Source organism: Kordia sp. (genome assembly GCF_050633145.1).
Classification (GTDB): domain Bacteria; phylum Bacteroidota; class Bacteroidia; order Flavobacteriales; family Flavobacteriaceae; genus Kordia.
Map to the genome: position 1 here is coordinate 1,081 of NZ_JBOEFY010000003.1, position 57,671 is coordinate 58,751.

General features: G+C 32.6%; 52 protein-coding genes (1 of these 52 running past the window's edge). 20 read left to right on the forward strand and 32 right to left on the reverse strand.

Translation table 11 applies throughout. From position 1 onward, the window contains the following. The coding region (locus tag ACRBBL_RS01565) for a DUF5916 domain-containing protein (RefSeq protein WP_431367275.1) at nt 1-1,726 on the reverse strand (1,726 nt) is incomplete at its 3' end. A 219-nt stretch (nt 1,727-1,945) separates the two neighbouring features. Between ACRBBL_RS01565 and folE the strand changes: the two genes are divergently transcribed. Both folE and ACRBBL_RS01575 read left to right on the forward strand, forming a co-directional pair. Continuing rightward, a complete protein-coding gene (gene folE, locus ACRBBL_RS01570) occupies nt 1,946-2,542 on the forward strand; it encodes a GTP cyclohydrolase I FolE (RefSeq protein ID WP_431367276.1) in 597 nt (198 codons plus the stop codon). An 11-nt stretch (nt 2,543-2,553) separates the two neighbouring features. Beyond that, nucleotides 2,554-3,870, forward strand: a complete 1,317-nt coding sequence (locus ACRBBL_RS01575; protein ID WP_431367277.1) for a DUF885 family protein — start codon at nt 2,554-2,556, stop codon at nt 3,868-3,870. A 42-nt stretch (nt 3,871-3,912) separates the two neighbouring features. Here ACRBBL_RS01575 and ACRBBL_RS01580 read toward each other — a convergent pair whose 3' ends face one another. From ACRBBL_RS01580 to ACRBBL_RS01620, 9 genes are all read right to left on the reverse strand, one after another. Then, nucleotides 3,913-4,350, reverse strand: a complete 438-nt coding sequence (locus tag ACRBBL_RS01580; protein WP_431367278.1) for a hypothetical protein — start codon at nt 4,348-4,350, stop codon at nt 3,913-3,915. A 91-nt stretch (nt 4,351-4,441) separates the two neighbouring features. Then, nucleotides 4,442-5,029: a hypothetical protein gene (locus ACRBBL_RS01585; RefSeq protein WP_431367279.1), complete on the reverse strand. Its 588-nt coding sequence runs from the start codon at nt 5,027-5,029 to the stop codon at nt 4,442-4,444. 193 nt (nt 5,030-5,222) lie between these two features. Further along, the gene (locus tag ACRBBL_RS01590) at nt 5,223-5,744 is read right to left on the reverse strand and encodes a hypothetical protein (RefSeq protein ID WP_431367280.1); all 522 of its coding nucleotides are present in this window, start codon (nt 5,742-5,744) and stop codon (nt 5,223-5,225) included. Between the two features lie 13 nt (nt 5,745-5,757). Beyond that, a complete protein-coding gene (locus tag ACRBBL_RS01595; protein ID WP_431367281.1) occupies nt 5,758-6,225 on the reverse strand; it encodes a DinB family protein in 468 nt (155 codons plus the stop codon). Nucleotides 6,226-6,254: 29 nt separating this feature from the next. Further along, nucleotides 6,255-6,608: a hypothetical protein gene (locus tag ACRBBL_RS01600; RefSeq protein WP_431367282.1), complete on the reverse strand. Its 354-nt coding sequence runs from the start codon at nt 6,606-6,608 to the stop codon at nt 6,255-6,257. An 86-nt stretch (nt 6,609-6,694) separates the two neighbouring features. Next, nucleotides 6,695-7,357, reverse strand: coding sequence for a pyridoxamine 5'-phosphate oxidase family protein (locus ACRBBL_RS01605; protein ID WP_431367283.1), 663 nt, complete (start codon nt 7,355-7,357; stop codon nt 6,695-6,697). Nucleotides 7,358-7,359: 2 nt separating this feature from the next. Then, nucleotides 7,360-7,875 carry a GNAT family N-acetyltransferase gene (locus tag ACRBBL_RS01610; RefSeq protein WP_431367284.1) on the reverse strand — a complete coding sequence of 172 codons (516 nt, stop codon included), beginning with the start codon at nt 7,873-7,875 and terminating at the stop codon, nt 7,360-7,362. Between the two features lie 3 nt (nt 7,876-7,878). Next, a complete protein-coding gene (locus ACRBBL_RS01615) occupies nt 7,879-8,169 on the reverse strand; it encodes a DUF1272 domain-containing protein (RefSeq protein WP_431367285.1) in 291 nt (96 codons plus the stop codon). A 1-nt stretch (nt 8,170) separates the two neighbouring features. Further along, complete coding sequence (locus ACRBBL_RS01620; RefSeq protein ID WP_431367286.1) at nt 8,171-8,689, reverse strand: DinB family protein; 519 nt, start codon at nt 8,687-8,689, stop codon at nt 8,171-8,173. An 80-nt stretch (nt 8,690-8,769) separates the two neighbouring features. Between ACRBBL_RS01620 and ACRBBL_RS01625 the strand changes: the two genes are divergently transcribed. Continuing rightward, entirely contained in the window at nt 8,770-10,269 is a 1,500-nt protein-coding gene (locus tag ACRBBL_RS01625) for a PLP-dependent aminotransferase family protein (protein ID WP_431367287.1), read from the forward strand. Here ACRBBL_RS01625 and ACRBBL_RS01630 read toward each other — a convergent pair. Next, nucleotides 10,266-10,721 carry a GNAT family N-acetyltransferase gene (locus ACRBBL_RS01630; protein ID WP_431367288.1) on the reverse strand — a complete coding sequence of 152 codons (456 nt, stop codon included), beginning with the start codon at nt 10,719-10,721 and terminating at the stop codon, nt 10,266-10,268. The genes ACRBBL_RS01625 and ACRBBL_RS01630 overlap by 4 nt on opposite strands. Before the next feature lie 114 nt (nt 10,722-10,835). Between ACRBBL_RS01630 and ACRBBL_RS01635 the strand changes: the two genes are divergently transcribed. After that, a complete protein-coding gene (locus ACRBBL_RS01635; protein ID WP_431367289.1) occupies nt 10,836-12,923 on the forward strand; it encodes a BNR-4 repeat-containing protein in 2,088 nt (695 codons plus the stop codon). Here the strand turns inward: ACRBBL_RS01635 and ACRBBL_RS01640 are convergent, their stop codons facing one another. Continuing rightward, nucleotides 12,924-14,066 carry a DUF6438 domain-containing protein gene (locus ACRBBL_RS01640; RefSeq protein WP_431367290.1) on the reverse strand — a complete coding sequence of 381 codons (1,143 nt, stop codon included), beginning with the start codon at nt 14,064-14,066 and terminating at the stop codon, nt 12,924-12,926. 170 nt (nt 14,067-14,236) lie between these two features. On the opposite strand from ACRBBL_RS01640, the gene ACRBBL_RS01645 reads away from it, so the two are divergent. After that, complete coding sequence (locus ACRBBL_RS01645; protein ID WP_431367291.1) at nt 14,237-14,440, forward strand: hypothetical protein; 204 nt, start codon at nt 14,237-14,239, stop codon at nt 14,438-14,440. A 176-nt stretch (nt 14,441-14,616) separates the two neighbouring features. On the opposite strand, the gene ACRBBL_RS01650 is transcribed toward ACRBBL_RS01645, so the two are convergent. The 5 genes from ACRBBL_RS01650 to ACRBBL_RS01670 all read right to left on the reverse strand — a co-directional run bounded on the left by ACRBBL_RS01650 (nt 14,617) and on the right by ACRBBL_RS01670 (nt 19,177). Next, on the reverse strand, nt 14,617-15,180 hold the full coding sequence (locus tag ACRBBL_RS01650) for a type 1 periplasmic binding fold superfamily protein (protein ID WP_431367292.1): 564 nt from the start codon (nt 15,178-15,180) through the stop codon (nt 14,617-14,619). A 12-nt stretch (nt 15,181-15,192) separates the two neighbouring features. Continuing rightward, a complete protein-coding gene (locus tag ACRBBL_RS01655) occupies nt 15,193-17,595 on the reverse strand; it encodes a TonB-dependent receptor (RefSeq protein WP_431367293.1) in 2,403 nt (800 codons plus the stop codon). A gap of 41 nt (nt 17,596-17,636) precedes the next feature. Further along, nucleotides 17,637-17,969, reverse strand: coding sequence for a hypothetical protein (locus tag ACRBBL_RS01660; RefSeq protein ID WP_431367294.1), 333 nt, complete (start codon nt 17,967-17,969; stop codon nt 17,637-17,639). A gap of 206 nt (nt 17,970-18,175) precedes the next feature. After that, complete coding sequence (locus tag ACRBBL_RS01665; RefSeq protein ID WP_431367295.1) at nt 18,176-18,703, reverse strand: DUF6787 family protein; 528 nt, start codon at nt 18,701-18,703, stop codon at nt 18,176-18,178. Nucleotides 18,704-18,742: 39 nt separating this feature from the next. Further along, nucleotides 18,743-19,177: a DUF6146 family protein gene (locus ACRBBL_RS01670; protein ID WP_431367296.1), complete on the reverse strand. Its 435-nt coding sequence runs from the start codon at nt 19,175-19,177 to the stop codon at nt 18,743-18,745. Between the two features lie 212 nt (nt 19,178-19,389). Between ACRBBL_RS01670 and ACRBBL_RS01675 the strand changes: the two genes are divergently transcribed. Next, nucleotides 19,390-19,719, forward strand: coding sequence for a hypothetical protein (locus tag ACRBBL_RS01675; RefSeq protein WP_431367297.1), 330 nt, complete (start codon nt 19,390-19,392; stop codon nt 19,717-19,719). 32 nt (nt 19,720-19,751) lie between these two features. Then, nucleotides 19,752-19,997: a hypothetical protein gene (locus ACRBBL_RS01680; RefSeq protein ID WP_431367298.1), complete on the forward strand. Its 246-nt coding sequence runs from the start codon at nt 19,752-19,754 to the stop codon at nt 19,995-19,997. A 234-nt stretch (nt 19,998-20,231) separates the two neighbouring features. Here ACRBBL_RS01680 and ACRBBL_RS01685 read toward each other — a convergent pair whose 3' ends face one another. The 3 genes from ACRBBL_RS01685 to ACRBBL_RS01695 all read right to left on the reverse strand — a co-directional run bounded on the left by ACRBBL_RS01685 (nt 20,232) and on the right by ACRBBL_RS01695 (nt 26,713). After that, on the reverse strand, nt 20,232-23,108 hold the full coding sequence (locus ACRBBL_RS01685) for a CHAT domain-containing protein (RefSeq protein ID WP_431367299.1): 2,877 nt from the start codon (nt 23,106-23,108) through the stop codon (nt 20,232-20,234). Between the two features lie 41 nt (nt 23,109-23,149). Continuing rightward, a complete protein-coding gene (locus tag ACRBBL_RS01690) occupies nt 23,150-24,694 on the reverse strand; it encodes a T9SS type A sorting domain-containing protein (RefSeq protein ID WP_431367300.1) in 1,545 nt (514 codons plus the stop codon). 165 nt (nt 24,695-24,859) lie between these two features. Continuing rightward, nucleotides 24,860-26,713: a hypothetical protein gene (locus ACRBBL_RS01695; RefSeq protein WP_431367301.1), complete on the reverse strand. Its 1,854-nt coding sequence runs from the start codon at nt 26,711-26,713 to the stop codon at nt 24,860-24,862. Between the two features lie 283 nt (nt 26,714-26,996). Here ACRBBL_RS01695 and ACRBBL_RS01700 point away from each other — a divergent pair, with 283 nt between their 5' ends. Next, the gene (locus ACRBBL_RS01700) at nt 26,997-27,596 is read left to right on the forward strand and encodes a hypothetical protein (RefSeq protein ID WP_431367302.1); all 600 of its coding nucleotides are present in this window, start codon (nt 26,997-26,999) and stop codon (nt 27,594-27,596) included. 21 nt (nt 27,597-27,617) lie between these two features. After that, a complete protein-coding gene (locus ACRBBL_RS01705; protein ID WP_431367303.1) occupies nt 27,618-28,307 on the forward strand; it encodes a tetratricopeptide repeat protein in 690 nt (229 codons plus the stop codon). 158 nt (nt 28,308-28,465) lie between these two features. On the opposite strand, the gene ACRBBL_RS01710 is transcribed toward ACRBBL_RS01705, so the two are convergent. From ACRBBL_RS01710 to ACRBBL_RS01730, 5 genes are all read right to left on the reverse strand, one after another. Further along, nucleotides 28,466-29,134: a DUF937 domain-containing protein gene (locus ACRBBL_RS01710; RefSeq protein WP_431367304.1), complete on the reverse strand. Its 669-nt coding sequence runs from the start codon at nt 29,132-29,134 to the stop codon at nt 28,466-28,468. Between the two features lie 186 nt (nt 29,135-29,320). Further along, nucleotides 29,321-30,274 (reverse strand): D-2-hydroxyacid dehydrogenase, encoded by a 954-nt coding sequence (locus ACRBBL_RS01715; RefSeq protein WP_431367305.1) that lies wholly within the window; start codon nt 30,272-30,274, stop codon nt 29,321-29,323. 24 nt (nt 30,275-30,298) lie between these two features. Beyond that, the gene (serC, locus tag ACRBBL_RS01720; protein ID WP_431367306.1) at nt 30,299-31,363 is read right to left on the reverse strand and encodes a 3-phosphoserine/phosphohydroxythreonine transaminase; all 1,065 of its coding nucleotides are present in this window, start codon (nt 31,361-31,363) and stop codon (nt 30,299-30,301) included. A 143-nt stretch (nt 31,364-31,506) separates the two neighbouring features. Further along, nucleotides 31,507-32,247, reverse strand: coding sequence for a hypothetical protein (locus ACRBBL_RS01725; protein WP_431367307.1), 741 nt, complete (start codon nt 32,245-32,247; stop codon nt 31,507-31,509). A 33-nt stretch (nt 32,248-32,280) separates the two neighbouring features. Continuing rightward, a complete protein-coding gene (locus ACRBBL_RS01730) occupies nt 32,281-33,348 on the reverse strand; it encodes an acyl-CoA reductase (protein ID WP_431367308.1) in 1,068 nt (355 codons plus the stop codon). A 140-nt stretch (nt 33,349-33,488) separates the two neighbouring features. Between ACRBBL_RS01730 and ACRBBL_RS01735 the strand changes: the two genes are divergently transcribed. Then, nucleotides 33,489-33,842 carry a 4Fe-4S dicluster domain-containing protein gene (locus ACRBBL_RS01735; RefSeq protein WP_431367309.1) on the forward strand — a complete coding sequence of 118 codons (354 nt, stop codon included), beginning with the start codon at nt 33,489-33,491 and terminating at the stop codon, nt 33,840-33,842. 118 nt (nt 33,843-33,960) lie between these two features. Here ACRBBL_RS01735 and ACRBBL_RS01740 read toward each other — a convergent pair whose 3' ends face one another. Both ACRBBL_RS01740 and ACRBBL_RS01745 read right to left on the reverse strand, forming a co-directional pair. After that, nucleotides 33,961-34,341 (reverse strand): PUR family DNA/RNA-binding protein, encoded by a 381-nt coding sequence (locus tag ACRBBL_RS01740; protein ID WP_431367310.1) that lies wholly within the window; start codon nt 34,339-34,341, stop codon nt 33,961-33,963. A 79-nt stretch (nt 34,342-34,420) separates the two neighbouring features. After that, nucleotides 34,421-36,175 (reverse strand): ABC transporter ATP-binding protein, encoded by a 1,755-nt coding sequence (locus ACRBBL_RS01745; protein WP_431367311.1) that lies wholly within the window; start codon nt 36,173-36,175, stop codon nt 34,421-34,423. A gap of 141 nt (nt 36,176-36,316) precedes the next feature. Between ACRBBL_RS01745 and ACRBBL_RS01750 the strand changes: the two genes are divergently transcribed. The 4 genes from ACRBBL_RS01750 (at nt 36,317) to yajC (ending at nt 39,397) form a co-directional block, all read left to right on the forward strand. Further along, entirely contained in the window at nt 36,317-37,420 is a 1,104-nt protein-coding gene (locus tag ACRBBL_RS01750; protein WP_431367312.1) for a Glu/Leu/Phe/Val family dehydrogenase, read from the forward strand. Nucleotides 37,421-37,519: 99 nt separating this feature from the next. Further along, nucleotides 37,520-38,461, forward strand: coding sequence for a transcription antitermination factor NusB (nusB, locus tag ACRBBL_RS01755; protein WP_431367313.1), 942 nt, complete (start codon nt 37,520-37,522; stop codon nt 38,459-38,461). A 42-nt stretch (nt 38,462-38,503) separates the two neighbouring features. Beyond that, complete coding sequence (locus tag ACRBBL_RS01760) at nt 38,504-39,097, forward strand: DUF1573 domain-containing protein (RefSeq protein WP_431367314.1); 594 nt, start codon at nt 38,504-38,506, stop codon at nt 39,095-39,097. 18 nt (nt 39,098-39,115) lie between these two features. Then, a complete protein-coding gene (yajC, locus tag ACRBBL_RS01765; protein WP_431367315.1) occupies nt 39,116-39,397 on the forward strand; it encodes a preprotein translocase subunit YajC in 282 nt (93 codons plus the stop codon). A gap of 82 nt (nt 39,398-39,479) precedes the next feature. Here the strand turns inward: yajC and ACRBBL_RS01770 are convergent, their stop codons facing one another. The 5 genes from ACRBBL_RS01770 to pepT form a co-directional block, all read right to left on the reverse strand. Then, complete coding sequence (locus ACRBBL_RS01770) at nt 39,480-40,214, reverse strand: LytR/AlgR family response regulator transcription factor (protein WP_431367316.1); 735 nt, start codon at nt 40,212-40,214, stop codon at nt 39,480-39,482. Nucleotides 40,215-40,220: 6 nt separating this feature from the next. Then, nucleotides 40,221-43,073 carry a histidine kinase gene (locus tag ACRBBL_RS01775; protein WP_431367317.1) on the reverse strand — a complete coding sequence of 951 codons (2,853 nt, stop codon included), beginning with the start codon at nt 43,071-43,073 and terminating at the stop codon, nt 40,221-40,223. 143 nt (nt 43,074-43,216) lie between these two features. Then, nucleotides 43,217-44,677 carry a T9SS type A sorting domain-containing protein gene (locus tag ACRBBL_RS01780; RefSeq protein WP_431367318.1) on the reverse strand — a complete coding sequence of 487 codons (1,461 nt, stop codon included), beginning with the start codon at nt 44,675-44,677 and terminating at the stop codon, nt 43,217-43,219. A gap of 162 nt (nt 44,678-44,839) precedes the next feature. Further along, a complete protein-coding gene (locus ACRBBL_RS01785) occupies nt 44,840-45,433 on the reverse strand; it encodes a YdeI/OmpD-associated family protein (RefSeq protein WP_431367319.1) in 594 nt (197 codons plus the stop codon). A gap of 99 nt (nt 45,434-45,532) precedes the next feature. Then, nucleotides 45,533-46,768: a peptidase T gene (gene pepT, locus ACRBBL_RS01790; RefSeq protein ID WP_431367320.1), complete on the reverse strand. Its 1,236-nt coding sequence runs from the start codon at nt 46,766-46,768 to the stop codon at nt 45,533-45,535. Nucleotides 46,769-46,963: 195 nt separating this feature from the next. Here pepT and ACRBBL_RS01795 point away from each other — a divergent pair, with 195 nt between their 5' ends. The 6 genes from ACRBBL_RS01795 to ACRBBL_RS01820 form a co-directional block, all read left to right on the forward strand. Further along, nucleotides 46,964-49,813 carry a TonB-dependent receptor gene (locus ACRBBL_RS01795; protein WP_431367321.1) on the forward strand — a complete coding sequence of 950 codons (2,850 nt, stop codon included), beginning with the start codon at nt 46,964-46,966 and terminating at the stop codon, nt 49,811-49,813. 258 nt (nt 49,814-50,071) lie between these two features. Further along, on the forward strand, nt 50,072-50,533 hold the full coding sequence (locus ACRBBL_RS01800) for a hypothetical protein (RefSeq protein ID WP_431367322.1): 462 nt from the start codon (nt 50,072-50,074) through the stop codon (nt 50,531-50,533). Between the two features lie 10 nt (nt 50,534-50,543). Continuing rightward, nucleotides 50,544-52,889 carry a TolC family protein gene (locus ACRBBL_RS01805; protein ID WP_431367323.1) on the forward strand — a complete coding sequence of 782 codons (2,346 nt, stop codon included), beginning with the start codon at nt 50,544-50,546 and terminating at the stop codon, nt 52,887-52,889. A gap of 25 nt (nt 52,890-52,914) precedes the next feature. Beyond that, the gene (locus ACRBBL_RS01810) at nt 52,915-53,997 is read left to right on the forward strand and encodes an efflux RND transporter periplasmic adaptor subunit (RefSeq protein WP_431367324.1); all 1,083 of its coding nucleotides are present in this window, start codon (nt 52,915-52,917) and stop codon (nt 53,995-53,997) included. A gap of 20 nt (nt 53,998-54,017) precedes the next feature. Continuing rightward, nucleotides 54,018-57,134, forward strand: coding sequence for an efflux RND transporter permease subunit (locus ACRBBL_RS01815; protein ID WP_431367325.1), 3,117 nt, complete (start codon nt 54,018-54,020; stop codon nt 57,132-57,134). A 2-nt stretch (nt 57,135-57,136) separates the two neighbouring features. Further along, nucleotides 57,137-57,671: the 5' portion of an ion channel gene (locus ACRBBL_RS01820; protein ID WP_431367326.1), read on the forward strand. Its footprint extends 152 nt past the window's final position; the window shows 535 of its 687 coding nt (coding positions 1-535); it begins with the start codon at nt 57,137-57,139; its stop codon lies beyond the right edge, outside the window.

Genomic DNA, 57,671 nt, shown 5'->3' on the forward strand with positions numbered 1-57,671 from the left:
ACTGTCTTCCAGGTGCAAAACTTACATTTCCACCGAAAGCCATCAAACTCTTTTTAGCAACCGCAAACATATTCACACCAAAATCAGTACCTACATAAGCATTTGGATCGTACAAACGACGGTAGTTTATCCAAGTATTTACTCTAAAGTTATTTAGTTTTTTTGTTGGTTCAAATATTTGATACGAAGCATCAAGTCCGAAGTTATTAAAGTTGTTTCGAAAGTTCAATCCTAAGTCGTTAATGTCATATTTTGTATTTGCAAAACGGTGATCAAAGCTGTATCTAAATTTTCCACTGATTTTACGAATGGCAAAGAACGAACTTAAACCTGTTTCGATTCCAGTAGTTAAGTTTCTATTGCTCATTTTTAGCTGAGCATCAATACTTACCGTATTCTTTTTATTTACAAGATCTGCTACAATTGCAGTTACATTGGCGTCTCTAAAACCGCTTCCGTCTCTAGTTACATTGGTATTAATTAAACTAATGGATGAATTTTTATTGAATTGTTGATCGACCACCATAATATTATAATTGGTCAACGGTTCTACAACTTCTTCGCGGAATTCTCCCGTATCATTATTTCTAACAGTAGCTTTTGTTTTTTCTGTCACAGCATTAAAGAAACCAATTCCCAATCCGTTTTTTGTACGACCAGAAACTTTTACAGCATTGATTAATTTTACTTCGCTAGGCGAATCTACGACTTCTTCATTGTCTGCGGTTTCAACACTTCTAGATGGAGAGTTTCCAATACGACGTGAAAAGAATAAATTTCCTTTATTAAACAAATCGACACCTTCGGTAAAAAACTGTCGTTGTTCGGAAAATGTTTGTTCAAAAGGACCTAGGTTTAACTGCAAATTGTCAAATCCAGCTTGACTGAAATCAGGAACTAAAGTTGCATCAAGTGTGAAATTTTCAGTAATTCCATACTTTACATCCATTCCAAAATTATATTCATCGGTAGTTTCTCCATCTCTAGTACGAAATACAGTAGAAGCAAACGGATAAAAAATTAAGCGTGTTGGCGGTTTAATATCTTGTAATCCTTTCAATTCACCAGCATACAAGCCAATATATCCTTTTGTTGGATCAAATGCATTCCATGTATATTGTTTTCTAGTTTTTCGAAATTGTCTATGAAATTGAATTCCCCAAGTTGGTTCTTTTTGATTGGTAAAACGAAGTGCGCGATACGGAATCTTAATTTCGGCTATCCAACCATCATCAGTCATTGTTACCGCATTTTCCCAAACAGCATTCCAACTAAAATCTTCACCTACACTTGGATTTGCAATTGCATCTGCTTGATTTCCATTAGGGAAAACCACAAAATTTGTATCGTTTTGTCCATCATTATTTGGATTGATTGCGATCAGGAAAAAATCATTGATTCCAAAATTATCACGACTCGTAAATTGACGCATGATATTTTCGGGTTTGTCATGTAAATATGCAGCGATGTAAATAGCTTCATCATCGTAGGTCATTTTTACAATTGTTTTTTGATGTTCTGGCAATGCATTTCCAATATCTGGACGAAACTGGATAAAATCGGTAGCTATATCAGCATTTTTCCAAACGTCATCGTCCAAAACTCCATCAATTTTTGGTGGTGTTTCGGTTCGTTTTATGTGATATGTTTTTTTTGGGATACTATCTTGAGCAATACATTCTACTGTAAAAGAAAAGAGTAGCGCGAATATTAGTAATCGGCTCATTATTTTTTTGATTTTTTGATTGATGATGCCTTAATGAGTCAGGGAAATTTTGATTGTTACAGTAAGACTTCACAAAACTAGTTGGATACGTTGCTTATTTTTCCTAAAAAAAAGTTAAATCTGATTATGAATATGTTAACATTTATGGGAGTTTAACTAGGTTTTTTATGTACTTTTTTTGAGTATCTTTAACAACACTGAAAATGAAATTAGAAAACAATGCCTTATAAGAAATTAGAAGAATACAACATGCAAGTGACCAATGAAGTGAAAGATCGCTACAAGACTATCATTGAGGAACTTGGAGAAGATACACAGCGTGAAGGTCTATTAAAAACACCCGAACGTGCTGCAAAAGCCATGCAGTTTTTAACGCAAGGATATGATATGGATCCTGCAGAAATTTTGAAAGGTGCGATGTTTGCGGAAGATTATGACGACATGGTGATTGTAAAAGATATTGAATTGTATTCGTTGTGTGAACATCATATTTTGCCATTTTTTGGAAAAGCTCATATTGCTTATATTCCAAATGGTCATATTGTAGGATTGAGCAAATTGCCACGTATTGTAGATGTGTTTTCGAGAAGATTACAAGTGCAAGAACGCTTAACGCACGATATTTTAGAATGCATTAATGATACACTGAAACCAAAAGGAGTTGCTGTAGTGATTGAAGCATCGCACATGTGTATGATGATGCGTGGCGTACAAAAACAAAATTCTGTGACCACAACTTCAGGATTTAGAGGCGCATTTAAAAATATAGAAACACGAACAGAGTTTTTAAAACTAATTAGTTCAAGTTTATCTTAAAATAGTTCTATTTGAAAGTCTATACACACATATTACTAGTATTCTTTTTATGGAGTACATTTTCCTTTGGACAGAAATCGTTTTCGACTTGGAATTCCTTTGAAACCGCTTTTGTAAAGGACTTTAGGCGTTTGCATATTGCAGATTTGCAGATTTACTATGTAGACAATTTAGAACTCATTCAAAGCGAACGTAACGTCACGAAACAAGGAAACATGTTTCGGATATATAAAAACCTATTGGAATCCATTGATAAAGAAACGCTTTCTCGCGAAGAACAATTGGATTATGCGTTAGTTTCGTATGAAATAAATTTACACTTAGAACGTATTTCGCTTGAAAGAAAATGGTTAGCCATTAAACCAAAAAGAATTTCAGATGCAGGTTTGCAAAACGTTCCCATGGGAAAAGAATGGTATGCGTATTTCCTTAAAAAATGGGTGGATGCTTCTGTAACACCTGATGAGTTGTTTCAATTTGGATTGTCTGAAATCAATCGTGCAAAAACTGCGATGAAGGCTATTGAAACCGCTTCTGGTTTAGATAGTTTAGAATATCAAAAACACATTAACAGCGATCACTTTTTTTACAATGATGAAGCAACGATTCAAAAAAGTTTTGAAAACTTTAAAAAAGAGATTTTACCAAAGCTAGTTGGTGCTTTTCCTAAAGTAGCAGAACTTCCAGATGTATATATTGAACGTGGAAAAAACAGAGCATACGCGCAAGTACCAGCATATTATAATGAAATAAGAAGTACATTTTATTACAACTTTTTTGATACGCCTTTTAACAAACGACAAATCGCTTGGATTTACATGCACGAAGCAGTTCCAGGACATCATTATCAAATAAAATTTGAGGAAACATTAGAAAAATCGGCAATTAGAAATTTGTTTTCATATAATGGATATCGTGAAGGTTGGGCAGCGTATGTAGAAGAATTAGGAAACTATTTTAATGCTTACAAAACCAAATATGACGAACTAGGAAAGTGGGAATGGGACATTATACGTTCGGTTCGTGTGGCAATGGATGTTGGTTTAAATTACTACGATTGGAGCGATGAAAAAGCATTGAAATTCTGGCAACAGCATATCAAAGGACAAGATGATATTGCACAACGAGAAATAGCACGTATGAAACGTTGGCCTGCACAAGTAATTACGTATAAATATGGTGCAAATCAAATATTACAATGGAAAGCACAATTAGAAGCAACTCTTCCCAAAGAAAAAGAATTCCCTTGGTTAGCTTTTCACACTAAAATTCTACAAAATGGCGCGTTGCCATTTTCTCTTATGGATTCGGAGATTTTTGGAAATTGACTTGTTTAAGATAGTTTCTTTTGTGTCTTAATACTGTTTTATTTAATTCGATAAGACAGAATATATAATTTTATTTTCATAATCATTAGCAATATACCATCTGCCTTTTTTGTAAAAAAATAGATTGTTAACCTGAATAGAATTTTCATTTATAAACCATTTAGGTTTTTTATTCAAATGTTTTTTAAGCATTTCGATAAACTCTAATTTCGTGCTTAGAACATATTCATTGCTATTCAGAATTGATTTGTAGTAATTTGTGTCTTTATATTGAAATACAGAAAAACAAAAAAGCGGTTCTCCTATACTAGAGACACTTTTTAAATTATAAGCATCATGACCAATAGAATCGAAAAACCACGATTTGTTTCGTTGAGTTACTGATTCACTAAAGTCTTGATATGTTGCGTATTCTTGTCGAAAATCACTAGAACAAGCGGTAATACTTAGTATTAATACGATCAGGAATATCTTTTTCATTTAATTGATGTTACTATTATATATAGAATTCTGTATGCTTCTAAAGTTATAAATCTTGATTAAAATCAAAATGATACACTGCTGTTTCCTCTTATGGATTTGGAGATTTTTGGAAGTTGATGTATTTATAAATATCAGTTATCCTCTTTACTTTTTCAAATTCCGAAGCGTCAATCAAGAAGCCGTCGGAGCAATGAAATTCGGTATCTGTTTCATAAGTGCCTTTGCATACTTCTGTCGGTTTGTACATTCCTTCTTTAGGGATAAAGAATACTGAATTGGCATGAGGAATTGAAAATGGATCCCAGAATCTATAAAAGTTCTCACTCTTTCTTGCAAATAGAATTCTATTGTGGTCATACTTATAGGTAAGCATCGTAACTGTTTCTCCTATTTTTGGAAATGTTCCTTCCCAAGAATTGTAATTTGGATTTCTATCTTTCATTGTGTTGAAGAAGTCTTCACTATATTTCTTCCATTTACAATCCAATTTGAGTGTATCTTGTTTTTTAAAATCAACATACGTCATCACAGAATCATTCACATAACCGAGAACCTTGATTTCAGAAATATCTGTAATGGATTCGAATATGGCTTTCACAGGAATAGGTAATGTTTTTGTAGCAGATTTAGGATAAAATAATGTCATTAATCCTATGATAACGAATACCTTTTTCATGCTCTTTATTTTAGTAGTGAAAGTATATATACAGAATTCTGTATTTCTAAAACTATAAGAATAGCTGCTAAAAACAAAATAGTGAAATCAGTTTAACAAATATTTATCGATTACAATCTAACTTTATTTTGCTCATAATAAACTAAAACATACGCTGAGATTTCTATTTTCTAATTCGTCAGTAGTTAATGTATTATGATTGAACTGCATTAATTTCTTTTTCTAGTTTGTTTACGTCTAATTCTACAGTTGGTTTTAAATCAAATTCTCGAACTTTTCTGATAAACTCTTTCGCTTGTTCAAAATTCTTTCGTTCAAATTCGATATTAGCTAAATTGAGTAAAACTATCGAAGTATCGTTTTTTGTTCTTAAACCAATGTTTAAAGCTTTGGAGAATTCTGTATAACTCTTTTCCCATTCATTATTGTTAGCTGTAATAGCGCCTTGTATGAAGTGATAATAACTTTTTTGACCTTTACTTAAAGTAGCTGGATTTTTAATTTTAGAAACTAGTTTTTCAACTTTATCAAATTTTCCTTTCTTTAATTCTTGAAATGCGATGTAAACGGTTCCATATTTGTAATATCCATAAATAAATAATAAAGCAGAGAACAATGACATAGCCATAGCTATATATTCACTTTTAGTATAAAGGTAAATAGCCATAGCTATTCCTCCAATAATTAATAAAATTCGTGTAAATGGTGTAAACATAAATTTAGGTGAATTACGAATTCCTTTTAATCACATTTTCTATTTGTCTTCTATGTCTTAAAATATGTACAATTGCGTGCTCCATTAATTGCTCAAAATCGTAGGTTACATTCCATCTTGTTTCAAATTTCCAAGTTTCAATTTCTTGGTTTGTTTTACTCCATAGTCCGTCAAAAGAAGCTTCTGCGTACGCCAGCATTTTGTCAATTTCTTCAATTCCTTTTTTTGGTGTTTCTATAGGTTCGTTATATTCAAACCATTTGCGATCACTGATAGAATTGATATAATTCGAATACGTATATCCAGATTGAACCAAATGAAAGGTGATACTTTGTATTGATTTGCAATCTGGATCGGTCGTGTTTGTATCTGTTATCTTCTCAAACAAATCTTGTGGAGTTTCAGCTAAAATTTGCTTTAGTGGTATTGTAGCTCTTTTGTATTCGTCTATCAAGGCAACTAGCATTCCATTCTTTTTCATTGTGCTTCGTATGGTATTATAATCAGTTTTTACTCTTTATTTTCTTTTAGATAATTAAATCGTTTAATAGTACTATTTATTGTGGCGCCTAAATGTCCAGAAAATTCGTCAGATTGTTTTCGATAAAAATTGATATTTTCTGCTAATCTACCTCCAGAATCATCATCTTCTTTTTGTTTGAGTTCAAATAATAAATTCCAAATTCTATGCGCCAATTCATTTGACCATTTTAAACATTCAAGCTTCGTTTTATCTGTTGTGTCTGGATCATCCCAAATGGCTCTGTTCATAACAGTCATATTAGAAAGTAATAGTTCATTAAATACTATCTTTTCCTCGACTGTTTTTTTTGATAAAGATGAAATAACTTCTGTGAGTGTCATTAATTAGTAGGTTATTTAATATCTATTGTAATTTTAGTGCTTGTAGATAACGCTAAAAATAACTATTATATAAATTATATTTCAAATCAAGCCTTATTTTCCTCATAATAATCTAACACATGCTTCGGAATTTCCATTTTTTGAGGTAAACCTTCATCCGAAATTGGATATTCGGCAATTTGCTTTATAGGCACCAAACCTGCCCAAACATCTAAATCGTAATCTTCTGGTTCATCTCCAACACCAACATCTCTAATTTTAGCAGAAGCGGTTTCAATCGTCATTTCTACAACTAGTGTTCTATCTAACTCCTCTTTGTGCATTGGTCTAATTCCGTCCCAACGACCTTTCATCATGTGTTCCATATAATCAAGTAGTGCTGCATCTTTTTCTTTTGAATCTTCAATTTTTCTGACAGCACCAAATAAAGTTGCCGAACGATAATTGACAGAATGATGCAAACCTGAACGCGCTAAAACCAACGCATCCAAATGCATTACAGTCATGCTCATTTTTTTAGCTTCTATCAAAGCAAGTAACATTCTATTTGCTTGCGAACCATGCAAGTAAATTTTATTGTCTCTTCTTCCGTAGCCCATTGGTAACGTAATTGCTTGGTCTTCGTATATATAACTCACATAGCCAATAAAACCAGCATCTAAAATGGTGTTGATTGTTGAAACATCATACGTAGCTCTATTTTGTCCACGTTTAACTCTGTTCATTTTTGATTTTGAATATTCTTGCATACTTATAATTTTTTTGAGAATACTGTATTTTCATAGGAAGTTCCACTGACTATAAAATTTAATTCACCAACATTTTTAAACTCATTTTTTTCATAGAATCTAATAGCTCTGTTGTTTTTTATATAAACAGTAAGCCACATCGTATCTAATTGTAATTCTTTCGCTTTCGTTTCAACAAAAGTTAGCAATTGTTGTCCAATTTTTAAGGGTATAAAATCATTTAGGATGAAAATTCGTTCTAATCGACAATTGTTTTCTGAGGTGACACTTTCGGTTGTAGCATTTAGGATTAATTTTGCATAACCAGCAGGGAAATCGTCTACATAAATAATATAGAAGAGTTGCTTGGGATTGTTTATGTCTTGTTTCGTTTGAGAGATTGAAAAGTTCTTGTCTAGGTATTTTAATAGATCATTTTTATCATCTATATAATGACCATGAGATTCAGCCCATGTTAGTCTTCCTAAAAGTGCTAAAACTTCTGTATCTGCTTCAGTTGCAATTCTTATTTTAATCATTTTCTATCTTTTTTCTGGAGAAATGTTTTTAAATGTATTTGAATTTATTCTAGCCTTTTCTAAGTCTTTTGGTTTAAAAATTGGTTTGGCTGAAGCCGGATAGTTCTCAATTAGTTTTTTTGGTCGAATAGGACGTGCTACAAAATTCCCTGAACAACTTGGACACACATTTTCAAAGATTTCCAGTGCACATTCTTTACAATATGTACATTCAAAAGAACAAATCATAGCTTCTGTAGACGTGTTTGGTAACGCTTTATTACAATGCTCGCAAGTAGGTCTTATTTCTAACATGCTATAAGTATTTATTTGTAATCACTTCCATATGCCATATATCATGTCCTATAATTGTAAATGCGGCAGCTCTGGCAGACATAACACCGCCATTTGAATTTCCTATAAATGATAAATCTTCATCGGTTAAGCTATTGAGTATTGAAATTGAATTGTTTCTATTGATCGTAAATTCATTCAGTAAACTTTCAATTGATTTGTCATTTGCTTTGGATGGATCAACATATACATTCTGATCATATCCAGCTAGGGCAGTAGCATCATGTCTTGCAATTCTAAAACAGCGATACATAAAAATACGTTCGGTGTCTATTAAATGTTGGAATACTTCTTTAATACTCCATTTATTTGGTTGATACCGAAAGGTTAATTTATCTTCTGGAATTGATTCAAAGAAATTAATTACATGCTGTTTTCCAGTTTCAAAACCTTTTCTTAGTTCGGTTTCGTTAGATAGTTTGTCAATATATCTTGTGTAGTATGCATCAAATTCTGAAGGGTTTAAGTCTGATTTAGTCATTTTAACTGCTTTTATAATTCAAAAATACTATATTTATGGACTGTTATAATCATCCAGAATCAATATAATTAGTAGTCCAGATGTTTCCATACAAAACCAGTATTAAATTTGATAGAAAGTGCAATCAGCCATTGTACCTGCAATTGTCCAATCAAATTATACAATTCATTAAAAATCAGCATATACTGCCAAATACCAAACTTCCTGGTAGTCGAACTTTAGCAGAACAACTTCAAGTACATCGGAAAACAGTGGTAGCTTGTTATGAAGAATTACTGTTACAAGGTTGGGTAGAAAGTATTCCGAAAAAGGGAACTTTTGTACACCAAAATTTGCCAGAACTCGATCAGCAAAAATTAAACGATTCCGTGACTTCTGATTTTAAAAAAACAACAGGATTTTCCTTTTATAAAAATTCTATTCTGCCAGATAAGCCAGGAGATAAAAAGGAAGGTTTTATGTATTTGGACGATGGAGTTTCAGATGGAAGACTAACGCCATTAGACGATATTGCAAGAACCTACAGAAGAGTTTCTGCTAAAAAAAATGTCTTTGATCATTTGTCGTATGGTACTACGTATGGAAACAATACATTGCGCGAAGTTTTAGTCGATTATTTAAATTCTACTAGAGGTTTGCACATTACCAAAGAGAATGTGTTGATTACACGCGGTAGTCAAATGGGAATTTGGTTGTCATCGCAATTATTGCTTACAAAAGAAGATATTATTGTGGTTGGGAATACCAATTACGGATCGGCAGATGCTACTTTTTTAAATCAACAAGCAACATTGAAACGTGTTTTAGTTGATAAAGATGGAATTGTAACTGATGAGATTGAAAAGTTATGCAAACAACAACAAATTAAAGCTGTATATGTAACCTCGCATCATCATCATCCGACGACAGTAACGCTTTCTGCGAAGAGAAGAATTCATCTTTTAAACCTTGCGCGACAGTATAATTTTGCAATTATTGAAGACGATTACGATTATGATTTCAATTACAATCATGCGCCAATTTTGCCTTTGGCTAGTCATGATGTAAACGGAAATGTAATTTACATAGGTTCGGTTTGTAAAACGGTTGCTCCAGTTTATAGGATTGGATATTTAATAGCTTCCAAAGAATTTGTGGATGAAGCCGCTAAATTGAGAGGTTTTGTAGATAGGCAAGGAGATGCATTGTTAGAATTAACGTTTGCAGATTTTATAAAATCAGGCGATTTAGACAGACATATTCGTAAAGTGATGAAGATTTACAAACAACGACGCGATTTGTTTTGTACACTTTTAAAAGAAGAATTGGATGATTTTATTGAGTTTGAAATTCCAAAAGGCGGCATGGCAGTTTGGGCAAAATTAGATTCAAAATACACATGGTCAACGGTATCTGAAATCGCTAAAAAGCATAAATTAGAAATAGGAGCTTGGCAACGATATGATAGTGCGAATCTTGGACACAATTGTATACGAATTGGTTTTGCTTCATATACTGAAGAAGAAATGTGTGAATTGATGCGTAGGTTAAAGAAAACGCTTTATGAAGTTAGGGAAACAAAAAACACTATTGCAAATTAATGTGTTTTCTTAGAATAAATTTTAAAACCTTCTCCAAAAACATTGTATCCTTCTGCGTAGTAACTCCATCCAGCTTTTTCGTAAAAATTCTCTAAATCTGTAGAAAGGTAAGCAGTTTCAAATCCTTTCTTTTTACATTCGTTCAACGCATGATCCATCAACTTTTTGGCAATTCCTTGATTTCTATAGTTTTCATCTACAAACAAGCAGGCAAACCAAGGAAATATATCTTGTCTGCTAATAATGTCGTTGATTAATAACGCATAACAAGCGATAATTTCATCATTTTCTAACGCTACATAAAATTTTGGTAATGCATTGTCGTCTGAAACGGAGTTTTCAATACAATCTCTGTAAAAGTCAAAATTTGTATCGCTTCCCCATTGTTTCCAAATGTACGCAATGCCTTTTTTGAGGAGGTTATTTTCTTTTGTGAGTAAAGTTATTTCCATTTTTTAAATTTATAGAAATCTATTTTAGAATCAAAATGAAGACATAAACAGAGTAGATAGTTTCTAATTAACGTGAATTAGAACGATTAATTAATATTCACTAGGTTTGTACTAATGAAACCTTTCCGCTATTTATTCTTTCTTTTGTATTTGCTTGGCGCGAATGGTCTTGCGCAAAACGAAGCGACACATAGTTTTACGAAATCAAAAGCGGTTTCTTCTGAGCAGTATCAATCCATGACGTTTAATGGTGTTTGGAGTTGGTTTTCCGATCCAAGAGCTGTCTATTATGAAGGGAAACACAAACGAACGTACGCAGGTTGGATTGATAACTATGGCGATGTACATATTGGTTTTTACGATCATGATACAAAACAAATAAGCACTGCAATTATTTATGATAATTTAGAAATTGACGATCACGATAATCCCACGATTTTGTTTGACGCTGAAGGAAAGCTGCTTGTGTTTTTTAATACACATTTACAAGACGAACGTCCTCTATTCATGCGGACGTCTACAAACCCAGAAGATATTAGCGATTGGTCACCAATTAGAGAATTGTATTTAAATGATGGTTCAACTTATACAGATGCGAAAGTAAATAGACATACCTACACAAACCCTGTGCGACTTTCTAAAGAAGACGGCAAGATATATCTGTTTTGGCGCGGAATCGATTTAAAACCTTCCTATTCCGTTTCTACAGATAATGGAGCAACATGGTCAAAAGGAAAAATCTTATTTCAACCAGAAGAGCTGAAGAACTTAAAATCACCTTATACAAAAGTATATTCTGATGGTGTTTCTAAAATACACTTTACATTCACAGACGGACATCCAACGAAAGAGAAAAATAATGGATTGTACTATATATATTATGAAAATGGTGCATTTTACAAAGCCAATGGCGAAAAAAATAAAGATGTATCACAATTACCAATTTTGCAATCGGAACTGGATGTAATTTTTGAATCTGATACTATAAAATCATGGAATTGGGATATTGCGCAGGATGCAAACGGACATCCAATTGTAACCTATGCGAAGTTTCCAGACGAAAATACACATGTGTACACGTATGCAACGTTCACAAATAATCAATGGCAAAGTTATGATTTGATTGATGCTGGCGGATGGTTTCCAAAAACAAGAAAAGGAACAAAAGAATCCGAACCACAGTATGCAGGCGGCATTGTGATAGATCATGAAACACCAAATACTGTCTATCTTTCCGTAAAGCGAGATAGTGTGTTTGAAATAGAGCAGTGGGCAACCAATACTAAAGGGAAATCGTGGAAAGTAAAGAAAATCACTAAGAACTCTACCAAAGATAATGTACGTCCTTTTGCAGTTCGTAATGCTAAAAAAGGAAATCCGTTGCAGATTTTGTGGTTACAGAATACAAAGTATATCTATTACGCACATGATACACGTGGAAAAGGAATTCCGCTCGATTTTAAAGACCGTTATCACACAGCAGTGAAAATGAATTTGTTGAAGCCTACGCTAAATGCGGAATTGACAAAAGAAAGCCTAATTACTTTATTACGACAAGTTGCGGAACAGTTGTTAGAAAATCCAGATCATACTTTAGCGCAAAACGATTGGCGTTACGGAGTTATGTTTGCTGGAATTGAAGCTTTTTATGAGATTACCAAAGAAGCACGTTATAAAAATGAATTGTTGAATATTCAGCAATACCAACAGGAGGAAAGTGAAGATTCGGATGAAGACGAAGTAAATTTGTTTAGTTTGATTTGGTCACACAATACAAAAAATGATCGTGCTGCGCTTCAGAAAATAGAAATGTTAACACCAAAGGATTTTTCTTTTAAAACACTTTATTTCCCAGTAGCTTCTTGGATGTATACTATTCGAAATTTTAAAGAAAATATCACTGAAATAGAACTGCTTAAAAAGGAGTTTATTCTAGAAGTAAATGGTGTGTTGATAAATGAATTTGATTCAGAACCATTTACACGTACATTTAGAAACGAAGCGCTTATGATTTATAGTCTTGCAGCAGGAATTAATGATGGATTGGTTGACATAAAACATTCCGATACAGTAATAGAAACTTGGAAAAAATTCCAAGAAAAGCTTTTAGAGAATGATCAATTTAAAAAAGTAGATATAGAAACAAATGCCGCCATTTTATTAGCAGGAAAAGAGGTTTTTGAAATTTTAAATGTAAAATAGTTACCATTTTATTTCTTTCAATTCCTTAAAATCTTTTTCTGTAAAGTTTTGTTCTATAAAGTTATACCCAATGTCATACGTAGTAATGTGCCCATTTTTTAGATAGACTTTATACAGTTGTCCGTTGGATTCTATTTTTTTTAAGTTTGTTTCATAATAACCTCCAGGGAAAGTATATTCCTTTTCAAAATTAGCTGGTGTAATCGTAGCATTTTGAATAGCTAACCATAATAGAAAGGTTTCCGATTTCCCTAGTAACAATCGTTTTGCGCCTTTGTCAAAATAAATATTATTCAGTTTTGGTGTTTCTTTATGAATAGGAATTGAGGTAAGTGATAATTGCTTGTATAGGTTTAAGGTTGCTTTGTACGCCCATAATAATTCTTTTGTGCCTGCTTGTCCATAGTCGCTAATAGATTTTACAATTTTACCATTTTTTATAAATGTTGAAAAAACAGTTTCATCATCTGTATGACCTACACTATATGACGTAGCTACTTTTGAAATTTGGATGTCTTCCAGCTTTTTAAATAAATAGTTAGTGAATTCTGGTGAAAGCTTTGTTTTATATAGTCCGATAAGGTCTGTATGCTTTTCTCCATAAAATACAACTGATCCGTTTCGATGGATAGAAATATTCATGATAGGACAGGTTCCAAAACAACCCGAACGTGACAGCACAACTTGATCAAAGTGAAGCGAATCTTTTTCCTTTTTTGGTAATGGTACAAGCGTAAGATACGTGCTGTCAATTCTTTTTAAAACGAGCGTATCTTTATTAGAAGCATCTATTGTACCCTTAAACACAAGATCGTTCTTCAACGGATGCTGTATAAATAGACTATCAGCTTTTAATTGATACGGAACAAATCCCACGAAAGTGCTATAACTATGTTTTCCAGTTATTGTATCACGTTCATATTTATTGAATTGCCTAAAAAAATCGACAGAACTCTTTTGAAACGTAATTCCAAACGGAATTTTGAAAGGAGGCGGAATGTTATCAGAATCCTGAAGAATTGAATCAGCGTTAATTTCAATCCAAGAACCTTGTATTTTATCATGCAACGTTTTTTGTTGCTGTTTTGGTGTGCAATTATAAAGTAGGAGGGAAATGAGAATACAATAGGTAATGCTTTTCATATACGGTGTTTTAATGTGTATACAAGGTATAAAATTTCTATTGTTTTGACTTTATCTTTTATGAAAACGAATTTTAAAGAAAAACCGTACAGTTGTTACTGTGTTCCTACTGTTTTTTGAAAATGTAGTCACTACATTCATAGATTATTAACCATTAAAATATGAAAATCATGTTAAAAAGCATTTTAAACTTAAAAGGAGCAGAAGCTTTAACTAAGAAAAGTCAAAAAGTAATTGGTGGAATTGGAACTGTTGGAGAAGGTTTTGGCGGTCCATGTATTGATAGTCACGATTGTAATGCAACCAATACGATACCTTCTATTTGTTGTTCGGGAATTTGTATTTATACAACAAATTGGCGAGATGTTTGCTAATAAACTTATGTTGAGTATAACTTATTGCTGTTTTAGCGTTTTTTAACTTAGAACTCACTTCTAATAAGTAATAGCAACAAAAAAGCCAGTATACTATTTATAGCATATTGGCTTTTTTATAATTTGTAATATAGTTGATGAAAAGCTACTAACAATGAGCAACTATCAACAAACAACTATTGAATTGTCACATTTGTAAATGTTGCAGAAACATCTGTTTCTCCACCAGCGTCTCCCAATCCTGTGTTTGGTTTTGTTGGCTCATGACGTAAGGTTACTGTGTATGTACCTGTGCTTGCTGCACCAGTTGTAAGCATGAATGTAGTTCCTAAAATATTACCGTTTCCATCTAAATTAAAGCCATCGGTAGTTACGTTTAAACCTCCGCCAACTGTATAGAAAAATTGGTGTTCATCATCTTCTTCTTCTACTTCTGTAGTAATGTTTTCAGCAGGAGATTCCGTTTCATTTAATAAAACAACACTTCCATTGTATGTTGTATTAGCCGCTAAATTTCCAGAAACTGTTAGTACAGGAGAATCTGGTCCATCGCCATCCAAATCGCGAGAAGTTAACGTAATTGTTTCGCCAGTTATAGGCGCTAAGGTAACGGTAACTGTTGTAATAACTTCTTCTTCATTTACAACTACTGGCGCTGCATCATCATCACTTGAACATGATGTAAAAAGTGTTCCTGTAATAGTTGCTAAGGCTAAAATTGAATATTTAATATTTTTCATTATTTGTTTTTTTTAATACGTAATTTTTAGATTTATTGAAAAGTTTCTACCCAAATCATCGGCGTAATAGCGCAAACGATTTAAGTAATTTCGATAGTTTGTATCGAAAATATTAGTTACTGATAGTCCTATATTGAGTGTTGAATTTTTGCTCAATGAAAAATCAGCATTTGTGTGTAAATGCAGTAAATGATACGCATCAGGTGGCGTACTTACATCTACCAATTCTAGTGTACTTGTTTCAGGAATAAAGGCTTCAAAGTTGTTATCTGGGAATTCATTTTGTCTAAATGTATATTCACTTTGTAATTCAACTCGTAAGTTTTTTAATTCCTCATTTTGATATACCAATCCGTTTGTTGTATTTACGGGCGGCATATCTATTAATGGCAAGTCTCGTGTTTCGTCATAGCCTTTTACCAATGAAAATTGATGATAGAAATTCCAGTTTTCGTTAAACGTGAGCGACGCATCAACATCAACACCTACGAGTGTTGCATTGGTTTGTCTGTATTCCCAAACTTGGAAATTTCCACGAATAGTTTGTTGAATTTCTGTGGGCTCAATAATCATAAAATCATTGATAAAGTTGATATAAGGATTCACTGAGAAGCCAAATGTATTTCCTTGTTTTTGCAAGGTAACCGACACTTTGTGTGCAATTTCCGAGTTAAAACGTAAATCTCCTAATTCGATTCGAGATGCAGAATGATGCAGTCCTTCACTAAATAATTCTGATGGATTCGGAGCGCGCGAAGCCAATGAATAGTTAGCGAATAATTTATAGTCATCATTGAATGTATAGCGTGTACCCAAGGTTGCAGACACGTTTGAATAGTCCAATTTCGGGTTTGTCAATATTTGATTACCAAATACTTCGACTACGATTTCAGGAAATAGTACATCGTAGTTTCGATCTTCCCAGAAAGAACTTTTATAAAACTTTTGGGCGTCAATATTAAAATAATCAAATCGACCACCAACTTCGACCAAAAAGTTGTCCGTTATTGAAAAATCAGCAACACCGTAAATTCCGAAATTGAATCGCTCATAATCGGGAATTAATCTTCGCACACCTGTATTTGGGTCAGCCACATTTTTTTGATATTGTGCCATGATCCCAGTTTTCAGATTCAAAAGATCGGTATTGTTTGTATCTAAATCCAAACGTATTGTTTGTGAGTTTAATGCTAAATCCAAAGATGCTCTATCGTCATCATCACTGCTTCTACGAACATCGAATTCGAGACGTTCGTTTTGTTGAAAGTCGTATTGGAGCGTTACTTTCCCTAAATTTTTAAAGTTTTTGAATCCACGTACTTTAAACAAATGATGTGTTACATCTTGTTTTGGAGCGTCGATATCATATGTAAAATCTCTAATAATTAGCGGAATACCACTATTGATGGAACGCACCTGATCGCTAGCACCACCAATATGTGATGCACGCAAAATGCCGATTTCATTTTTAAAGAAAGAATAATAGGCTTCTACACCATAGTCAAAACGATTGAGTCCAATTCGTGCAGTAATGCTTCGTTCAAAGATGCCTGTATTACTTAATATATAATCTGGCGCTTCATAATCGCCAAATCGCTTAAGACTTCCTTGAACAGAACCGTACCAACCATTTATATAACTTTTGGTGAGTGTTGAGGTAATTGATCCTCCACGACCATTGGTTGCAGCCGTTACATGCGTTTTTCCGTATATAGTATCTTTTACTGGAATTTTAGCTGCTTCTGTTACAATGATTCCGCCAACAGCGTCACCACTATATTTTAGCGCGCCAGCACCTTTTATTAATGTGATATTTCCAATAGAATTGACATCAATACTCGGTGCATGTTCTGCTCCCCATTCTTGATCTTCCATTCGAACACCATTGTTCATTACAACCACACGGCTACTATGAACTCCATTAATGATAGGTTTTACTACTGCATTTCCTGTATTGAGAGACGAAACACCACTTAAGGTATTTAAGATATCTCCTAAGGAAGCATTTGTAAACCGATCTAATTGCTTTTCTGTTACTTTTTGTTCAAAGGTTGTCTTTGTTTTACTTCCGTAAATAGAAGCTTGTAACGTAATAGCATTTAGCTCTTCTAAGTGATGTTCTAGTTTGAAATTTCGTTTCGTATTACTAGAAACTTTCACTTTAAAAGCTTGCGTTTCACAATTAGGATGTGCTATTTGTATAGTGTACGTTCCTTCACAAAGGTTCGAAAACGTATACATTCCATTAATATCAGATTCAGCTACTTTTTCTAGTCCCGCTATAATTAGTGTGGCACCTGGAAGTACAGAGTTGTCATGTAAATCTATGATTTTACCAGATAGTGTATAGGTGCAATTTTGACTTTGCATAACCATAGCACTACATAGCATTAACATATATAAATATGTTCGCATGTATATTCTTTAATTAAAATAAATTGATGTATTTAAATTTCTCAAGAAAATATAGGTGGTGCACGAAGTTGCTTATTTGTAAGCGGTAAGTTGTAACACAAAGGCGTTGTAGAGCCTAGTGTCGTTTTTGAAATAATTGGAGATACTTGCAGTTCAGGTAGACTTGTGAATTCGAAATAAAAATTCGTAAAATGATAATTACACAAGTCACAATGCACATTACTTTCATGCATGTGTTCCTGTTGTTCATGACAGGTAACATATTCATGATCTTCTTCAAGTTGATGCGAAAATTGTATACCAGAAGGAAACATCAATGTTACGAGTAACAATGAAGCTATAAGTATTTCTTTTATGTTAGATACTGTTTTCATGTGCATCTTCATCGTTGTAAAGTTCGATGAAAGTTTAACAAAAGTAGTAAAAGCTTTAGTGTAAAAAAAATATGTGCTCGTAGAATTCGTAAATTATAACAAAGTTGATAGGCTTTATCGGGATTGTGAGTTACTTTATTGGTGTTTTGAAAAGTTATTACAAATTAATTTACTAGTATACGATTTGTAGATGATTAGTTTTGAATTTACTTTATGATATGCATGCGTTTGAGCATTTTCTTTTCAAATGCCCAGAAAAATTTGAATTGCCCTAGAAGTGTTCCGAAAACAATCAATAGTATTTGATAGATTGGTAGAATGATAATGATTCGAATCATCCAATATAAAAATCCACCAAAAAAACCTTCTGGGAAAATCGTTTTAGTGAATCCAACCATTTCCAATAAAGGTTTTGCAATTCGCACTGAGCTTGTTCCCGTTAAGGCAAATACCAAAAATATAGCAATGATTTCCCAACGATAATTAGTAATCCACTTGCCCTCTAGTTTTTTAAAACACCACAGAAAGAAACGTAACATGATGAAAAACAAGAATATAACACCTACAGCGACGAGCGCATAATAGAGTATTTTATATTCTTGACGATCAATAAAAGAACGAATGATATTTTTTGAAATAAGATATGCCGAATAAATTAACGAAAGGATTCCTAAAAAAGGAAAGATTAGTTGCCAGTTGTGTTTAATTTCCCAACGTTCTTTGAATGAAGTCATTTGTATTTTTTTGCGGAGCAAATATACATAACTTCTACATTATATCCGAGCAGGAAAAGCTGCTAACTGTTGTTTGTATCTTTGTTGAAAGAATACAAAATAATAATACAGTTGGTAGTTTACCTCATACCCATAATCGACATTAGATCTGTAATTGATTTGTAACTCATACAAACTGCTGTCGAAACGCGAAGGATTTATGACACGTTGATTCCATTCTGTCACATAAATAATATTCTTATTTTCTAAGAATTGTTGTGAATAGTATTCTCTAGGTCGTGCGTAACTTTGAAGCCAAGCACCAAAACCAGGTTCAATGATAGTGATTTCGTATTCTACTTCATCACTAGCTATCCGAATGGTATCAGATACTTTTTGGATATCGTCTTTTTTTTGGGTGATTGTTTTTTCTTGACTTGCACATGAATAGACGATGATTCCTGCACAAGCAATTAGAAAGAGTACTTTTTTCATTAAAATATCATTTTATATAAAGGTACAATTTTTTTGGACGTAGGCATGTAGAAAGGAGTGAACAAGCTATTTGAACTCGTGAGTACTCCTTTTGAATGATTGAGATTTTTTACGAGCTTTAGTTTTTTTATTGAACTAAAAAACTATCTTTATAAAATCTCTCCCAGATATGTCGTTGATGTAGCTACTATTTATCAACTTAAAAAAATCTTATGTCACAAAATGTAACAACACTGAATTTTCTACAAGTTGCTTTAGTTATCATGTTACTAATAGCTGGTTTTAATATAATGAAGGTTAGTATAGAAGCTTCTAATTTTTCATTAGAGAAATCGTATGATAACAGACCTACTACTAAGGTTTATTCAACAGAATATAATCAGTATGCTTTTATACAGCAGAATCTTATCACAGAAAGATATACAGGCGCTATCATTGCTTATGGCTTTATAGCTATGTCTTGCATTATTTCTATTGTTTGGATTCAGATTACAAAGGTAAAATTGCAGCACGATTCTTTAAACCTAAAAAAATATATCTGACATAGCCAATCAATATATAATCCAAAAAAAATATGTTACGAAATTTAACATCATTAAACATTTTACAGCTTTTATTAAGCATACTTCTTATTGTTGGAATTAGGAAAACTTTTTATTATTCATCAAAAGACCCATTTAAATATTCAGATGCGGGTCAATATTTAGATGTTTCAGCTCAAAATACAGTTGCTATCATTACTTTTGGAGCTATTAGTGTGACTTGTATTATAGGTATTATTTGGATTGAGATTCATAAATCTGATAAAAAAAATAACTAATCGTATAAATATAATTATGTCACAAAACGTATCAAGATTAACCAATGTTCAGTTTGTATTGTTCATTATTTCAATAGTGTCAATTATCAGTGTTTATTATTTTTCAATAGTGGATGTAGGTAGTAGGGATAGTTCAATTGCTCAGTATGCAACTGCAGTTACAGCTTTTGCATTGATCTCCGTAGCTTGTATTATATCGATTGCTTTGATAGAAATTATGAAGGTAAAAGTGCGTCAAGATATTCTGAACCAAACAAATACATCTGATAGTACTAAAATTATTAGTAGCACAAGTACAAAATAAAAAAGATGATTCTCTGACTCAAAGTGTATATTGTTGTTGTCACCAATATGCGTCCACGCAGCCCAATAAAATGGTAGGCGAGAAGCGGGACTGCTTATTTCATCATTTTGAAAGTATTCAATTTGTGCTTTTTGCAAAGCGCTGTTTTTGGTATGTCCTTGTTGTAAATAGGTGTAATACAGTTTCATGATTTTTGCTGAAGATGCATCGGGAATACTCCACAATGTCGCTGTAACACTTGGTATTTTGGCAAAGTTGAACGCACGTGCCAAACTTTGTAAACCTTCTCCTTTTTGATATTTCCCAAATCCGGTATTGCAAGCACTCAAGGTAATCATATCTGAATTAAAATTGTGATTGTAAATTTCATCCAAGCGCAAAAGGTTGTTGATCGTATCTTGTGTTTTGGTAAAGATTAATGATGAAAAATTTGGGTTTTGCGTGTTTACTAGCGAATGTGTAGCTAAGTGAATAGAAGAAACGTTTTTTGCATGATTGATGAAATTCGCTTTTGTTGCTGCCGAATTAACCCATGATTTTCCCTGCATAAGTTCTGCAAGTTGTAAGGCTTCATCATCTGAAAATGTCAATTTTGATACTAAATCACCTCGTAAGTTTGTATTGATTGTTGCATTGCTAATGCTATCTTGAGTTAGTGTTTTTAGATGGTTTAACGTATATTCATCTAATTCTAAACCAAATGATTTAAACGTTTCTTTTGCAGCAATGGAAACCGTTTTATTTTGCATCATTTTACAAAAATACTGATAGCCAATTGCGTATTTTTTTATCACCGTATTGTCTAGCGTTGTCCACGAATCACTTTTTTGAATGAGTAATGCTTGAAACGGAATTGTATGTAACACACCATCGGGAACAATAGTTATTTCTTTGAGGTCTTTGTTTTTAGTGTGCTGCAAAGGTGTTTTTAAGAGCAGATTGTACAAAGAGTTCGCTGTTTGTAAATACTGTTTTTCTGCAATGTCTGGCGTATTGTTTATGAATTCAATATCACTTAATGATTGTCTGTATTGTGAAATTTGATTGCGAAAGTTTCTAGGCAATTCAATTTGATCAACATAAAAATGTTGGTTAGATATAGAGAAAATATACAGTGTTTTGGCGCCGAGAAAGTATTTTATAAATACGGTGTTTTCCTGTATGTTTTTTTGTAATTCAGTTATCGAAACACCTTCTAAATCGTTGCGAAGTTGATTGAATTTTGGATACTTTTTAGAAATACTATTTTTAAAATTTTGGAAATCTTCTTTTACATTGATTAATTGCTTTTGCGAAGCCTCTGCATCAATTGAATTTTCTACCTTTCGGTTAATAACTGCAATGGTTTTTTTATATTCTTGAAATAAATCGATTGTATCTTTTGGAATGTTGGCAACTTTTAATGCTTGCTGTTCATTCATCAATTCACGGAGTACAAATGCATTGGCGCGTTGTGAAATTTGAAATGCTTCTTTTTGATAACTTTCTTCTTTGGTGAGATTGTATAAAGCTAATTTTACTTTAATCACTTCTTCATAAAATTCATTCGTGTACGAACCTAAAATGACCTTAGATTTTGTCTCGGAGAAGTTTAAACGTACCTTTTCACTTATTTCTACAGCAAATTCGTAATTCTTAGCAGCTATGCGTAACCAATCTTTATTTTTAGATTTCTGGTATTTATTGAAATAACAATTACCTTTATTTCTAAAGATTTCCATGAGCCATATTTCAAGTGTCCACAAGTCTTTTGAAGGATTTTTGCTTGGATCATTCTCTTTAAAACTTGGAATAAATGTTTGAAGCGCGTTTTGATAATTTGTTAAGGCTTTATCATATTTTTTTTGTTCAAATAAAGCATCACCTATATGTATATATAATTGCCCAATACCTCTTGAATTGTTTAGAGATTTAACTTTGGACATGGTTTTTTGAAATTGCGTTAATGCTTGCTGTGACTGATTTAACGCTAAATAAATTTTACCTCTTAGAATCGTTGCTTGGTTAAAATTGTATTTGCATAGCGATTGATTTCTCGAAGCATTATTTTTACAAATATTAATTAAACGAATTGCTTTTTTTAAAATGTTCAACGCTTCCTGATATTTTTCTAATTCAAATAAAATTTCAGCTTCATAGAGTTCATAAGTACCATCTTTATCATCTTTTAATTGTTGTGCTTTTTTGTAAGTTTTCTGTGCTTTTTTAAATTCTCCAGCATGAAAATAAGCAGTACCTAAAGCTTTGGTGTTTTTCCAAATGGCATGGCTGTCATTTACGAGTGTTGCGTTTACAATTCCTATTTTAGCATATTCTTGTGCTTTCTTGTAATCACCTTGTTGTGTGTATATAGAACCGATATTTCCTTGAATACGATTTATCCATTGAAGATCAGGATGCTGTGCTTTTTTTAAATGAGAAAAACTTTTTTTATAGTAGGTTAAAGCACCAGAAAGATCTCCAATACTTTCAGTACTAAAACCTAACAGATAAAACATTTTTCCATGAATTAGTGTTTTTGTTGCTGGAAGTTCTTGTAATCCTTTTTGAATTAATTTAATACTTGTTTCGTAATTTTTAGAATAATAACCATTATAAAAAATAGCATTATAAGCTTTGTACCATAAATTCCAATTCTTAGCTTTTTGGAATATAGTTACTGCTTGTAATGCTACTTTATTGGCTTCGGTATATTTTTTTTGTTCAGCTAAAACATCGACTTTTTGGAGTAGTTTTTTAGCGAAAATTGTATCGTTTTGTACGATTTGTGCTTTTGTTTTTTGTATTAAAAAAACTGTGATGCACAAGATGATTATATTTTTTATACTTTTTGGTTTGTAATATAAACTCAATTTTTAATAACTTTTTTTGTGTAAATTCCCTTATGGGTTTTTAAAGTTATAAAATACAAACCGTTTGAAAGATTTTTTACGTCAATTGTTTTGGTGAAAATGGAAGAATTCTGTTTTTGTTGATTAAATTCTTTGAGAATTCTTCCTGAGAAATCGATTAATTCTATCGTGAAATCTGAGTTTTCTTGTGTATTAAAATTTATGTTGATGTTTAATACATTCGTTGCAGGATTTGGAAAAGCTGTAAATTCTATTTTTTCGGTAGTATCTTCTGGCTTTATGAATTGTGTTGCTGTTTCTGTTTGATTTCGTTGTGAATTGTCTATTGAACAAATATCATAATCTGAGCAATCTCCATACGCGCAAATTTTAGATGTGTTAGTGTAAAAAATAGGTTGTGTGTCAAATACAATACTTGCAGTATTCTTTATACAATCTGTCAAATTTGTACTAGTGCATACTTTAAAAGAAAAATACGTTGAAGCATCATCATAGGTATACATATGTGGAATTGTTTGATCGGTTCCAGGTAGGTTGATACCAAAAAAATTAAAATGCGCAACTCCGTTATCTTCATACCAAGATGGTTCTACTTCATAATCAATTAACCGAATGCTATTTTCATCTAGTGTGTTTATAAATTGATCTTTTACATATACATCTTGAGCAAAATATTCTCCGTCATTAAAAAAACCTATAGTATAAATTAACTCTTGTTTTTCAGATATTCCTGGTTGTATACATTCTTTATTGACAATTTTAAAATTAGGATCATGTGGATATCTGCGTGTTAAAAACTGGTAGTCTAATTCAGTAGTTTTTCCTCGTTCTTTACAGTCAATAATATATTTTACTCTGAGATTTAATTTTTCACCAATTGCAGTTTTAGTAACTGCAGGTATGTATACATAGCGTATTTCGTTGAATTGTAATCCGGTAAATTGCCAAGATATTTTGTGATTTGGACCATTAATATGCATGGGAGTTTTATTGGTAACCCAATTATTGTATTCTTTTATGTCTGAAAAGTTGACATCAATTTCTTCATCACTATAATAGAATTCTATACAACCCTCAATTGGAGATTGAGAAGTTGTGTTTGTAAATGCGATAATATAATAGTTCTCATAATCGTAAGCAGTAGCCCAACTTGTCATTAAATGTATATCATTTGTCATCTGTATCGTTGGATTTACAAACGATGTTGGATTTGGAGTTCCATTAGCAGAAAACGGAGGAACTTGTATTATTTGTTTTGGTGGCAAATTTGGATCATAAGCAAGAGCAAAATATGTTTCTGTAGTATAGCCTGTATTATTTGGTGTAAATATATGTCCAGGATTTTTTAAAGTACTAAATGTACCATCTCCAAATAGGGTGAAGGTATAAGTTTTTTCTATTTCATCAGCTCTAGTTTCGTACTTTACAAATCCGTTGCCGTCAGTTAGAAAATCAATACCTGTATTATTTTGCGCATGTACAGAAGAAGGGAAATAGATCCATAATAAGGCTGTAATTGTAAGAAGTTTTATGATTTTCATTTCTTTTTATCTTTTAGTTAAAAAATATGTTTTTACTCGATAATCGAGATTAAGATATTCCGAGATTTGCCTCGAAATGATTCACTTTTAAAAGTACTAAATTTTGAAAGAAAAATATCACATAGTAAAAAGCTACTATGTGATATTTAGTGTTAGCACTTTAGTTTAGTTGTCTCTAATAATATGTGCATTTCCAGTAATTGTGTTTGTATTTCCTAACTGATCGATATAGTTTCCTGTAAAACTAACATCAATATAAGTTCCTACAGGACCAATACTTGTTATGTTGAATACAATAGATCCAGCAATACCAGTAGAAGCAACAGGGTTAATACCATTTGGTGTTCCTAGACGTTTTATTGCCATAGATGGTGTTCCTGAAGCAAAAGGATTGCTATCAAAAGGATAGGTTCCTAAAGTTACAGCATTACCAATAAGCATTGTTCCTCCATTTGCAGTAGGAGAACTTGCTCCCATAGAAAGATATGTTCCTTGCTCAATGTTTGCCCATGGATTTAATATTTCATATTCTATTGGATTTCCATTGATACTATATCTAATGTATTCTGGAGCTAACCCGCCGCAAGCAGTTAAATTTGCAGTCGCGTTCGGGTTGGCAATTACTGTTGCAGTTCCAATAACTTGCCCTGTACCTACATCAGCACCTTCAACAACAATAGTTGCAGGAATGACACATGAAACAGCTGTATAACTGTGTGTACCAGTAGTTACTAAGCTAGTTCCAAAAAATTGCCCGCCAGTACTTGAGTAAGTTACATATCCATTTGTTACAGGAAGTCCTGAACAATCTAGTACAGTTCCTGAGACATTTATTGAGGATACAGCTACCAAAGAAACTGGAATCGTAATTGAAGTAGCACCTGAAAAAGGACCAAAACTTGGGTTCGTATAAAGTACTGTTCCGCAATGATCTGTAATTGTTATTGACATTGTTTGATTCGCAGGAATTTTTCCGCTTACATTTCCATTAGTATCAGTAATAGCATAACGTGAAAAACCATTATAATTAATCGTTACATTAAGACCAGATACAGGATTTGATGTTGCAGCATCAATCACAGTCGCATTAAAATTCACTACAGGAAATGGCGCATCGCAATTCCAAAAAGAAAAATGATTTACAACCGCTTTGTAGTAGGCTCCATCTTTGTTAGCAACGGTTTCTTCAAACCAAACTCCAGTATCCTCATTAAATGACCACATTGGTACTTGACTTGGCGCAGAAGCCATTTGATTTGGATGAATAGGCATTAAAATTGTCGCTGGGTTTGAAATTTGTAATTTTTGCCCCATGTTTCCTCGAAGCTCTACATGTACCATTCCGTAAGAACCTAAAGCAACTTCCTGATAATTACTGTCAAGACCATATAATTCTCCAGGCATTGTATTTGCTGTATCTTCAGATAAAGGATCTAAATGATTTACAGTTACCGATACATTTCCTGAATATGAATTTCCGTTTTCATCAACAAAACCATTATCAAAGGCTACAATAATTTCTCCTCCTAGTTCTGTTCTAACAGCGACTTCACCGCCAGAAGAAGGAATTGTTTGCGAATTTTCTAAGCTAAAAAGTTTTATGGTAAATGTATTTTCATTATTGTCACCATAATTAGGAACCATTACCCTTGATCCATTGGTGTATCCTTGTGCAGTTGCAGTTGCATACGCAAAGTTTTCGTTTACTACTACGCTAATAAAAGTAACAATTCCATTATCGTCTGTTACTTGTTGTTGTCCTCCTAAGGTAACAACAGCACCAGCAATTGGTCGATCTCCACGACCTATAACACGACCTACAAAATTTGTTCGCACTTCTCTTCCTTGAAACTCTCTGAGCGTTTCCCTTATACGATCAGTGTTTACGTGTTGTGCTTTTTGTACAATTTGTGTTGTACTGGAGGATTCAGAAAGTGGTTCACTTTCTTTTTGACATGCTAGTAATGCTATTGAGATAATACCAAACATTGCCAAATACTTTAAAATTTTTTTTTTCATGATTAATTAATTAAAAATTATTCCTACTCTATTGAAAGCTTTTCGGATAACGCTTTTTTCACCAGTTGTTAGTAAGGTGATGTACTAATTTTGATGGTTTTTTAAGTATAATTAGCTTAGTAATGAATTAATTGTTGTTTTAAAAAAGATTTATAATTAGTAGTTTTATTTACCATATAACTTTGTCAAAAAACAAACGTGACAATTTTTTTTAGTCACATTTCGTTTAATTGATATTTATACTAGAGATGAAGACTTTTTTTCTTTAGTTTTATAGGAAATTATGAAACATCATCCTACCAAAAATAGTACACAAGAAAAGCGTATTTATGCACATCAAAATTTTGGGCTTAGCGAGGCAGATTTTGAAGAAATGCTCAAAAAAATGAAAAGCGGAGATGATGATTTGTTTGAAAAGATTTTTTTGGCGCAGTTTGAAGAAACGATTTCTTATTTGATGCATCGTTACAATACAAACAGATCAATAGCTTATGACGCTACAATGGACGCATTGTTAAAGTTTAGACGACGTTTATTGGAAGAAAAAATAACTTATTTTAACATGCGTTTTTTGTTTACGAAAATGGCAAGTCAATTTTTGATAGCTACGTTGAAAAAAAACAATAAATCTGTTGAAATAACAGATAATGAGGATGTTGAAGAAGAAGAGGAGATAGATGATACTATTTTATACTATTTAGATATTGCCTGGAAACAATTAGGAGATCAGTGTAGTAAGTTGTTAGAGAATTATTATTATAAAAAAATAGCTCTAAAAGAATTGGCAAAGAAATTGGGAAAATCGGATGTAGCTTTAAGAAAGCAAAAACAGCGATGTTTAGAGGCATTACGTTCTTATTTTCTAAAACATTATAAACGTTAATCATATATCAAACCTAAGTACATGAAATCTGAAAAATATACAGAAGAAGAAGCACTTTCAGCAGATGAACTAGAGGCAATTAGTGCTGCATTGATTGTAGCTAAGTTTGATCGTGAGAAGCGAAATACATGGAAAGAGCGACTTAAAAATGAGTATGGAGTAGAAAGAGAAGTTACTAATATAAAGAATAGCTTTCCATTTTCTAAACTAGCAATTGCGGCAATTATAGTTTGTATTGCAGGAATTGTAACCTATAGTGTCATTTTATTTTCAACATCAAGCTATGATACCGTAGTAAATGAATCGATTGAAAAGTTATTTACTATAGACAATCATGCAGTTGTAACGCGAGGTGATGAAACTGTTGACAGACAAGTATTATCAGCAATCAAAGCATATAAAAATAAAGAATACGAGCAAAGTATTATTGTTTGGAAGCAGTTGATTGCGATAGGAGAAACAACAGGAAGTACATATTATAATTTGGCGTTATGTTATTTGCAAAAAGAGCCATCAGAACCTAAAGAAGCCATTAAAAATTTAATAGAAGCTCATAATACAAAAACAGTACAACAAGAAGCAAATTGGGCTTTAGCTTTAGCATATTTGAAAGCAGATCAAGAAGAGAATGCAAAGAAAATTTTACAAGAGATTATTCACGCGAAAGCGTATAAATATAAAAAGGCAGAAATTTTAATAGCACTTTTATAAAAAAACGATAAGAAGCTTTTCTCTAATCATTTTAATTTTACACAAAAAAATATTTTCATCTAACAATCTAACAATCTAACAGCAAAGCAAGTCTAATAAACAAAAAAAGCATCAACTTTCGTCAATGCTTTTTCTAAATTTATATTTTGTGAGAAGTATTACTTTCCTCCGAAAAGTCCACCTAGCAATCCGCCAAGTCCGCCTCCGCCACTGTTGTTATCTTTCTTGTCTCCACCACCGAAAAACATACCTGCAATATCGTCAAGAACACTTCCGTCATTATCACCATCTAAAATAGATTCGATAAAGCTTTGTTGTTGTGGAGCTTGGTTTGATGAACCACCGCCACCAAGTAATCCGCCAAGTAAATCTCCGATTCCACTAGAACTTTGTACATTTTGTTGACGTTTTTGCTTTCCTAACATTCCCATTAATAATGGAGCAGCTACTTTTAAAATGTTACCAATAGAAGAAGCATTTATTCCAGATTTCTTACTAATAGCACTTTCAACATTTTGTCTACTATTTCCTAATACGTGACCTAATATTCCATCTCCATCATCTTTCACTTCTTGATCAACTCCACCACCAAAAAGGCCAGCTAAGTTATCTAAGATACTTCCATCATGTTTTTTCTCTAAGGCTCTATTTAATCCTTCAGCACCTTCTGGTGAACTCGCATTTCTTTTCATAGCTCCCATAAGTACAGGCAATGCCATACTTAATACAGAAGCCGTTTTGTTTTGATCTTCTCCAACTTCATTACTCACTCCGCCAATGATTTGTTTACCCAAATCACTATTTAATAAATCTAAAATTCCAGACATTTAAAAACGATATTTATTGTTAATATGAAAACAAGATAGTAATATTCTGTAAGACTTGTAGTATGTGTATGTGTTTTTTATGTTATTTGTACGAAATGCAAAAATATCAGATAAACGGATTTTTTTAACGCCCAAAAACACGAAAAGCACCCCGAAGAGTGCTTTTAATTGTATATGTTGGTGTTTTTATCCTTTTAAAAGTGTGTTAATTTGTGAAGCCAATTCGAGTCCAATTCGGTCTTGTGCTTCGTTGGTAGCTGCACCAATATGCGGTGTTAATGATACATACGGATTCATCAATACTTTAATGGCTGGCGTTGGTTCGTTTTCAAACACATCTAAACCAGCAAAACTTAGTTTTTTAGATTCTAGCGCATCTATTAAAGCAACTTCGTCGATAGTTCCACCACGAGAGGCATTGACAATTGCTGCACCTTGTTTCATCAGTTCAATTTCTTTCTTTCCAATGATGTATTCTTTTTGTGCAGGAACGTGTAAAGTAATAAAGTCTGCATTCTTCAATACACTTTCCATGGCTTCTGTTTCAATTTCTATAGCAATAGATTGTCCGTTAAAGAAATCGACAGAAACTGTTGCTTTGTCAATAAATTTATCGGTAGCAATTACATTCATTCCTAAACCAAGTGCCATTTTTGCTGTAGCTTGTCCAATACGTCCAAAACCAATAATTCCTAGAGTTTTTCCTCGTAATTCAACACCTTTTGCATACGATTTTTTCAATTCCTTAAAACGAGAATCTCCTTCTAAAGGCATATTTCTGTTAGAATCATGTAAAAAACGAACACCACTAAATAAATGTCCAAAAACCAATTCGGCAACAGAACTTGAAGAAGCTGCAGGCGTATTGATAACATGAAGTCCTTTGTCACGTGCATACTGAACATCAATATTGTCCATTCCGACACCACCGCGACCAATGATTTTTAAGCTTTCACAGGCATCAATAATATCTTTACGAACTTTGGTAGCACTACGTACTAAAAGTCCTGTAATTTGATGCTCATTTATATAATTGATTAATTGTTCTTGGGCAACTTTCGTTGTAATTACTTCGAAACCATCATTTGTCAATGCGTCAATTCCGCTTTGAGAGATTCCGTCGTTTGCTAATATTTTCATAATTTTAATTGAAAGATTGAATAATTATGCTTTCTTTTCTAATTCTTGCATTACATCTACTAATACTTGTACGCTTTCCAATGGCAATGCATTGTATATAGAAGCTCGGTAACCACCAACACTTCTGTGTCCGTTGAGTCCATTGATTCCGGCAGCAGCCCACATTGTATCAAATGTATCTTTTAGCGCCTCGTTTGTCAACGTAAATGTAACGTTCATGTGACTTCGGTCTTCCGTAGCAACAACACCTTCAAATAGTGGGTTTCTATCAATCTCACCGTATAATAAAGCAGATTTTTGGGCATTGATTTTTTCAATTGCCGCAATTCCACCTAAGTTTTTCAACCATTCTAATGTTAACATCGACACATATACAGGAAAAACAGCTGGCGTATTAAACATACTGTCTTTTCCAAGATGTACTTTATAATTTAACATAGAAGGAATAGTTCTAGTTACTTTCCCTAAAATATCTTCTTTTATAATAATTAAGGTCGTTCCTGCTGGTCCCATATTTTTTTGTGCACCAGCATAAATCATGTCAAATTTTGAAAAGTCTAACTGACGTGAAAAAATATCAGAACTCATATCACACACAATTGGAACATTGGTTTCAGGGAAACTTTTCATTTGCGTTCCAAAAATGGTATTGTTACTTGTGCAGTGAAAATAATCTGCATCTGTAGGAATGCTATATTCTTTAGGAATGTGTTTAAAGCCGCTGTCTTTAGAAGAAGCAACTTCAACAAGTTCACCAAATAGTTTTGCTTCTTTAATAGCTTTATCACTCCAAGTTCCTGTATTTAAATATGCTGCTTTTGTTTCTAACAAATTGTAAGCAGCCATTAAGAATTGTGTACTTGCGCCACCTTGTAAAAAGAGTGCTTTGTATCCTTTTCCTTCTAAACCTAATAATTCTATAGCCAGACTACGAGCTTTTTCCATTACGTTTACAAATGGCTTACTTCTGTGTGATATTTCGATTAATGAAAGATTATCATTATTAAAATTAATCACTGCTTCTGAAGCTTTTTGCAATACCTCTTGTGGTAAGATACATGGACCTGCGCTAAAGTTGTGTTTTTTCATTGTATATGTTGTGTGTTGTTAATCAGATTAATTCGAATGCAAAGTTGCTAAATTATGAACAAATTGTTGTTATGATTTTGCTAAATATTTTAGCCAAATATTGAGGATAATTCATTTTTTAGCTTTCTTTTGATTGTGCTGATTTATTCGTGATGACTATTTTCTTCAATTTCATTTTCTATAAGTAGAAGCAATTCATTGAGTTCATTGATTGATGTTTCATAAAAAGCCAATCCTTTGCCTCGCATTGCCATTGTAAGTGTAAGAATATTTCGAAACTTAGGATTTTTTGAAAGCTCCGTATAGTTATTAGGTTTCAAGCTGACCGTTTCATCTTGAAGAAAATAACTTAGATTTTCAGCAATAAATGGCATCGTTATATTTTCAAATAATGCCCATTCTGCTTTATCGTAGTCGTTTATGATAAATCCAAGTGTAGATTCATGAAACTTGATGATGCCTTCTTTAATCTTTTTACTTTTAATAATTCTGATACCTTCAATTTTAAAAATCTCATAAGTAGCAAAGGTAGGTAATGGACTTTCCCAGTTTGCAATAGCAGGAAACAATGTGTCCATTGCGGAAGTATATTCCGTATTTTTATTTAGATGGTTAAGTGCTATTTCAAGATTTGACTTCGATATTTTATTCGCTTTTACATCACGTTCCAACTCGTCTTTAGTGGCAGATAAATCTCTATATAGGTTTTGAAGTATGTTATATTCATGTTGATTGACCTCTTGTTGTTCTTTCCAACCGTCAATTTGTAAGGCAATTAAAATTCCCACAACCACAAGAATTATTTCACCAACGGCATACGTTAAATACTTTTTAATTTTACTATCGTTTAGTAAGAGTCGACGCGTTTTTTTAAAGAATTTCATTGTTGGTTATGACTTACATAGATGTAACTTTCTTTAATTACGATCTAAATTTGTTAGAAATGTTAGTGTGTCAACGCCATCAGCATACTCATGTAATTCAGGGTGTTGTGTTTGTCCGAAAGTAATTTGATTCTCCATATTTATGTCGGCCACAATGCATTGAATGTTTTCTGCGTCTGCAATTAGTTTTTCTTGAAGCGCATCTAAATTTTCATAATATTCATAAAAAACGGTTGCGATTGGAGAAGCATATTGCGGATCTTCTTTAATCATTACAAAACCATTTTCTAATATGTCAAATAAGCTCATTAAATATACTGCCTTATTGTAGTCGTAGTTGTTGGCATATTTTGCACTATTCATAATGTCGCTTTTACCGTACATTGCTTTAAAAAAGGCTTCGAAATTGTAATCTTTTGGAACAAATAGTTTGGAAACACTTCTGCATCCCAATCCGAAATAGGTAAAAATATCATCACTTAACGCTATAAGTTGTTCCTCAGTTTCCTTTCCTGTTAAAATGGCCACCGAGTTTCTATTTTTGCGAATAATATTTGGTTTGTCTTTAAAATAATATTCAAAATAGCGTGCCGTATTATTACTTCCTGTAGCAATTACTGCGTCAAAATCTTCAAGCTTTTCTTCAGTAAAAGTGATTTTTCCTTTAAAAGATGGTTCTGCATATTCCAAATATTTCGCTAAATAGGGTAGAAGGTGCTTATCATTAGAAGATTGCTTTACTATCACTTCATGACCAGAAATTAATACTGATAAAAAATCATGAAAGCCTACTAACGGAATATTTCCAGCCATAATAATCGCTATTTTTTGCTGCGATATTTCATCAAAATTGTAAGGTTCAGTCCAACGAACAAGTTTTTCTTCTTGTAATGCTTCTGCCCAATTACCAATGGCAAAGCGAAGATTTTCTTGCGTAAACCAGCCATTATTTTCTTGTGCAAGCTTCAATTGATGTTTCATTCCATCAAAAAAAGGATCATTAAGGTTTATAGAAAAGTTCGGTTCAGGGTTTTCTGTTGAGAATTGTGATAAAAAGCCCCCTAAATTTACAAATGCGTTAATTCTTTCTGCTAAAGCCATCTGAATTTGTTTATGAATAGTTTTGGCGTTATTTTTGCAATTCAATAATACAGCCAAGAGTTAGTTTTTGGCGAATTTATAAAACTTTTACCGCATTAACGGTAGATCATAAAAGATTGTAAACGAATACAAAGAAAATAATGGCTATAATTATTACTGACGAATGTATAAATTGTGGTGCTTGCGAGCCAGAATGCCCAAATACAGCAATTTATGAAGGTGCTGACGATTGGCGCTATTCAGACGGAACTTCTTTGGAAGGAAAAGTAGTACTTCCAAATGGAGTAAAAGCAAATGCTGATGATGCACAAGATCCAATTTCAGACGAACTTTATTATATAGTTCCTGATAAGTGTACAGAATGTAAAGGATTTCATGAAGAGCCACAATGTGCTGCTGTATGTCCTGTAGATTGCTGTGTGCCAGATGAAGATATTGTAGAAACAGAAGAAGAATTATTAGGAAAGCAAGCATTTATGCATCCAGATAATTAAGAATTATCATTGAATTATTGAATTTTCAATCTTTCAATGATACTTATAAAAAGTAAAAAGCCACTTATATCATATAGATGAAGTGGCTTTTTTTTGGTTTTGGGTTGGTTGTGATATGTTATATATCTTCAAAATTTACATCTGTAAAACTCCCGTTAGCTGCTGAATCGCCGCCTTGGGCATCTTCTGCTGTATATTCTCTTTTAAAATCTTTTTGATGACGTTCAGAAATAACTTCTTCTCCTTTTTCGTCAACAATGTACTGTGTCATTTCGCTTAAAATCTCTGAAAAGGCTGCGAAGTCTTCTTTGTACAAATAGATTTTGTGTTTTTTGTAATGGAAAGATCCATCGTCGTTTGTAAACTTTTTGCTCTCAGTAATGGTTAGGTAATAGTCGCCAGCTTTGGTTGCCCTGACATCAAAGAAATAAGTTCTCCTTCCTGCCCTCAATACTTTAGAGAAAATTTCTTCTTTCTCTAACAATTCTTTGTCACTCATAATCCCTTTTTTCTAAAATTTAGTTGTTTGTTAATCTCCCTCAAAAATGTAAAAAAAAAACCAACTGAACAACAAAATCTTACAAATCTTTTTCAGAAAGCTGTTTTAAATAGAGCTCTTTAAAGTAACCATCTTCTTCAATAAGATCGTCATAACTACCGTTTTGGATCACATTTCCGTCATCTAATACAATTATCTTATCAGCATTTTTGGCAGATGAAATACGGTGACTTACAATGATGGTTGTTTTGTTTTTGGTACTACGTTCAATATTATTCAAAATTTCTTCTTCAGTCTCAGTATCTACAGCAGATAAGCAATCATCTAACAATAAAATATTAGGATCTTTAATGACAGCTCTGGCAATAGAAACACGTTGTTTTTGCCCACCACTTAAGGTAATTCCGCGTTCTCCTAAAATAGTTTCATATCCTTTTTTAAACCCAATAATATTTTTGTGTACAGAAGCAAATTTTGCCGCTGCAATCACTTCTTCATCAGTCGCATCTTCTTTTCCAAATTTGATATTATCCTGAATAGTTTCAGAAAAAAGGAACGCATCTTGCGGAACAATGCTAATTGCGCCTCGTAAACTATTTAGGTTGAGGTCTTTAATTGGTGTGTTGTCAATAGTAATGACACCTTTATCAGTATCATACATTCTACTAATCAAATCTAATACAGTTGTTTTTCCAGAACCAGTTTTCCCAACAATTGCTAAAGTTTCTCCAGTAGAAAGTGAAAATGAGATGTTTTTTAAGGCCGTAATATTGGTGTCATCATAGGTGAAAGAGACATTTTTAAACTCAATATCACCTTGAATAGGTGTACTTTCTGCTACTAGATTTTGAATTTCAGGTTCAACCTTAAGAAATTCATTGATACGTTTTTGAGATACTTCCGCTTGCTGCACAATTGAAGTAACCCAACCAATGGTAGCTACTGGCCAAGTTAGCATGTTTACATACATTATAAATTTAGCCAAGACACCAAATTCAATTTCCCCATTGATATATTGTTGTCCGCCGATATAAATTACCAAAATATTACTCACGCCAATTAATAAAATCATCATCGGAAAAAACCAAGCATTTACTTTTACTAAATTCATGTTTTTGGTTTTTCCTTCTACAATCATATCGTCAAAGGTTTCTTTTGTTTGCGGTTCTATTCCGTATGCTTTTATTACGGAAACTCCTGAAAATGATTCTTGTGTAAATGTGGAAAGTTTAGATAAAAACTGCTGTACAATTGTACTTCGCTTTTGTATGGCACGACTCAATTTATAGATTAAAAACGATAAAATTGGCAATGGCAATAAGGTGTAAATAGCTACTTTTGGCGCTATAATGAACATTAAAGGAATCAAACAAGCAAATAAGGTAATGGTACGGATACTGTACATAATTGCAGGGCCAGCGTACATACGTACTTTTCCAACATCTTCACTAATACGGTTCATTAAATCACCTGTACGATTCTTTTTGTAGAAGTTTGTAGATAGATTTTGATATTGCTGATATACTTCATTTTTTAAGTCATATTCAACATATCTAGAAATATTAATAATGGTTTGTCGCATTAAAAAAGTAAAAAAACTAGCCAATGCAGCAGCTCCAATAATATATAAGATATTCTCTAAAAGTTCAGCTTTAACAATGGCAATATCTGTAATTTTACCATGAATATATTTATCTACTGTAGTAAGAGAGTTTCCTATTAATTCCGGAGTTATTAGTGCGAAAACTTGTGCAATAATGGTAATTAATATTCCTAAAAGTAACTTGCTTTTATATTTTAAAAAATATTTATTTAAGTATTGTAATTCTTTCATTAGCTAAAAATCAACCTTTTAAAAAGGCTTTTATTTTGAAAAATATTCATTTTAACAACATGTTTATTGCATAAATTTGAATTATCACTATTTTTGCAGTCTATTTTTTATATATAATATAAATTTAACATACAGTAGCCTATGGTTTCAGACGTCGTAAATACGAGCGAATTACACAAGGTTGATCCTGTTTTTGGACAGCTATCTTTTGATAATCACGAACAAGTTGTTTTTTGCAATGACAAAGATACAGGATTAAAAGCAATAATAGGAATCCATAACACAGTTTTAGGACCCGCACTTGGAGGAACTCGAATGTGGCAATATAATAATGAATGGGAAGCCTTAAACGATGTACTTCGATTATCTCGTGGAATGACGTTTAAATCAGCAATTACAGGATTGAATTTAGGTGGAGGAAAAGCCGTAATTATTGGAGATGCCAAAACACAAAAGACACCTGAATTGATGAAAAAGTTTGGAGAGTTTGTACATTCTTTAAGCGGACGTTACATTACAGCTGAGGATATAGGAATGGAAACAAGTGATATGGATCTTGTACGTGACGTAACTCCATATGTAACTGGAATTTCAGAATCAAGAGGTGGCGCAGGAAATCCTTCTCCAATTACAGCGTATGGTGTTTTTATGGGAATGAAAGCAGCAGCTAAGTATAAATTTGGATCAGATATTTTAGAAGATCGCACAGTGTATGTACAAGGAATTGGACATGTAGGAGAAGCGTTGGTAGAGCATTTATCAAATGAAGGAGCCAACGTAATTATAGCAGATATTAATGAAGAACGTTTGCAAGCAGTAAGCAAAACCTACGGAGCAAAAATTTACCGTGGCGCAGACATTTATTCGGAAGAAATGGATATTTACGCACCATGTGCTTTAGGAGCAACTATTAACGATGCTAGTATTCATAAGTTGAAAGCACAAGTAATTGCTGGAGCAGCCAACAATCAATTGAAAGATGAAGTGAAGCACGGAGCAATGCTAAAAGATAGAGGAATTGTATATGCACCAGATTTCTTAATTAACGCAGGAGGAATTATTAATGTATACGCAGAATTAGAAGGGTACGGAAAAACCGAAATCATGCGTAAAACTGAAAATATTTACAATACAACTTTAGAAATTTTCAAACATTCTGAAGATAATAATTCAACAACACACAACTCTGCATTGAGTATTGCAGTAGAAAGAATTGAAACAAGAAAAAAAGAAGCGAACAAATAGTAGCATTCTTTTAAAATAATTATATTTTTGCGGGGCGAAAGGATTTTAATTCTTTCGCCTTTTGTTTTTTATTTTTATAAAATTAAAGTTCTTACACAGATGCTAACAAGAAGACATATTCGAGTTAAAGTAATGCAATCTATTTATGCATTGTCACAATCACAGAGTGATCAAGTTGATAAAGAGTTAAAGTTTATCAATATGAGTATTGCGAATATGCACGACTTACATGTGCTTACGCTAGATTTATTTGTAAAGTTGAGCGCATATGCTAAAAATCAAATTGAGTTATCTCAAAAGAAATATCTAGCAACTTCAGCAGATAAAAATCCAAATAAAAAATTTATTCAAAATGCTATCATTCAACATTTAGTTGAAAATAAAGCATTACAAGAAGCTGTTCACGATCGTAATATAAACGATTGGGAATTGAATGATGAATATATTCGTGTGATATACGAAGCAATGCAAGAAAGTGATTTATACAAGAACTATATGCTTGATGAAGAAACTGGATACGACAAAGACAAAGCATTTGCGGCAAAATTATTTTCTGAGGTCATTGCGCCAAACGAAAAGTTATACGAATTCTTTGAAGACCAGAAATTGACTTGGATTGATGATTTACCAGTAGTAAATACGCTGATTCTAAAATCGATCAAACAAGCCAAGCAAGGAAAAGAACGTATTTTTCTATCAGAACTATACAAAGATGATGAAGACAAAGCATTTGTGAGAGATTTGTTTCGAAAAACAGTCCTTAACGATGAAATGTTAGCTACCGAAATTCAAGGGAAAACGCCAAATTGGGATAAAGATCGAATTGCCAATTTAGACTTAATATTGTTGAAAATGGCAATATGTGAATTCTTAAAATTTCCTTCAATCCCTGCAAAAGTCACAATAAACGAGTATATTGAGCTCGCAAAAGAATATTCTACTTCAAAAAGTAGTATGTTTGTAAATGGAATTTTAGATAAGTTAATTAAAGAATATAAAAAAGAAAATAAGTTAAATAAAATCGGTCGCGGTTTGATGTAACGAAAACAATTATTAAATTTACCCCATAAAAATTCAAATACAATGATCAGAAAAGGATTTATACTACTAGGAGCAATGACGCTAGTCTTATTCACTTCATGTAAAGACGATGCTACAAAAAAGATTAACAGCGCTGATATCGCTGATGCAGCAAATAGAGATGCAAAAGCAACAAAATTTGCAGCAATCACTTTTGACAAAACTGAGCACGATTTTGGAACTATCAACGAAGGTGACCAAGTTGAAACTACATTTAAGTTTACAAATACTGGAAGCGCACCTTTATTAATTTCTAAGATTAAAGGAAGCTGTGGATGTACAGTACCAGAAAATTATCCAAAGGAGCCAATCGCACCAGGAGATTCAGGAGAGTTTAGTGTAAAATATAACTCTACAAACAAACCAAACCTTAAAACAAATACGGTAACAGTTACGGCTAATACTGAAAAAGGTAGAGAAATTGTTCGTATCAAAGCATTTGCTACACCAAACCCAGAATTACAAGCTAAAAGAGACAAGGCTAAAGCTGAAAGAGAAGCTAGAATGAAAAAGCAACAAGCAGCTCAAAAGGCAGCAGGAGCTACTAGTGGAGCAGCTAAGCAAGCTAAAACTGGTCACGAAGGACACAATCATTAATCACTTACATTAGAAAGATTGGAACAGATATTACCATTATTATTGATGATTGCTGTGTTATATTTTTTAATCATAGCACCATCATTAAAAAAACAGAAAAAAGAGAAGAATTTCATGGCATCCGTGAAAAAAGGAGACCGTGTGGTCACTAAAAGCGGAATTCATGGGAAAATTGTTGAACTAAACGATAAAGATCATACCTGTGTTATTGAAACAGGAGCAGGAAAGATTAAATTCGAACGCGCTGCACTTTCAGTAGAAGCATCTGCGAGACTCAACAAACCTTCGGACAAAAAATAAGAGTACAATTTTAGTACAACAAAAAAAGCATCGTGAAAACGATGCTTTTTTTATATATAAAGTTTAACTAGATAAGTTGCTTTTATGCTAAAAGATCAAAAACAGCTTTGATATTGGTTTTACTAATAGGAATTTCCTGATTGGCAATAGTAACAGCGCGTTTCGATTTTGAAAATGCTGAGATGTGTTTTGTGTGAATCATCCAACTTCTATGTACACGAATGATAGAAGCATCTTCTTGAAAAATACCTTCATAAAAATTGAGCTTGTGTGATTGTAAATAAGCGGCATCAATTGTTTGAATATGTGTATATGCGCCTTCTGCTTTGAAGTACAAAATATCAGAAACATTAATTATTTTGTAGCTGTCTTTGTATTTTATTGTAATTGTTTGTACTTCATTTGTGGTTAAGTTTGACTTTAAACCTTCATAACTTAGAGCTTCCTTTTCTGTTTTAATTTGATGTATGATACGTTCAATAGCAGTTTTCAAACGTTCTGGTATAATGGGTTTTAATAGATAGTCGACTGCAGAAGCTTCAAAGGCTTTTACAGCAAATTTTTCATATGCTGTGGTGAAAATTATTTTTGAGTTTTGTTTTTTTAAGCAATCAATGACATCAAAACCGTTTCCGCCAGGTAATTCTATATCTAAAAAAACAAAATCGGGTTTATGGATAATGATATCTTTTTTGGCTTCATCAACCGTACCAGAAACATGCACAATTTTCAAAACAGATTTGTGCTTTTCCAATAGATTAATCAATACGCGTTGCGCAAAATATTCATCTTCAATAATTCCAATAGTATGCATCATCTTCATTTATTTCATTAACGGAATTGTAATAGTCACTTTGGTTCCTAGACTTTCTCCATTAGAGGCAGCCAAATCATTGTATTGATAACTCATCTCCATATTATGGTATTTTTTATACAAGTCAAAGCGTTTTTGTACCGAAGATGTAGCCATATTTAAATGCGCATTTTTTCGATTTTGAGAAAGTAATCTGGAAGTTTTTCTACCAATTCCATTATCAATTATAATACATTCAATGGATTCTTTATGTAAAGCAAATTGAATGCGTAATTGTTTTGCTCCTTTTTTGTGTAATAAACCATGCTTAATTGCATTTTCTACAAATGGTTGGAGAATCATTGCTGGAATTTTAAAAAAGCGATCTTCCAGTTCCGTATCGTCAATTTGGTAATTGAGTTGATTGTTAAAACGTTTCGATTCTATTTTTAAATAGGTTTCTAGAAAAGTAATTTCTTCTTCAAACGTATTAAAAGTTTTGGATGAAAAGTCAATACTTTTTCTAAATAAGTTGGAAAAATGTGCCAAATAGGTATATGCATCTTCTTTCTTATCATCTAAAATTAGACCTTGTACTGTATTTAATGCATTAAAGGTAAAATGCGGATTCATCTGACTGGTTAAGTTTTGTAATTTAGCTTCCGCTAGATTCTTCTTTAAGTCTAATTGCTCTAATTCAAAATGTTGTTTGGCTTTTAATTTGCTTAAATACAGACGTACAATAATAAAAATGATGGCCAAAGCAGTTATGAAAATGATGGAAAAAAACCACCACGTTTTCCAATAGGGCTGAAAGATGTTAAAATGAATACTATCTTCATGAATGACAGTAGTATTTTGCAAAGTTTGATAAATCAACTTATAACTTGCAGGCGACAAATAGCTCAAATAAATTGGGTTTTTAATATCTGAAATGTATTGCCATCGCTTCGAATTATCATTCATTTTATAGCGAAATGTATAAGCATTTCTTCCTGCAAGGTTTGTATTTTTTAAAAATAATTTCACAGAATTTTCATGGTATGAAAGCGCTTGTAACTCATCATTGTTCTTAGTGATTTCATTGACTAAAATTTGATCAATAAAAGTGGTAGTTGATATATCTTTGAAGCTATCTTTCAATATTGAAATTTGTAATAAACCTTTATCTGTAGTCAATAAACATACATCGTGAATTATTTCAAAATCTAGAATTTTTATATTTTTTATATGTGAAGAAATATCTTTTAGCAAATCTAACGAAGGCTTTTCTTCATTGATCTGATACAATTTTTTATCTTCTAAAATATAGATGCGATCGTTTGATTTCTTTACAATAGCATTTTGATCTTTTAATGAAGTCAATTGTCGAAATACAGTATTTGAACCATAAAAAATACCTTGATTCTTTTTAATTGCCCATAAGAAACGATTTCCTGTAATCAATTGATCGGCATACAATGTGTTTTTATTAAAAATTATAGGAATATAATCTTCATCTACAATTTTAAAAATTCCATCTGCAAAAGCCGCGTATACATTATTGTTAAATATTTTTACGGACAAACAACGCTTTTGTCGTATTAATGTTTTTGTGGGTTGCATGACTAAATTTTTAATTAAATTTAAACCATACGAGTCTGCAAGGAATAACTTTCCATTACTAAAATCCATATCTTTAATTGAAGATAGTTTCAAGTCAGGATAGTGATGTGTTTTTTGATCTTTTAATTGAAAAAAAGTTTTACCAGCTATTGTTATAAAAGCACGATCATCAAAGGTAAAGACATTGTTTATACGATCCTTGGAATTCCATTTTTGCATATATTTGAACTGTGTGTCATATTTAAATTTGTAAATAGAATTGTTAAAATCAGTTACCAAAAACTCATTATTTTGAAATTTTTGAATGTGATTTAAGTCATTGATTTCCAGATCGAAATTAGAAGATTGATATATGAAATTCTCTTGACCATCCCAGTAGTAGATTCCACGATGTAAAGTTGTAAAAATGTAATTTCCAGCAGTATCTTCAATAATTCTTGAAACTTTGGAGTTTTGTAATAAAGAAAAATGATACTGAAGCTTTTGATCAACTTCTTCCATTACTTTTACACCTTTATCTGTAGCAAAAAACAATAATCCTTGTTTGTTTTTATATACATCATAAACGCTCAGATTAAAATTTGCAGGAAGTTCAATTTGTATCAATGTATCATTCCGTAATACATAGAGATGCTCGAGATTTTTGTTTTCATCAGAACAAATAATAAACACTTCTTTTCCGACTTTATAAAGTTTTGGAATGGTACCTTTGAAAGAAGTATTAAAAATATGCTTCTTTTGCGTTGTATGGTCTACATAATTTAAAACGTATAAATTGAAGTAAAAAAGCTTGGAGTCTATTCTTAAAATATTTGAATGAGGTCCGATACCATTTACTAAAATTGTTTTTTCTTTTGTGTTAAAATCATATTGTAATATCCGATTGTTATCAACCTTCACTATGAGTTGATCTTTATATAGTTCGTAGACAGGTAACTTTCCAATCAATTCATCTTTTACATCTACAAAAAAATCCAAACGATCTTTAGCAGGATCAACTACAAAAAATTGTCCATTCAAACTATTACACCAAATACGTCCAAAATCATCTTCTTTTAAATTGAATAGTGATTGACTGCGTTGTTTTGTGTTTGAATAATGGATAAATGAAATTCCATCAAAACGATATAATCCAGAATCGGCACAAAACCAGTAATTTCCATGAGTGTCGTGTAAAACATCATAAAATTCATCATCCGGAAGATTTGCCAAATCGGCTACATTTTTTGTAATGACTTCTTGTGCATAACTTACTGTTGTTGTTATGAACATGAACATCAAAAAAAAGCGTTTTACAAAAATTACATTCATAAATAAGACAAGTTAATATCTTTGAGGTTACAAAGTACACAAATGTAGCAGATACAAAACAAGACAACAAATTTAGCTTGCTGTCTTGTTTTTTAGGTAGCTTCTAAAATTTATTGTTTCACGATTTTAAAACTTGTGTTTGGGGATGATAATTTTAATATATAAATTCCGTTAGAAAATTCTTCTATTGAAATACGATTGTTTTGTGTGTTAAGTTGTTGTGTGTGAATACGTCTTCCGCTTACATCATATAATTCACTATTAGTAACAGTTGTTGGTAGATTTGAAATGATAATTTCAGTTTCAGACGTAATTACTTTGATTGTTTCAGTTTCAAATTTTGGTGTGCTTAGCACAATAGCATCATTTCGTAAAATGGTCATAAAACCGACAGGATTTGAACCACTACCATTATTTCCAGCAATAATATCCAAATCGCCGTCACTATCTAAATCAACAGCATCAATCCAAGTAGGAGAGTTGACCATAGAGCTTAATACGGAAGTTGTGCCAAAAGAGATGTTTGTAGTTGCAATACCGCTCGAAGCATTATTGGGGAATAATATAATTTCATTTGTTATATTATCAATAGCAGCAATGTCAGGAACATTATCATCATCAAAATCACCTGCAGCAATTGATATTAAATTTTGACTTCCATCGGTTGATATAAAATGTGAAGTCTGACCTTGACTTGGATTGTAGGATTTGATACTTGTGATAGCTCCCGATGCACTTACAGCAATATAATCATTCACACCATTTTCATTAAAATCATCGATGACAGTCTTTCGTGTCCCAGCAACGGTATGTGTTGCATTTGTAATCACATTAATCCCAAAGTTATAAGAAGGACTTTGCAATGTTTTGACACCATTTGTAGAACTTGTACTATTGTTGGGTTCCGAACCTGTTCCGAATGATGTGTAAACTAAATCTTGTATGCCATCATTTGTTATATCTGTTGAAGTTACATGTAATGGTCTACGATTGGCATAATAATTTAAAAAAACGGTACTGCCGCCATTAGTACTTACATTTAATATTTTTAAATTACCAATGGAATTATTATCACCTGCAACGACTAATTCATCGCGTGCATCAGTATCAAAATTCCCTTTATAAATTCCACGACATCTGTCATGGAAACGAATTAATTGCACGCTACCAAATGTTCTATTTCCTGTATTTTGCATCCAATAGACGCCATCGGTAGCATTCACGGTATTAGCATAGTTGGAAAAAACAATATCGTCCGAGTTGTCATCATCAATATCCATGATGACGATAGCCCAAGGTTTCATGTTTCCGCTCACCGTTGGATCTATTAGTGTGTAGCGAACCATTGTGTAATTAGATAAATCGCCTGTACCATACAAAATACTAATACTACTATTGGTATTTTCTGGAACAATAATATCAATATGACCGTCGCCATCAATATCACCAGTCGTAAATTCTCTTGGACTAATAATGGTTTGACCTGGAACAGAATATTCCGTGAATTGTTGAGCGTGTAGGCTATATGCAATACAGCTAAAAAGAAGTAAAGAAAGTAAAGTTTTTTTCATAATGTTTGCGTATTTGAACACAAACATAGAATGAGAAGAATACTAAAATAGCATCTACTTCATGAATGGAAACTTTTTTTTCATGAATTGATATTTAGGAAGTTTTTTCTAAAAAAGAATATGTACGAGTTTGTAAAACAGTTGTTTACTTTGAGCTAAAAGCTATCTATATTTATCATTCAATCCTTTACCTTCCAAAATCATTGGAATAATTTTGTCTAAACGACTTTGCTTGGTAGCAGCTCTTTTGGCTGTTGCAATATGTTCTATGTATTCCTTTTGTTTGTAATTGGTTAACTTATGAAAAGCTTCTTGTACTGTTGAATCGGAAGTAAATACAGCGGTTAGTTCTTCTGGAATCTCTACAGCTTCTTTTTTCTTAAAAGTGACTGTTTTCCCTTCTTTTTGATTTTGAACAGCTTCATCTATATATTTTTTCACCAAATCTTCAGGAATTGTATCTGAAGCAGAAAACTTCCAATGACGCATAGCCTGTGTTTTGCCTTCTTGTGCATTCACTAATACATTGGCTTTATCTGTCAATAATGCACCATGATAAAACCACAAGCCTGCATGAGTTTTAAATGCGCTAAAACCAACTACATTCTTCTCATTTACCGTATAGACAGGAATATTCCATTTTAGCGTTTCTTCTACATCTGGGTTTTTAAGAATAATTTGTTGAAATGTGCGAAGCTTATCTTCCCATTCAGGGAAACTTTGTACATATGCTGAAACAGATTTATGTTTTTTCATTTGAATGGAATTTATGCTAAAATAAAAAAAGCTACTCAAAAAGAATAGCTTTTGTATGTTTTGACAATTGTTCTAAAAATTGACAAATGTAGTATGATATTATTTTTTATACTTTTCAGCAGTCAATTCAGTAATCTTTACAATCACATCAATAGCGCTCAATATACTTTCTACAGGAACATATTCATAACGTCCATGGAAATTATGTCCACCTGCAAAAATATTAGGACAAGGCAATCCCATAAAAGACAATTGTGATCCATCAGTTCCACCTCTAATTGGTTTGATGATAGGAGTAATGTTTAATGCTTTCATAGCTTCTTCTGCAATTTCAACAATATGAAATACAGGTTCTACCTTTTCTCGCATATTATAATATTGATCTTTAATCTCTATAGAAATCGGATCAGTTGCATGTTTTTGGTTAATGTCTGAAGCAATACGTTGCATTAGTACTTTTCTAGCTTCAAACTTATCCTTATCATGATCTCTAATGATGTATTGTAACTTCGTTTCTTCAACTTTGCCATTCATGGTATGTAAATGGTAAAATCCTTCACGACCTGTCGTTTCTTGCGGAATTTCATTTTCAGGCAATGCAGCAATAAATTCGTTGGCAATCAGCATAGAATTGATCATTTTCCCTTTTGCATACCCTGGATGTACAATTTTTCCTTTTACAGTAACAACTGCACCAGCTGCATTAAAGTTCTCGTATTCTAATTCACCAATTTCGCTTCCGTCCATTGTGTATGCCCAGTCTGCTCCAAACTTTGCTACATCAAACTTATGAGCGCCACGACCAATTTCTTCATCTGGCGTAAAGCCAATGCGAATTTTACCATGTTTAATTTCTGGATGATTAATTAGATATTCCATCGCAGAAACGATCTCGCAAATTCCAGCTTTATCATCTGCACCTAGCAATGTGGTTCCGTCCGTAGTAATTAAGGTATTTCCTTTATAGAGTAATAAATCTTCAAAATAATCAGGCGAAAGCACAATATCTTGTTCTGCATTTAGCACAATATCTTTTCCGTCATAATTAGGAACAATTTGCGGTTTTACATTTGCGCCAGTAAAATCGGGAGAAGTATCAAAGTGTGAAACAAACCCAATGGTTGGTACATCATGAGCTACATTACTTGGTAGTGTTGCCATGATATATGCATTTTCGTCAATAGTAACATCAGATAGTCCAATTCTATTTAATTCATCAACCAATAAATTGGCTAAATCCCATTGTTTTTCTGTGCTTGGTGTTGTGTCTGAACTTGCGTCAGATTCTGTGTCAATCGTTACATAACTAATGAATCTGTCTATAATATGTTGCATGTATAATCTTTTTTTTCAAAAATAGCGGATTTTTGAATACTCATAAAATGTTATGCTATAATTTTTAAACAATTAAGCAGCTTTATCAGTGCCATGAATTCAATTTGAAATACATAAAAAATTAAACTATCATAAAATCTTTTGTTTTTTTTGGAATAAAAGGACTACATTACAGCAACTAAAAAACCATATTATATGTTAAAAAATTACTATATTTCAATGTTGATGACACTTTTGTTTTCAACATTTTCGTATGCTCAAATCACAGGAACAGTCGTAGATGACACTTCTGAACCATTATTAGGTGTTTCTATTGTTATTAAAGGAACTACAAAAGGAGCAACTTCAGATTTTGATGGAAACTACAAAATTGACGCAAAACAAGGAGATATACTCGTATTCTCTTATGTTGGTTATGAAACTCAGGAAGTAACCGTAAACGGAACTGTTGTCAATGTAACAATGGTATCTGGTCTTGGTTTGGATGAAGTCTTATTAATCGGGTCTCGTAATGCAAACAGAACAGCGACGGACACTGCTGTTCCAGTAGACATCTTAGATGTTTCTGAATTAAAAGAAAGATCACCGCAAATTACAGTTACAGAAATTTTAAATTATGCGGCACCTTCTTTTTCATCCAATCCGCAAACAATTTCTGATGGAACAGACCATATTGCGCCTGCATCTTTAAGAGGTTTAGGACCAGATCAAGTACTCGTTCTTATCAATGGAAAAAGAAGACACAAAACTGCTTTGGTAAATGTAAATGGTACCTTTGGTAGAGGTAGTGTAGGTTCCGATTTATCTGCAATACCTTCAAATGCTATTGACAGAATTGAAATATTAAGAGATGGTGCTGCTGCACAATATGGTTCTGATGCCATTGCAGGAGTGATCAATATCGTTTTAAAGAAAGACACGAACAAATTTCAGTTAAGCTTAACTACTGGAGCCAATTTTACAAGCGAAAGTGGACCTGATAAGAATATTGATGGAGAAAAAGTAAATGTTGGTGTAAACTACGGACTTCCAATTGGAGAAGACGGTGGTTTTATCAACTTTACTGGAAACTTTAATTTTAGAGGCGCAACAAACAGAATGCAAGAATGGCAAGGACAAATATTCAATGCGTATAACTCTATTGAAAGAGTTGCTGACGCTGCTGGTTATGATACTTCTTTATTATTAGATGGTGATTTTGATGATATTTTCAATTTTGCAGGCGCTGCAGGAATTACCTTATCGGGAGCGGAAACTCAAGACGAACTTAGAACAATATTAGGAGCAGACGTAACTGATAGTGAATTAGCCGCTAGAGGACAACAACGTAGTGATTATAACATGAGAGTTGGGCAATCTGAACTAAGAGGCGCACAGTTTTTTGGAAACATGGAAATTCCTTTAGGAGAAGATTTAGATTTTTATGCTTTTGGAGGTATAGGATATAAAAATGGAAATGCAGCAGGATTCTACAGATTACCATACCAAAGTAGAGCATATACGCCAGCATATATCAATGGTTTCTTACCAGAAATTAATTCAAACATTACTGACAAAGCAATTGCAGTTGGTATTAGAGGTAAAGTAGGTGATTGGAATGTAGACTTTAGTAATAACTTCGGAAAGAACGCATTTACCTATAGAATTAGTAATTCTAACAATGCTTCCCTGGTAAACTCTACACCATTTGAAGCAGATTCAGGAGGATTCAACTATAGTGAAAACACAAGTAATGTTGACCTTAGTAAGTTCTATGAAGATACCTTTGCAGGATTAAACGTTGCTTTTGGAGCAGAATACAGAGTAGAAAACTATGCAATTGTAGCTGGAGAAGAAGCTTCGTATGCACAATACAATACATTAGGAAACGTTCACGATCCAACAGATCCAACGTCAGTAGTTCCAACAGATTTCTTTGGAAATAGTAGACCAGGAGGAATTCAAGTATTTCCAGGATTCAAACCAGAAAATGAAATAGATGCATTTAGAAACTCTATAGCAGGATATATTGATATAGAAGCAGATTTTACGGAATCTTTCATGGTTTCAACAGCAATTCGTTTTGAAGACTTCTCCGATTTTGGAAGTACACTAAACTTCAAATTAGCTTCTAGATTGAAAGCTACGGAGAATATAAATATTAGAGCAGGATTTCAAACAGGATTTAGAGCACCTTCATTACACCAAATCCATTACAACTCAACGTCTACAATATTTGTAGATGGAATTCCTAATGAAGTTGGAATTTTCTCAAATACATCGCGTGTAGCACGTTTATTAGGAATTGAACAACTAAAAGAAGAAACATCTACAGGATTCACTTTAGGGTTTACAGCGAAAATTCCAAATGCAAATTTAAAGCTTACCATCGATGGATATCTTATCAATATTGACGATAGAGTTGTCTTAACAGGTCAGTTTGACGATAACGGAAACGCAGAACTTGCTAGTTTATTTGCACAGGCAAATGCAAGTAGAGCGGCTTTCTTTGCAAACGCTGTAGATACGCAAACAAAAGGTATTGACATTGTAGTAGATCATAAAGCAACGCTTTCAGACAATTTAAAACTGACAAATACATTGTCATTTACATTCTCAGAAACTTCTGTTGAAAGTATAATGATTCCATCTGCAGTAGCAAACGCAGGATTGTCAGATACATATTTTGACAATACAAGTAGATTATTTTTAGAAGCTTCTGTACCAAGAACAAAAGGAAACTTATCTCACAACCTTAAAGTAGGAGAAAAGTGGAATATCTTTTTAAGAAACAGTTACTTTGGAGAAGTAGAAGAAGCAACAAACAATACTGATCCAACTGTAGATAGAATCTATGCTGGTAAAATTGTAACGGACTTAAGTTTTGGATACAATGTAAACGAAAACTTAAAACTAACACTTGGAGCAAACAACTTATTAGATGTATATCCAGATGAGTCTGATGCAGCATTTCAATCAAGTGGAAGATTCATATACTCAAGACGTTCTACACAATTTGGAACAAACGGAAGACACCTTTTTGCACGATTGAGTTTATCACTATAAGCACAAAATATTTAATACGATTAAAAAGGCTTCAAAAAATGAAGCCTTTTTTTTATAAATAAAAACTTGAACTTGTTTTATAGGACAATGTTGTTTCAATTATTGATGAACTAAAAAAAAATAGAGTATTTTTATAAGAGACAGAAGAAAATAATGTAGCGTATTTGTTATGAGTTAGTTAATTAAACTTAAAAAAATCACTTTTAGTTTCCTGTACTAGAAACTTTATTGTAGTTTCGCCTCATGGAAACCAAAAAAATGTCACAAGAAGATATCATAGAAAGCTTCGGAGAGCTCTTGGTTGCTGATAATTATCCGCCAATAGCAGGGAAAATATTAGGACTTTTTTACACATCAAATGCTAAGTATTTAACTTTTGAAGAGATTAAAGAAGGGATAAGTGTAAGTAAAAGTGCAACGAGTAAAGCCTTAACTTTTTTATACACGTTGAATGAAGTTAGTTATATATATGATGAAAACAATAGTCGTTTGCGTTTATTCTATTTAGATATAAAAGGATCAATAGACCGATTTAATTCTATTTTAAATGCATATACCGTGCAAACCACTTTACTTAAAGAAATTCAGAAAACAAGAAATAATGAAAATGAAGAACTGAATGGATTTATAGAAAAATCAATTGCATTTAATGAAGAAGCTACAGTTTACATGAAGCAAAAATTAGAATTCCATTATAAAGAATATTTAAAAGAGAAATAATCAATTTAATATGAAGAAATATTTTTCAATCGTATTGTTTTTGTGCGTTACAATGAGTTTTGCACAAGCAAAAAAATCATACAACATAGGAGTGCTGTTAGATAACAGAACGAAAGAGCTTAATCCTTTGTTTTTAGAACTTGAAAACCAAATTAAAGCTGTTGTAGGTGAGGATGCTATCATTAATTTTCCTAGGCAAAATATGTTAGTTAACAACTATGATTTGCAAAAGGCTAGAGAAAATTATAATACACTTTTACAAAATGAAACGGATATTATTTTGGCGTTTGGCGTTATCAATAATGTAATTATTAGTAAACAAACTTCGCATGACAAACCTACAATTCTATTTGGCGCTGTAAATAAAGATATTAGTGGAATTGACATGTCTAAAAAGACTTCTGGAATTCGAAATTTCACGTATTTGATTGATTCTAAATCGTATAAAGATGATTTACAACGATTAAAAGACTTGACCAATTTTAAGAAAGTAGGAATCATCATTGAGCAGCAACTCGTTGAGGTTTTGTCATTACAACAAACTTTTGAACCAATACTAAAAGAACTAGAAGCAGATTTTACAATTATACCGTATGCTTCTACATCAGATATTGAAAAAAAATTAGAAGGTTTGGACGCTGTATATCTTGCGGGAGGATTTTTCCTTACGGATGATGAAGTCAAAGAATTGGCGAAGGCATTTATCAAGAAAAAAATTCCATCGTTTACCAATAGTGGAGTAGACCAAGTTGAGTTGGGCTTTATGGGAACAAATCAGGCTGAAGATAATTTAGATCAATTTTTTCGTAGAATATCACTTACTGTAGAATCGTATGTAAACGGAACGCCACTTTCAGAATTGCCAGTTTTCATTGACTACAATCCGCGATTGACAATCAATTATAATACAGCCGAATTGGTTGATGTGCCTATAAAATATAGTTTGATTAACGACACAGATTTTGTGGGTGAATTTAGAAATGCAATCTCAGAAAAGCAATACAACTTACTTTCTGTTATAGAAAATGTATTGGATAAAAACCTTTCATTACAATCATTACAAAAAGATATAGATCTTAAAGATCAGGATGTAAAAACGGCAAAAAGCAACTATTTGCCAAGTCTTACTGCTGCGGCAAACGGAACGTACGTCGATCCAAATGTGGCAGAAATCAGTAATGGTCAAAATCCTGAATTTTCAACGGATGGAAATTTAACACTACAACAAACTGTTTTCTCAGAATCTGCAAATGCAAATATTGACATTCAAAAAAGTTTGCAAAAAGCACAGCAAGAAAACTATAATGCAGAAGAATTAAATACAATTTTTGATGCATCCAATGCATATTTTAATGCACTGATTTTAAAAGCGAATGCTCAAATACGACTGCAAAACCTTGCACTTACAAAGAAAAACTTGGAATTAGCAGAACAGAACTTTGATGCTGGACAATCTGGGAAGTCAGATATGTTACGTTTTCGAAGTGAAATGGCACAAAATACCCAAGCAATGGTGGAAGCAGTTAATCAACTAGAGCAGTCTTTCATTACTTTAAATCAAATATTAAATAATCCAATTGCTACAGAAATAGACATAGAAGATGTAGAGTTGAACAAAGGAATATTTAAAAATTATAATTATGATGAGCTAACGAATTTATTAGATGATCCAAAATTGAGAGAACCATTTATAGAATTCTTAGTAGAAGAAGCACAACGAAACGCACCAGAATTAAAAGCTTTAAGCTACAATTTAGATGTTACAGAACGCAATATAAAACTAAATGGAAGTGGACGTTTTTTACCAACAGTTGCCTTGCAAGGACAATACAATCGTACATTTAGTCGCTCTGGAGTAGGAAGCGAATTCCCTACAGGGTTTCCAGCTTCTCCTGATGGCAATTACAATGTAGGAGTAAATGTTTCTATTCCAATATTTAATAGAAATCAAACAAACATCAACAAGCAAATAGCTGTCATTCAAAAAGATCAATTAGAAATAAATAGAGATAACACAGAATTGTCTATTTCGGCAAATATTAGAAATAGTGTATTTAACTTAGTGAATCAAATTTCTAACATAGAATTATCTAAAGTATCTGAAGAAACAGCAAAAGAATCATTAGAGCTTACACAAACTTCATATTCTAATGGCGCTGTAAATGTAGTTCAACTCTTAGATGCACAAAACAATTACCTAAACGCGCAATTATCAAGAACAAATGCTATTTATAACTATTTAATCAATGCATTACAATTAGAACGCTTTTTAGGATATTATTTCTTACTAAACACTGAAGACGAAAATGCGAAATTCAGACAACGCTTTTTAGAATTCTTAAACAACAAAAACTAACCATCAACGCAAAATCATACTAACGATGAAGCATATACATACTATATTATTACTAACAACGCTATTACTTTTTACTTCATGTGGTGAAGAAGAAAAGAAAAAGGAAATTTCAAAACGACCAGTAAAATATCAAGAAATTGGATATTTAGGCGGTGAAAAAATTAGGACTTTTAGCGGAACTGCTCAAACAGATAAAATTATAAAAATGAGTTTCAGAAATTCTGGAATCATCACAGAGCTTAATTTAAAGTTAGGTCAGAAAGTAAAAAAAGGACAGCTATTAGGAAAGTTAGACAATGTTTCTGCTCGTTTGTCGTATGAACAGTCATTAACACAAGTAAATAGTGCAGAATCTCAAGTAAACACAGCGAAGTTAAGTTTAGACAGAGTCCGTGCCTTATACGAAAAAGGAAGTACTTCATTAAGTGATTATGAAGCAGCTAAAAACTCGTATAAAACGGCAATGGAAAGTTATAAATCATCTAAAAGAGGGTTGGCTATTCAGCAAGAACAAATCCGTTATGGATATTTATATGCTCCCGAAAATGGTACAATAGCTACGGTAGATGTTGAAATAGATGAAAATGTAACAACAGGACAGTTGATAGCTACTTTAAATTCAGGAAAGGAAATGGAAATAACTTTAGGAATTCCAGAAAGTGTTATAAATGGTGTGAAGAGTGGAATGGATGTATCTGTAGATTTTTCATCTGTATCCAATGAAAAATTTAAAGCAACTGTAACAGAGGTTTCTCCAGGTGTGGACGCAAATACAGCAACCTATCCAGTACGAGTAACATTGAATGATCCTTCAGATAAAATAAAAAGTGGAATGACTGCAAATGTTACATTTGATTTTGGAGATCAAAAAGTGAACAATAAAACACTTGTAGTTCCTGCCAATGCCGTTGGAGAAGATAATAACGGACGCTTTGTATTCTTAATAGATGGAGAAGGCGAAAATGCGAAAGTAAAAAAGCAAAAAATAACTATTGGAACATTGACACCAGAAGGATTTGAAGTAAAATCTGGACTCACAGTAGGGCAAAAAATTGCTACTGCCGGATTGCAAACTTTACTAAATGGTCAAGAAGTTAAATTACAATAACGTATCAACACAATAGTCATATGAATTTAGCAAAATTTTCCATAGAAAAGAATAGGATTACGATCATGGTGTTGCTTACGATCATCCTTATGGGAGTCGTAATGTATTCAGGATTGTCAAGAGATAGTATGCCGCCTTTTACCATTCGTGTGGCTTCTGTAGTTTCTGTATTTCCTGGAGCAAGTCCAGAACGTGTAGAACAATTAGTTTCTGACAAAATTGAAAAACTGGCACAAGAACTTCCAGAACTAAAAGAAGTTACCAGTACTTCTAGAACAGGATTATCAGTTGTTGCAATCACTCTAAAAGATGAAGTCCCAGAAGAAACGCTACAGGCAGTTTGGGATCGTTTACGAAGAAAAATAAATGCAGTACAAGGTTTGCCAGAAGGTGTAAAACCCGATTTGCAAGATGATGGAATTGGAGATGTATATGGAATCGTAGTTGGAATTACTTCTGATGGATATTCCTATGCGGAAATGAAAGAGTATGCAGATGATATAAAAGATGATTTAATAAAACTTCCAGATGCAGCAAAAGTAGTTTTAGGAGGTATTCAAGAAGAACGTGTATTTGTAGAGTTTGACAATGCACGACTAAAGGAATATGGTTTGTCTGCTTCAAAATTGCAACAAACAATTGCGTCTACCAATATTTTAAGTTCTGGAGGACAAATAAATACAGGAGAAGAGCGCGTAATTTTAGAACCGACAGGGAACTTTAATTCGGTTGCCGAAATTAGAGAGATGTTAATTCCCGTAGGATTAAATGGAGCTCAATTAGTAAAGCTAGGAGACATAACTACAATTAAAAAAGGATACATAGATCCGCCAACTCAAAAAGTAAGACTCAATGGAAAAGATGCAGTTTCCATACATGTAAACCTTAAAGAGAACTCTAATGTAATTCAACTAGGAGAAGAAGTAGACAAAGTATTAGATCAATGGAAAGCTAAATTACCAGTAGGATTAGAGCTTACGCGTGTATCGTCATTAGATACATATATCGACAACAAAGTTCAAAACTTCATCACAAACCTTATGCAATCCATTGGAATTGTACTTGTTGTGATGCTAATTTTCTTAGGATTACGTACAGGATTCATCATTGCGAGTCTAATCCCTATCGTAACCATTATGACCTTAATGATCATGGGAGTGATTAGTATGGGATTAAATCAGGTGACACTAGCGGCTTTAATCATGGCATTAGGAATGCTGGTAGATAATGCTATTGTGGTCGCCGAAACCATTATGGTAAAAATGGAACAAGGTATTGATCGGAAAAATGCAGCTGTACAAGCTTTCTCAGAACTTTGGATGCCATTATTGATTTCTACCTTAACAACATCAGCTGCGTTCTTAGCATTTTACATGTCACCAACATCAATGGGAGATATTGTAGGACCAATTTTTGTGGTCATAACAATAGCGTTACTCTCTTCTTGGATCATTGCTTTAACGGTTGTTACAATGTTCTGTTATTTATTCTTAAAAATAGCTCCAAAAGGAGAAAAGAAACCAAGCTTTATAGACAGTATAATAAGCAAACTAAAAGGATATTATAAAAATTTAATTCTATCTGCACTTACAAATAAGTACAAAGTAATTGTTGGTATATTTCTAGTATTCTTTTTGTCTCTATATGGATTTACTAAAATTTCGTTTTTATTCTTTCCAGATAGTGATCGAAATATGATTACGGTAGATATCAATTTGCCATCTGGAACAAAAATAGAAGCAACAACTGATTTGGTAAAGGAACTAGAGCAATACATGATCGATTCTTTACAAACAAATGATACAAGAACTATTGGAGTAGTAGATTGGTCATCCTATATAGGACAAGGTCCAGAATCGTACGATTTAGGATATTCTCAAGATGAAGCAAATTCAAGTTATGCACATATCTTAGTAAATACGTCGTCTTTTAATGATAACAATGCGATAATTACCAAACTGGATAAATTTGGTTTTGAAAACTTTCCAAATGCAGATATTAAAGTTGGAGCTTTAGGAGCTGGTGGAGGTGGAACTCCAATAGAAATAAAAGTATCAGGAAATAGCCCTGATGAATTGGCAAAAATTTCTGAAAGTATCAAAATGAAGCTATTTCGAATTTATGGTACTAAGAATATAAAGGATGATTGGGGACCAAAAAGTAAAAAGTTTTTAATTCAAATTGATCAGAACAGAGCACAAGCCGCTGGAATTTCTAGTCAGGATATAGCAACTTCATTACAAACAGTATTAGACGGATTTCAAACAGGGGAATATAGAGAAGACGACAAATCTATTCCAATATTGATGCGAAGTAATGCAAGTCAACAACAATCATTAGCTTCACTAGAAACACTAAATATCTATGCACAAAACTCAGGTAAAAGCGTACCATTATTGCAAGTAGCTACCATTATTCCGCAATGGCAATACTCAAAAATAAAGCGATTAGATCTTAGAAGAACTATTAATGTTATGAGTGAATTGCGCGAAGATGGAAATGCCTCTGCAATTACTACAGAAATAACACCTTGGTTAGAAGAACAAATGAAAACTTGGCCGCAAGGATATACTTATGAATTTGGAGGTGACGCAAAAAGCACCGCAGAAAGTATGGGATCTGTAATATCATATTTACCATTATCAGGATTTATAATTATAATGTTACTCATCATACAATTCAATTCATTCCGTAAAATGACAATGGTTGTTTTAACAATTCCATTAGGTGTAATTGGTGTTGTAATTGGATTATTAATTTTTGGAGAACCTTTTGGTTTTATGCCTTTCTTAGGTGTAATATCCTTGGCGGGAATTGTCATAAACAATGCTATCGTACTCATAGATCGTATGGAAATAGAACAAAACGATTTAGGACGTACAGAACAAGATGCAGTCATAGCAGCGTGTTTGCAACGTTTTAGACCAATCTTATTAGCAACATTTACCACCGTATTAGGATTGATTCCATTATACCTAAGTGGAGGAGAAATGTGGGAAGGAATGGCTGTAAGTATTATGGTAGGATTGTTATTTGGAACCGTAATTACGCTATTGTTCATTCCAGCATTATATAGTGCGCTATTTAGAGTGAGTTACAAAAACTATGAGTTTAATGAAAAACTGTTAGAAGAATAAAAATGAAATCGATAATTGCATATTTATACAAGCATAGGTTTGAATTGTTTCTAGTAACACAATTCTTAATCCTATTTGGTTCATTATTTTTTCCAGATAGTTTCTTTCAGCTAATCTTATTGCCAGCTCTTTTTATATTAAACATTGCTAGCGGAATCTTATTAGTCTCTAAGAAAAAAAAGATCATGTGGTTTTTAATCATTCTATTTATAGTAGCAATGATTGCTTTTGGGAACAGCTTACTAATAAAAGTTGAAAGAAATGAATTCATCTTAATGCGATTATCGGTCTATTTTATCTTTTACATCATAGTAACTGTACACATAATACAACAAGTTTGGCGCGAAAAAGAAGTAGACAGAATGGTGATTATTGGGTTGATGAGCGGTTACATATCATTAGGGTTTCTCGCCTTCTTTATGTTGCTCTCTATAGAACTTATCACGCCAAATTCCTTTACAGGAATATTATTAGATACACAAAGTTTAGAAATTAGAGCAGACAGTATTATGTATTATGCATATATAACGCTTTTAA

Coding starts and splice junctions, on each gene's coding strand:
- folE (WP_431367276.1), top strand. CDS start 1,946: ATGCCTTATAAGAAATTAGAAGAATACAACATGCAAGTGACCAATGAA.
- ACRBBL_RS01580 (WP_431367278.1), bottom strand. CDS start 4,350: ATGAAAAAGATATTCCTGATCGTATTAATACTAAGTATTACCGCTTGT.
- ACRBBL_RS01585 (WP_431367279.1), bottom strand. CDS start 5,029: ATGAAAAAGGTATTCGTTATCATAGGATTAATGACATTATTTTATCCT.
- ACRBBL_RS01590 (WP_431367280.1), bottom strand. CDS start 5,744: ATGTTTACACCATTTACACGAATTTTATTAATTATTGGAGGAATAGCT.
- ACRBBL_RS01595 (WP_431367281.1), bottom strand. CDS start 6,225: ATGAAAAAGAATGGAATGCTAGTTGCCTTGATAGACGAATACAAAAGA.
- ACRBBL_RS01600 (WP_431367282.1), bottom strand. CDS start 6,608: ATGACACTCACAGAAGTTATTTCATCTTTATCAAAAAAAACAGTCGAG.
- ACRBBL_RS01605 (WP_431367283.1), bottom strand. CDS start 7,357: ATGCAAGAATATTCAAAATCAAAAATGAACAGAGTTAAACGTGGACAA.
- ACRBBL_RS01610 (WP_431367284.1), bottom strand. CDS start 7,875: ATGATTAAAATAAGAATTGCAACTGAAGCAGATACAGAAGTTTTAGCA.
- ACRBBL_RS01615 (WP_431367285.1), bottom strand. CDS start 8,169: ATGTTAGAAATAAGACCTACTTGCGAGCATTGTAATAAAGCGTTACCA.
- ACRBBL_RS01620 (WP_431367286.1), bottom strand. CDS start 8,689: ATGACTAAATCAGACTTAAACCCTTCAGAATTTGATGCATACTACACA.
- ACRBBL_RS01625 (WP_431367287.1), top strand. CDS start 8,770: ATGTTTCCATACAAAACCAGTATTAAATTTGATAGAAAGTGCAATCAG.
- ACRBBL_RS01630 (WP_431367288.1), bottom strand. CDS start 10,721: ATGGAAATAACTTTACTCACAAAAGAAAATAACCTCCTCAAAAAAGGC.
- ACRBBL_RS01635 (WP_431367289.1), top strand. CDS start 10,836: ATGAAACCTTTCCGCTATTTATTCTTTCTTTTGTATTTGCTTGGCGCG.
- ACRBBL_RS01640 (WP_431367290.1), bottom strand. CDS start 14,066: ATGAAAAGCATTACCTATTGTATTCTCATTTCCCTCCTACTTTATAAT.
- ACRBBL_RS01645 (WP_431367291.1), top strand. CDS start 14,237: ATGTTAAAAAGCATTTTAAACTTAAAAGGAGCAGAAGCTTTAACTAAG.
- ACRBBL_RS01650 (WP_431367292.1), bottom strand. CDS start 15,180: ATGAAAAATATTAAATATTCAATTTTAGCCTTAGCAACTATTACAGGA.
- ACRBBL_RS01655 (WP_431367293.1), bottom strand. CDS start 17,595: ATGCGAACATATTTATATATGTTAATGCTATGTAGTGCTATGGTTATG.
- ACRBBL_RS01660 (WP_431367294.1), bottom strand. CDS start 17,969: ATGAAAACAGTATCTAACATAAAAGAAATACTTATAGCTTCATTGTTA.
- ACRBBL_RS01665 (WP_431367295.1), bottom strand. CDS start 18,703: ATGACTTCATTCAAAGAACGTTGGGAAATTAAACACAACTGGCAACTA.
- ACRBBL_RS01670 (WP_431367296.1), bottom strand. CDS start 19,177: ATGAAAAAAGTACTCTTTCTAATTGCTTGTGCAGGAATCATCGTCTAT.
- ACRBBL_RS01675 (WP_431367297.1), top strand. CDS start 19,390: ATGTCACAAAATGTAACAACACTGAATTTTCTACAAGTTGCTTTAGTT.
- ACRBBL_RS01680 (WP_431367298.1), top strand. CDS start 19,752: ATGTTACGAAATTTAACATCATTAAACATTTTACAGCTTTTATTAAGC.
- ACRBBL_RS01690 (WP_431367300.1), bottom strand. CDS start 24,694: ATGAAAATCATAAAACTTCTTACAATTACAGCCTTATTATGGATCTAT.
- ACRBBL_RS01695 (WP_431367301.1), bottom strand. CDS start 26,713: ATGAAAAAAAAAATTTTAAAGTATTTGGCAATGTTTGGTATTATCTCA.
- ACRBBL_RS01700 (WP_431367302.1), top strand. CDS start 26,997: ATGAAACATCATCCTACCAAAAATAGTACACAAGAAAAGCGTATTTAT.
- ACRBBL_RS01705 (WP_431367303.1), top strand. CDS start 27,618: ATGAAATCTGAAAAATATACAGAAGAAGAAGCACTTTCAGCAGATGAA.
- ACRBBL_RS01710 (WP_431367304.1), bottom strand. CDS start 29,134: ATGTCTGGAATTTTAGATTTATTAAATAGTGATTTGGGTAAACAAATC.
- ACRBBL_RS01715 (WP_431367305.1), bottom strand. CDS start 30,274: ATGAAAATATTAGCAAACGACGGAATCTCTCAAAGCGGAATTGACGCA.
- serC (WP_431367306.1), bottom strand. CDS start 31,363: ATGAAAAAACACAACTTTAGCGCAGGTCCATGTATCTTACCACAAGAG.
- ACRBBL_RS01725 (WP_431367307.1), bottom strand. CDS start 32,247: ATGAAATTCTTTAAAAAAACGCGTCGACTCTTACTAAACGATAGTAAA.
- ACRBBL_RS01730 (WP_431367308.1), bottom strand. CDS start 33,348: ATGGCTTTAGCAGAAAGAATTAACGCATTTGTAAATTTAGGGGGCTTT.
- ACRBBL_RS01735 (WP_431367309.1), top strand. CDS start 33,489: ATGGCTATAATTATTACTGACGAATGTATAAATTGTGGTGCTTGCGAG.
- ACRBBL_RS01740 (WP_431367310.1), bottom strand. CDS start 34,341: ATGAGTGACAAAGAATTGTTAGAGAAAGAAGAAATTTTCTCTAAAGTA.
- ACRBBL_RS01745 (WP_431367311.1), bottom strand. CDS start 36,175: ATGAAAGAATTACAATACTTAAATAAATATTTTTTAAAATATAAAAGC.
- ACRBBL_RS01750 (WP_431367312.1), top strand. CDS start 36,317: ATGGTTTCAGACGTCGTAAATACGAGCGAATTACACAAGGTTGATCCT.
- nusB (WP_431367313.1), top strand. CDS start 37,520: ATGCTAACAAGAAGACATATTCGAGTTAAAGTAATGCAATCTATTTAT.
- ACRBBL_RS01760 (WP_431367314.1), top strand. CDS start 38,504: ATGATCAGAAAAGGATTTATACTACTAGGAGCAATGACGCTAGTCTTA.
- ACRBBL_RS01770 (WP_431367316.1), bottom strand. CDS start 40,214: ATGATGCATACTATTGGAATTATTGAAGATGAATATTTTGCGCAACGC.
- ACRBBL_RS01775 (WP_431367317.1), bottom strand. CDS start 43,073: ATGTTCATGTTCATAACAACAACAGTAAGTTATGCACAAGAAGTCATT.
- ACRBBL_RS01780 (WP_431367318.1), bottom strand. CDS start 44,677: ATGAAAAAAACTTTACTTTCTTTACTTCTTTTTAGCTGTATTGCATAT.
- ACRBBL_RS01785 (WP_431367319.1), bottom strand. CDS start 45,433: ATGAAAAAACATAAATCTGTTTCAGCATATGTACAAAGTTTCCCTGAA.
- pepT (WP_431367320.1), bottom strand. CDS start 46,768: ATGCAACATATTATAGACAGATTCATTAGTTATGTAACGATTGACACA.
- ACRBBL_RS01795 (WP_431367321.1), top strand. CDS start 46,964: ATGTTAAAAAATTACTATATTTCAATGTTGATGACACTTTTGTTTTCA.
- ACRBBL_RS01800 (WP_431367322.1), top strand. CDS start 50,072: ATGTCACAAGAAGATATCATAGAAAGCTTCGGAGAGCTCTTGGTTGCT.
- ACRBBL_RS01805 (WP_431367323.1), top strand. CDS start 50,544: ATGAAGAAATATTTTTCAATCGTATTGTTTTTGTGCGTTACAATGAGT.
- ACRBBL_RS01810 (WP_431367324.1), top strand. CDS start 52,915: ATGAAGCATATACATACTATATTATTACTAACAACGCTATTACTTTTT.
- ACRBBL_RS01815 (WP_431367325.1), top strand. CDS start 54,018: ATGAATTTAGCAAAATTTTCCATAGAAAAGAATAGGATTACGATCATG.